Below are 57671 nucleotides of genomic sequence, written 5' to 3'. Positions count from 1 at the left end.
AATCGCAAGGATTTTAAAATTGACCAAGTCAATGATGACATGATAGAGAATTACTTATATACCCATGGATTGCCAGACCCGGATATTATTATTCGTACCGGTGGAGAACAGAGATTGAGCAACTTTTTAATTTGGCAATCTGCAGGTGCAGAACTATGGTTTACAGATAGATACTTTCCTGATTTCAATAGAGAACTTCTGCAGCAAGCGATTGAAGAGGTAAAGGAAAGAAAATATCGCTATCGGCAGGAAAAAATAGACTTTTAATCTAATCTATTCATTTAGTGTTTAAAACATCAATGAGTAGGGATAAAAGATTGATATAAGATAAAAGGAGAGGATTAAAATGAACTGGACTCTTCCATTTGGATTAACTGTCGGTGCCTTTTGGACTCTCTACCTCACGACGCAATTATTGTCCCTGTCATTAATTGGAGGTGCTGGCGCTTTTGCAGCTGGAATTCTTTGCTCAATTCATATAATGAAAAAAGGAGAATGAAGCATGAGTGATAAGAATAATTGGAAAGAAGTCGAACAATATTTTACTCATATGCTTCATGCAGAGGAGAATGATTTATCCTCCGCATTGAGGAAAAATGGTGAATCTGATCTGCCACCTATAGATGTTTCACCGACACACGGAAAGCTATTATTTTTACTCGCGAAAATAAAGGGTGCAAAAAAAATCCTAGAAATTGGTACGCTTGGTGGATACAGTACCGTTTGGATGGCAAAGGCTTTGCCTGAGAGGGGAAGGCTTTTTTCCCTTGAGCATAATCCGAAGCATATAAAAGTCGCACGTGAAAACCTAAAAAAAACCTGTCTGGACGAGAAAGTTGAAATCATTGAAGGGTTAGCCATAGATACATTATCTATGCTTCAGCAAACCGAGGAGAATGGTTTCGACTTTATTTTTATTGATGCGGATAAACCAAATAATCCACATTATTTAAGAATGGCAATAGAACTTGCAAAAGACGGTGCAGTCATTATTGGAGATAATGTCGTAAGAGATGGGCAAATCCTTGATGAAAATACTACTGACCCAAATATTTTAGGAATGAGGAGCTTTATAGAAATCATGGCTGCTGATTCAAGAATTGATTCAACAGCGATTCAAACTGTTGGCGAGAAAGGCTATGATGGATTTACGATCGGAGTGGTGAATAAATGAGAGAATCGAGACATTTATTCAATGATGGTTTCGCTTGATGGATATATAGAAGCTGATTCTGGAGACATTGGCTGGTCGATTCCTGATGCGGAGCTTAGGCAACATTTTAATGCGGGAAAAAATATGATTCTCGGAGGTGCAGAGATCGCAGCTGCATTTATGGATCTTAATCTGATTGACGAATATCGAATTTATGTTCATCCTTGGGAGAGGAAAGGAAATGTTTCAAAGCGATAAGCTCCATCAATTAGATTTAATTGAAGTAAAACAATTTCAATCGGGTGTTGTGCTTTTGAGATACCGTAATAAATAATTTAATAAAACTAAATATTTTTACAATTTTTATATTATAATAGAGCTATGGGGGTGAGTGTCATTCGGGCTGTATTATTTGATTTTGACGGAACGTTGGCGAATACATTACCGCTATGTATCCACGCATTTCAAGTTGTGTTTAAAACCTTCGATTATAAAGACCTTTCTTCACAAAAAGTGAAAGCCATGTTTGGCCCTTCAGAAACTGGAATCATCAGAAATCATTTAAATTATGAAGATAAAGACCAGGCGATTGAGCTATATTACTCTGTCTATGAAAAAGAACATCATCGATTCGTTGAAGTAAGTCGTGAAATTAATGACTTAATATTGTTTTTGAAAGAACATGATGTAAAGCTGGGGATCGTAACGGGAAAAGCAAGGCGAAGTTTGGATATTTCCTTAAACGCTTTACGTATGGACGGATATTTTGACACGATGATTACAGGTGATGATGTTGCAAAACCAAAACCGGACCCTGAAGGATTACTTATTGCTCTTGAGCAATTAAATGAGAGAACAGAAGAGTCAATCTTTTTAGGTGATAGTGATGCGGACATTATAGCAGGGCAAAAGGCAAATATTTATACAGCGGGTGTTCATTGGCTTCCTGATGGGCAAACAGAGGAGTTTACCGTTATTCCAGACTCAGCATTTGTAACTGTCAACGAGTTTTTAGATTTTCTTAAGCTTGGTGTTTTAAATCAATAATCTGCTGAATGTAACAGGCTTGGAAAGTCACAAGGAGAGTGTTTGCTATCGGTCACGGACGTGTGGCCGCGTTAGAATGCCAATGTATTATGTTAAGGTTCAATTTGTCTAAGCTGATTGTGTCCGCTTAATCAATGCGAAGTACAGGTTGAATAATTAGAATATTTAATCGAAAGAAGGGATCTTTTGATGGACGAAAGATATCCAATCGGCAAGTTTGATTTTAATGGGAAATTAACACCCAATGTGATTAGAGGCTGGATGATGGAAATTGAAAGCCTGCCTTATATGCTTAGAAGGGCAGTAGGGGATTTAACAGATGAGCAGCTGGATACGCCATATAGAGAAGGCGGCTGGACTGTCAGGCAAGTTGTCCACCATTTAGCAGATAGTCATATGAATGCTTATATACGGATGAAGCTTGCTTTAACAGAAGATCAGCCTGTCATAAAGGATTATAAGGAAGCGGAATGGGCGAAGCTGCCAAATTACCGCCTGCCTGTTGAGGCATCATTGACATTACTTGAAACTTTGCATTTACATTGGATTGTTGTTTTAAAAGACTTGAATCATGAGGAATTAAATAAAATGTTTTATCATCCGGAATCAGGGCTGTTAACTGTGGGAGAATGCATTGGTACATATGCATGGCACGGCCGCCACCATTTGGCGCAAATCACAAGTTTGAAGGGCCGGAAGAAATGGTAACTCAAATATATGACTATAAGGTTCCCCTGTAGGAGGCCGGAAAAGCCCTCAGGGGAATAGTTTCATGTACACATACGCCGTTCAATGCATTGAAAATGCTGGGGGTCATTTTGAGGGGGAGAATAATGAGAGATAAGAAACATGGGGAATTTACAATTTCAACAAATAAGGATTATTTAGATCGTCATATCATTTTTGATTTTTTACATACTGACGCTTATTGGTCTGAAAATATACCAAAAGAAATTGTAATGAAGTCAATTGATCAAACGCCATTAGTTTTTGGCGTTTATAAAGGGGATGTGCATACCTTATATGAACAAGTTGGATTTGCCCGTGTAATCACAGATTCCGCAACGTTTGCTTATCTATGCGATGTCTTTATTTTACCTGCTTATCGCGGACTCGGTTTATCGAAATGGCTCGTAGAAACAATTGTCTGGCATCCCGATTTACAAGATATTCGCAAATTTATGCTTGCTACGAAGGATGCTCATACATTGTATGAACGATTTGGCTTTGAAGCTGTAGATCAACCGGAGTTAATTTTACAGAAAGTAAGAAAAATACCTTACTAGAATGGAAGTAACAATGACAATTCAAAAAATAAAGCTACTTAATCATTTTACAATTCATCACCTAATTGAGGAGAGCAGTGAAGAAGGCTACCATTTTCTCCTCCGATTGCTGAATGAATATATAAGCGGGGTAAACCGTTTTGATAAAGAAGGGGAGGGGCTTTACGGCGTATATAAGGAGGATAGGCTGATAGCAATCGGCGGCATAAACATCGATCCGTATGCCTTTCAGCCTAGTATTGGAAGACTGAGGAGGTTTTATGTATCAAAGAATGCCAGGCGAACAGGAGTAGGCACGCAATTATTAAATAGAATAATTAAGGATGCCGGCGGCGGTTTTAAGGTGATTGTATTGCATACCGATACTGCTGGCGCAGCTGATTTTTATACTTCCTTTGGTTTTATAAAAAGTGATAGATATCCACAATCGACGCATTGCTATGTGATAGAATAATATTTGTTAAAATGATCGATTGACAACTGGTTTTTATTTAATGCCTGTAAAAGGGATGAGGATTTTTCCAGTATGATACTAATATGCACCATAGTGTAGTCATAACCTCATAGTAAGAGACACTCATAATAAATTAAATATTCCAAATTGATTGAATTACCATTTTTAAGGATATAGAATGTGAGTAAGCATAAAAAAGAGGTGACACATATGGAATTAATTAGACATACGAGCAGAAGGAGAGAGACTTACCAAATTAAGATGGAATTTTCCCTACTTTGGGAATGTGCACTAGGAATTGCTGCCATTACAAATACACCGTTGCACCACACAATGGAGAAATCTGAAGATAAATGGCAGGAAATAAAAGATTCATTGCCGCAAGAACTATTGGAAGAATTGGAATTTGTCCATGAGCACAATACATGGAAGGCATTGCTGCAACTTCTTCATCAAAAGAACTTCACTGAAATTGAGGAATTTACTACTTATATTAATAATTTGTCTATGCAGACGCTAAAATTTATCTGTCTGCCATTTTTAGGCACTTGTTATCAGCAATTAAGATGCGATGCATCTAGTATGGAGAAGGAAGCTATCTATGAAATGCAGGAATTGACAAAGGATAATTCTTTTTTTTCACAGTATATCGAATTTATTAGTTTAGGTGACATTGGCCTTTTAAAAAATCATTTGATTTCGGTAATGACAGGATGGTATGACGCAGTTATTAAGGAGCAGGAGGAAGAGTTATATCGAATGTTACATACGGATTTTCAAATGAAACAGCAAATGGAGGAAAAAATGCCAGCCGAAGAATTGGTAGAATGGGTAACAGGTGGTATTGTCTATCAACCTGAACCTAGTGTGAATTCAGTTCTTCTTATCCCACAATATACTTATCGCCCATGGAATATAGAAGCAGACATAGAGGAAACAAAGGTTTTTTATTATCCAATTTCAAATGAGAGTATTGATCCATCTGACCAATATACACCTAATCATTCTCTTGTACTGCGATACAAGGCGCTTGGGGATGAAACACGCATGAAGATGATTAAATTGCTTTTCGAAAGAGATTATAGCCTTCAGGAGATAACCAATCGGTTAGACTTGGGCAAGACAACAGCCCATCATCATTTAAAAATCCTTCGCTCGGCCAAATTAGTAGATATGAAAAATTCACATTATTCCTTGAAATTACAGTCATTAAAATGGCTAAATGATGAAATGAAAAGCTATTTACATAGGTAATAAGGAGGGAAATCCATCATTAACGGCGAATTCTTCTATTAATGAAAATTAGGAGGAGAATGAATGAACCCCGTCATAAAAGAGGACCTCATATCATGGATGAAAACACTTCTTTTGGCGCTTCTTATAGCATTTATATGCCGCCAATTTATTTTTTCTCCGATGACAGTTAAGGGAGAGTCAATGTCGCCGACATTTGAGGAAAATAATTGGATATTCGTAAGTAAAACGAGCACCATTGATCGTTTTGACATGGTTGTCTTCCATGCGCCTGAGGAGAACGAAAAATATGTAAAAAGAGTAATCGGTGTACCTGGCGATGAAATTGAGATGAAGGATGATATTCTTTATGTAAACGGACAAGCTTTTGAAGAGCCATATGTCAAAAGGGAATATCGATTAATGGTCAATACAATAACTGCGGATTTTACGTTAAATGAATTAACTGGCAAGCAAACCGTTCCTGAAGGCTATTATTTTGTATTAGGGGACAATCGTCAAAAAAGCTATGACAGCAGGGAATTCGGATTCATTGAGGAAGAATCCTTAATTGGAGAAGTGAAGTTTAAAATTTATCCGTTAAATGAATAATTTGTGGCACTGTTTATTATTGAAAGCGAGAAAAGCTGAGATGATTAATAAATTTAATACGAAGCGTTGATAGGGATGATTATCTCTCAACCTACAAGACTGTTATACTATACCAAAAAAGCATGGAGAATGAATATGATTCTTGTTAATGTGGATGATGAACTAGTGCTGAGAGCCATTGAGCTTCAAGATTCTGAAAAGATATTTGCAATCATTGATACTTCACGGGAATATTTAAGAGAATGGCTGCCATGGGTGGATGGAACAAAGAACTTAAAGAACTCTGAGCTATTTATTGAAGGATGCTTAAAAAGAATAATGGAAAATAAAGGGCTAACTGCTGTTATTTTGTATCGGAATGAAATCGTGGGAATCGCAGGCTTTAATGAAATCAATTGGTCAAACAAAACAGCGTATATTGGATATTGGCTGGACGGTGCTTTTCAGGGTATGGGAATTATGTCAAGAGTCGCAAAAGCATTGACCAACTACGGCTTAAATCAGCTTGGCTTGAACAAGATAGAGATTCGTGCTGCTGTACAAAATTATAAAAGCAGAAGTATACCTGAGAGATTGAGTTTTAAGCAAGAGGGGATTATTAGACAAGCTGAATGGCTCTATGACCATTATGCTGATTTAGTTGTTTACGGAATGCTAGCTGAAGAATGGAATAAATAAGAAACGGCTTCTCACAATTGAAGTCGTTTTTTTTTATGGAATAGTAGGTAAAAGGTATCTGTTTCACGAATAAATATGTTAGAAAAATAAAAATGGAGGTCATGGCAGTGGAAGTAGTTGCAGCAAAGCGGAAGCCATTAGCAAAATGGAAGAAAGTATCCTTATGGATATTAGCGGTAGTAGTTGCTATTTTCATCATCGTTTTAATTAGCGCCAATTTCTATTTAAATCGTTCACTACCGGAAATTGAAGGGGAAATCTCTCTTTCTGGATTGAGTGAGCCAGTAACAGTTGTTAGGGATGATATGGGCGTTCCCCATATTACTGCAGCCAATAATCATGATCTTTTTTTAGCACAGGGATATATTCAGGCCCAAGATCGCCTATTTCAAATGGATTTAAGCAGACGGCAGGCATCAGGGCAGTTAAGTGAAGTGATTGGAGAATCTGCTGTAAAGACGGATAAGTATTTTCGGACATTGGGACTTAGACGAGCGGCAGAAGCGTCAGCAGACCGCTATACTGATTTAGGTATGGATGCTCTGAAAGCGTTTGCTGAAGGGGTAAACCTTTATATTGCAGAGCTTCGCGAAAACGGGAAATGGCCGATTGAATTTACGATTCTTGGTTATGAACCAGAGGATTGGACACCTGCCGATTCATTAACCATTGGAAAGTATATGGCTTTTGATCTCGGGGGGCATTGGCAAAGTCAAGCATTCCGGCAATATCTTTTAGAAGAATTTCCAAAAGAAAAGGCATATGATCTTTTCCCGGAATATCCAGAAAATGCTCCTTACATCATCGGAAAAGAAAAACTTGATATAAGCAAATCTTTCGCCAGTGCTGTGATTCCCCATGAATTTAATGGCAGCAACAACTGGGTTGTGAGTGGAGAAAAGACGGAAAGCGGGAAAGCGATCCTAGCAGACGATCCGCATCTAGGGCTTGCTACACCTTCCATTTGGTACCAAACACATCTTGAAACAAATGAAATGAATGTGAGTGGTGTCATTTTTGCAGGCATCCCTGGTATCATTCTCGGGCATAACGAAAACGTTGCCTGGGGCGTGACAAATACTGGACCAGATGTACAAGATTTATATATTGAAAAAAGAAATCCAGAGAATCCAACACAATTTTTATATAATGATAAATGGGAAGAGGCAGAAGTGATTTCTGAGCCAATTAAAGTGAAGGACGGAAAAACATTGGATTATGAAGTGACAGTTACCCGTCATGGCCCTGTCATTTCAGAATTTGCGGCCGATGCAGGGAGCGACACAGTGCTTTCCTTGCAATGGACAGCACTACAGCCATCCGCAGAGCTCGAAGCTATATTAAATATGAATAAAGCGGAAAACTGGGAACAATTCGAAGAGGCATTACAGCAATTTGAAACTCCGGCACAAAACTTTGTTGTAGCTGATGGGGAAGGCAATATCGCTTTTAAAGCGAATGGGAAGATTCCAATTAGAAAGAAAGGAGACGGCATGCTTCCTGTACCAGGATGGACGGATGAATACGGATGGAAAGACTATATTCCTTATGATGAACTTCCAAAAACAGTGAACCCGAATGAAGGCTTTATATCCACTGCCAATAATAAAGTCATTAGTGATGACTATCCGTATCATATTAGCCATAACTGGGCTCAGCCTTATCGGCAGATGCGCATTCAGGAAGTGCTCCGTGCAAATGACAAGCTGACTGCAGCCGATATGATGGACTTGCAGATGGATGAAAAAAATCTGCAGGCAGAAGAATTTGTTCCGCAGTTTGTAGAAGTATTGAGCAATGTATCGGATGATAGAGTAGATGAGGTATTAACGGTTCTAGGAGATTGGGACTTTTATGATAAGAAAGCAGCAGCAGCACCTTATATATTCAACGTATGGATGACAAAGATTGGCAATGTGCTTCTTGCTGATAGTATACCAGAGAAGACGCTTGAACTGTTTAGCGGCAAAAGGGCAGCCATTGATCAATTGCTGCGCCGGGCGTTTGACGGGAATCCTGGCCCTTGGATTGAAGAGGCGGGTGGATTAGAAGAGGTCCTGTTAACTTCCTTAGAACAGACACTTGCTCAAATTGAAGAATCCGAAGTTAAGAATATGGATAAGTGGGAATGGGGTAGCTTCCATCAAGTGCGCTTCAATCATCCATTATCAAGTGTTTCGCCAATGAATTATTTGTTTAATTCCAAAGGAGGCATTCCAGTTGGAGGAAGTGCGGTTACTGTTAAAGCCTCCGCATTTGATGAAAAAGGCACCGTCAATCATGGCGGCTCTTGGAGATTTGTCATAGATATGGCGAATCCGAATGAAGCTTATCATTTAGTTGGTCCAGGTCAATCTGGTCATGTGAAAAGTAACTGGTACGATAATCAGTTTGAAGACTGGGCGGATGGCACCTATCATACAACTACATTGAAACAGCCATCCGGTGAAGAGCTAATTTTATTACCAGAAGGGAAAAAGTAAAGGGGAGGCTACTAATGTATTCTCTTCAGAGTGCCGATCAAAAAGGAATTTGAAACTTTAAATGAACGAGCACGATATTGATTTTCTTAATTATGTTCAAAATGAATTTCTAGATACTCTCTTGATATTATGTTTAAAGAGTTGATTTCTAAAAAAAGTCCCCTTTCTTGGGGGCACAGCCGAAACATTTTTCATCATTACTAAAAAAACTCATTAATCATAATACAAAATCCAAGCATAGGAGAAGGATATTTGATTTCCCAGCTTGGATTTTTTATTATATGCTTTATTTCTACTCTATAGATTTCCAATACCTTTGAACCAAAAAGATTGTTCCACCAAATATGAATAGTCCACATAATTTAAAAATGAACCTAGTTTGAAATGCTGCGCCATCGTTTTCAATTGCTAATAAAGCAGCTCCTATAACAATTCCTACCAAGCCTAGAAATAAAATTAAGAAAGTTTTCATTTTCGCTACACTCTCCTTTGATTTTCCTTTCTCCTATATAGAAAAAGTCAGCCACTCCGGCTGTCTTTTTCATTTCTATCAATCAAAAAGAAGGATTGCCATGAAAGGGAAAACAATCAGTGAATGAACAAGAAATCGCATGCAATGGGGGTTCAACCCATCCATTCGAATAACCAATAACAATAATGACAAAGGCTTTCATTTAAATAGATAAGAGCATTCCTTCATATGAGATGCTCTTTTGTGTATTTGTGTGCCATAAAAAAGGGAAAGTAACCTCCCACCCAAACTATTAAGTTACTCATACTAGTATAGCATAATCGCTAAATAATGAGAGTGGCGTAAAACCAACTGGGAGTGACGTAAAAAAATCAACGATAAAAATCAACTACTGCTTCCGCCATCTTTTTCACTTTTTCTATTAATGAGGATGGCTGAACAATTTTCATTTTGTTGCCGAATCCTAAAATGTATTCGCAAGCCTCTTTTTCACTGTCAAATTGTAGGTCCACTGGAATCCATTTGTTTTCCTTGGCTTTGTCAATATGAATTACTTGAACAAACCGTCCAGTAAACGTTAGTCTATCAATGATTTCAGGAGATACTTCAACTGATACGAGAAAGGTAGGAAGATTGCTGACGAATGATTGCTTTGATTGCTCCCAAAAGTCTGCAAGTTTAAATTTATCTGGTCTTACAAAAAAATCCTCTGTTACGTGCAAAGATAAAATTCTGGAAGCGCGAAAGCTTTTGATTGTGTTTGCTTCGGATGCAATCAGGTACCATGTTCTCCCTTTGGCTACTAGCCCCAAAGGGTTCACTTTTCTCGATTTTATAGTATGGTCACTTCGTTTATAAGTCATGTCAAGTATTCGTTCTTCCCAGATAGCTTTTTGCAATTGTGGAAAACCATCGATTTTTTCCACTGAATTTCTCCAAGTGCCTGTATCGATATAGATTCGGTTCCAAACATCTATTGCATCATTTTTTAGACTGCCAGGAATGGAGGCTTTTCCCCTTTCTGCAAAAACAGGAATACCGGCAGAACTTAGCGCTTCCATATCACGATGAACCGTTCGTTCGGATACTTCCAGTTGCTTCGCCAGTTCTCTTGTCGTTATTTTTTCATTATTTTGCAGTAATAATAATATTGTAATAAGGCGATCAGCACGCATTATTTTTCTCCTTAAAATATGACATTAGATGTCAACATTATCGTTTAAACTAAAGATACAGGATAAAGAGAGGAGAATGCAAATGACTTTAGAAGGAAAAGTGGCATTAGTTGCCGGAGGAACGAGAGGCGCAGGACGCGGAATTGCCATGGAATTAGGGGCAGCTGGAGCAACAGTTTATATTACTGGAAGGACAACTCGTGGAGAGCAATCTGAATATGGCCGTCCTGAAACAATAGAAGAGACAGCAGAACTTGTTAATGCACTAGGAGGTGTGGGAATTCCAGTAAAAGTTGATCATCTTATCGAGGAACAGGTAAAGGACTTAATGGAAAAAATAGAAAAAGAACAGGGAAAGCTTGATATATTGGTCAACGATATTTGGGGAAGTGAATATTTAACAGAGTGGAATCAACCAATATGGTCGCATTCATTAGAAAAAGGCTTCAGAATGCTGCGTTTGGCTATAGATACTCATATTATTACGAACCATTATGCCTTACCGCTGCTTATAAAAAATAAAGGCGGATTAGTCGTGGAGATGACAGATGGTACAGAGGAATATAATCAAAGCCGCTATCGATCTCCGCTGTTTTATGATATAGCGAAAAGCTCTATCATTCGAATGGCAAAGGGAGTTGCACAAGAAATCTCCCCTTATGGCTGTACTGCTGTTTCACTTTCTCCAGGTTGGATGCGTTCGGAAATCATGTTGGAAGTGTTTGGCGTATCAGAGGAGAATTGGCAGAATGGAGCGAGTGTCGATCCACATTTTATTATATCTGAGTCCACTCGCTATGTAGGGAGAGCCGTAGCAGCATTGGCAATGGATTCAAACAAGCAGGAGCTAAATGGATGTTCCTTTTCCAGCGGCGCGCTTGCAAAGAAATATAACTTCTTTGATATAGACGGCTCACAGCCTGATGCATTTCGCTATTTGGTTGAAGTACAAGAGGCCGGGAAGCCTGCGAATACAGAGGGTTATCGATAAAAAGGGGACAGGTTTCTGTCTCTTTTTTGATGAAAAGAAAATCTAGAAGAAGTGATAAATTCAATACTTCGTTTTCAAATCGCACAGCATTTACTAGTCAGCCGAAAAATAAAATGACAAATAAGCCCCGCGAAGGTGAACAGTCACTTTAAATGAAGAATAAAGTGATGAAAAAGTTACGCAAAGAGCCAATCGTCATTTTATTTGTAGAATGTACTCCAGCACTAAAATTACCATGCCCAAGCTATCCTTTTATAAAAAAAACCCCGCAAACACCGTCACAAGCGGGATGGTCACTAATGATAAAATTGTAGAATAAACGGTCGTCATTACCGCTTTGTCCTCGTCATTTGTGTAGCGGGAAAATAGCACAGAGGCAAGCATGAACGTGGGCATAGCGGTTAAAATAACAAGCATTTGCTTTAAGAAAGTATTCAATGGCATCAGCGATAAAATGAATATGGTTAAAGCAGGAAATATAATGAGCTTTAAAAGGATTGGAAACCAGAGCTCCCTGTAGTAGAGAGTTTGCCCTTTCTTAAAGAAAGGAGGGAGTAAAAACCCAATGTAAAGCATGGCAAGCGGTGCGGCCAGGCCAGAGAGCATACTTGCTAATTGCTGCATAAAGGCAGGTGCCTCCAAACCGCTAATCACATATAAAAGGCCGATGGTAATCGCCAAAAGCGGCATATTCAACAATGCTTTTAGTTGCTTGATATTAAACCGCTGATCGCTCTGCAATAAATAGATTCCTAGCGAAAAGAGAACGAAGTCAAGCCCTGCATCAAATACTGCAGCGAGCAATCCGCCAATTGGACCGAATAATGTCGCGCATAAAGGGATGGCAATAAATCCAGTATTGCCGATAGCAGCTAATAATGAAAGCTTTTTTGCCATCGATAATTGGAATCCAATCAATCTGCCGATTATAATGCCAATAACAGTTGCAACTGAATTAAATACTATGGAAGCTCCAAATATAATAAACACTTGCTGAAAAACTTCATCGGATATTTCCGTGTTAAAAACGCCATTCAGAATAATAAAGGGAACGGCAAGATTAATAATAATGGCCATGAGAAGATTTTTCGCTTCTTTTGTTATCGGGACTCTAATGGCCACGAAAGCTCCAAATAGAATAATGATGCCCATCGTTGCGATTGCAAGCGTGACTGTTGCTGCATCCATAAATACGGCTCCTTCCAAAGGTGACTATCAATATATTATACTGAATATTCTTAGAAAATTATATGGATTTTCGAAAGCCGAAAACTATCATAAGGAAAAATGAAGTCTGTATACTAGGTGTAGGAATATTAAAATAGGAAGGAGCGCATCTCGATGGAGGATAAACTGGCAATTGTAACGGGAGCTAATTCTGGTATGGGGCTTGCCACGGTGATTGCTCTTGCTAAAAAGGGCATAAATGTTATTATGCTCTGCCGAAATGAGGAAAGAGGCGTCAAAGCGCTGCAAATAGCCAAAGATGAAAGTCAGTCAGACGGGATAGAATTAATGATTGGAGACCTTGGTTCCATTGATAGCATTCATCGTTTTGCTGAGGCATTTAAGACGAAGCATAATAAGCTAGATATTTTAATCAATAATGCGGGAGTCGTTTCACTTAAGAGACAGGAAACCAAAGATGGCTTCGAATCCATGCTTGGAGTGAATCATCTTGGCCATTTTCTTCTTACAAACTTGCTTTTAGATGAATTGAAAGCTTCCCCTCAAGGACGGATAGTGGTTGTATCATCGGGTGCTCATAAATGGGGGAAAATTGATTTTGAAGATCCTTATTTTAAAAGCGGATATAATGTTGCAAAGGGGTATGGGTGATCTAAATTGGCCAACATATTATTTATGAGGAGCCTGCATGAGCACATAAAGAATACCCGTGTGACAGTAAACGCGCTGCACCCAGGGGCAGTGGCTACAAATATTGGTGTGGATAGGGAAACGGGCTTTGGCAAAAGAATCATCAAACTTCTTGTCCCGTTTTTTAGGACACCGGAAAAAGGAGCAGCGACCGCGGTCTTTTTAGCAATGGATGAAAAGGTGAGCAGCATTTCCGGCGCCTATTTTTATGATGAAAAAGAGGTATCTATCTCCGGGCTTGGACAAGATAATGAACTGGCTGACCGTTTCTGGAAATGGAGCATGGAGCAAGTAGGGCTGTAAAACAATTCACAAAAGCAGTGGAAATCCTATTTCCACTGCTTTAATTCATTTCAAATGTTTCTTTCGTTAAATCAATGAAACTCTGCAATGGTCGGGTCATCCATTTATCTTTATGCCAACTAATCATCGTATAAATGGGAGTATTCATGCCTGACCATACCAACTCTTTGATTTCTCCGCTATTTAGTTCTTTTTCTACTGTCATCGCAGGCAATAGGGAGATGCCAAGTCCGGCCATGACGCATTGCTTAATAGCTTCGATGCTGCCAAATTCGAAGTTGTTAAGAGGATAAACTCCTGCTGTACGAAAGCTTTCTTCAAGCATTGAACGATAGGAACATCCGATTTCTGTCAGTAACAATGTCTCCTGAATCAAATCTTCTATAGTTATTTTCTCCTTGAAAAGTAAAGGGTGATCAGGTGAAGCGACGAGCTTCATCTTTTCTTCCACCAGCCTTTCCATAAATAAGGCTTCCTCAGGCTTAGAAGAATCCATGATAAACGCTAAATCAAGTGTTCCATCCATCAGCTGTTTTCGCGCCATTTCATCTGAATGAGCAGGCTTAAATACAAGCTTAACGTTTGGATGCTGTTTTTTAAACTCCTTTAAAATCGGTGGAAGACGGTACGTGCATTGACTTTCTTGTGCACCGATTGTAAGCGTGACAGCGGACTTGCTTTCTTCAGCAATCGCCGTTCTAGCTTCTGTATCCAGCATGATCATTTTATCTGCATATAATTTAAACTTATGTCCTGCTTCCGTTAGGACAATTCTTTTCCCAAGCCGCTCAAATAGAGGGGTACCAAGCTCGGCTTCCAATTTTTTAATCTGTGCAGTCACACTTGACTGTGCAAAATTTAACATAACAGCAGTTTTTGTAAAGTTTAAATTGTCCGCAGCTGTGATGAAGGTAATTAACTGTTTTGTCTCCATTGTACACTCCTAAATCGGAATTTTTGTTTGGTTCAATCGGAATCATCCGTTTTATTGATTGATGCTTCTATAATAAAATAAACATAAGCTTCATAACAAGGAGGAAATTACATGTCTATAGCAGTCATTTATGGGGGATCTCGCTCGCAAGGAAACGCAGAAATATTAACAAAAACAGTCATACATGATTTGAATGTTAAAGAAATTTATTTAAAAGAATATCGAATGGAGCCTATTACTGATGGCCGTCATGATGTTGAAGGCTTTCAAGAGGTAGCTGATGATTATGATAAAGTCATTGATCAAATGCTATCACACGATATTATCATCTTTTCAACGCCAATTTATTGGTATAGTATGACTGGAACGATGAAAAACTTTATTGATAGGTGGTCTCAAACATTAAGGGATTCGAACCGTCCGTACTTTAAGGAGCAGCTTTCCAAGAAAAAAGCTTATGTGATTGCAGTTGGTGGTGATCAGCCTTCCATCAAAGGCCTGCCAATGATACAGCAGTTCCAATATATTTTTGATTTTGTGGGCATCTCCTTTGAAGGATATATCATCGGTCATGGAAATAAACCAGGGGATATTTTGAATGATGAAAAGGCACTTATAGAAGCAGAGCAATTGCGTAAAAAGCTGGGATAAGAGCGTATTCAAACCGCTCCTCTCAGTAATTGGCTTTTAATAATTTGCAAAAAAGAGGCTGTAAAAGCCTCTTACGATAGTTGAGTTATAAATGCAGTAGCGATGCCAAAATAAATCAGCAGTGACAAAATATCGTTTATCGTTGTAATAAGCGGGCCAGAGGCAATCGCAGGATCGATATTTAGCTTATATAAAATAAGCGGAATGACTGTGCCGGTTAATGTACCGATAATTAGAGTAATAAGTAAAGAACTGCCAACAACAAATCCTAAGGTGATATTCCCCTGCCAGAAATAGGCGATAATGGATATTAAAACACCGCAAATTAAACCGATGATTATCCCGACCCAAAGTTCGCGGAAGATGAGCTTCATTGCTTGCTTAAAATCGAGATCGTGAGTAATGACTCCTCGGACGACCACTGCCAATGATTGTGTTCCAGTGTTTCCTGTCATCCCGGCAATCATCGGCATAAAAAACGATAACGCGATGACTTGTTCAATCGTTGCGGAAAAGCCATCAATTATACTGCCGGAAATCAATCCAATAAAGAGCAGCAGAATGAGCCATGGCAAACGCCTAAAAGCAGCAATATAGGATTTCGTGTTAAAATCAATTGCTTTACCAGAAGCAGATAACTTCTCAATATCTTCATTTGCCTCTTGAACTAAAACATCCAAAATATCGTCAACGGTAATGATTCCGACGAGCGTATTATCCTCCTCTACAACGGGAATAGAGACGAAGTCATATCGTCTGATAATTTTAGCAACTTCCTCCTGGTCGGTATTCACATGTACTTTAACGACACGGCTATACATAATATCATCAATTTTATCCTGCATTTCTCCCAGTAATAAGTCTTTATAAGAAATAACGCCCACGAGTTTTTTTTCATCGTCAATCACATACAAATAGTTGAGATATTCCGCCAATTCGGCAAATGCTTTTAATTTATCAACCGCCTCTCTCACAGTATAATGCTTCGAAATCCACACAAAGCGGTTATTCATGATGCGGCCGGCAGTCTCCGGCGTGTAGTTCATTAAAATATGAACGATTTCTGATTCCTCAATTTTCATATCGGATATGAGATCTTCCACTATTTCCGGGTCAAGAGAGGATAAAAGAGAAGCAAGTTTATCATTCTCCATTAAATCAAGAATTTTTGTGGATTTCTCAACACCAAGCTTATGTAATGCTTCTAGCTGATCCTCCTGATTTAATTCTGGAATTAGATCAGTTAACTGTTCAATGGTTAAGTATAATAAGAATTTATTCTTATGCTTGTTTGGTAAATCGGTATAAAGGTAAGCCATATCATAAGGCTGCAGCTCGCTCATTATTTCTTGAAAGTTTTTGCGGCCGCCATCTTTTAATGACTGTATAATGATGAGCTTTACTTCTTCCTCTGTCATTGGTAACACTCCTTTCATAAAACAATGTATTCTATTATTCCCCGTCTGTTGGGAATTTAACTTTTCATAAAGGAAAAACAAGGAGAACGGAGAATTCATTAATTTATGAAGCTAAAGGAGGGGGCTTGTGAAACAATCACTGGTAAAAAAGTTTATATCCCTGTGAAAAATTTTGAAAAAGCAAAAGAATGGTATGGCCGAATTCTTGGCTTAACTAAAGGAGAAAAATAGTTCAATCACCTATTCGCAGCCGAAACGCCTGTTTATCAAACACCGGCCATTCAATTTGTCACAAATGACTTACAAGCCTCCTTCCAATATATGAAAGACAATGAAGTTAATCTTGTAACTGAAATCGAAGATAATTTTTAATTTGTTTTCCGAGACCTAGATGGGAATTTGTTGATGATTTGTAAGGAGATATAAGGGTATGGATAGTAAGGAAAGGGGTTTTTAGATAATGAGCCAATCATTTAAAGCGTTAGTTGTCGATAAAAAGGATGATCAGTTTTCAGTTGATATTAATAAGCTGGAGATAAAGGATTTACCTGAAGGGGAAGTTCTTATTAGAGTGAAATATTCTGGAGTGAATTATAAGGATAGTTTAGCTAGCATTCCTGATGGAAATATAATTACAAATTATCCGATGGTACCAGGCATCGACTTGGCAGGGGTAGTTGTTTCCTCCGAGAATCCAACCTTTAAAGAAGGAGACGAAGTCATCGCAACAAGCTACGAAATCGGTGTTTCTAAAAAGGGCGGATATAGCGAGTATGCCAAGGTCCCTGCAGAATGGGTCGTGCCGCTTCCCGATGGGCTCAGCTTACGAGAAGCAATGATTATAGGGACAGCGGGCTTAACTGCCGCATTATCTGTCATCCGGTTAGAAGACAATGGCGCATCACCTGAGAAAGGGAAAGTGTTGGTCACTGGAGCAACAGGCGGAGTAGGAAGCTTTGCGATTTCCATCTTAGCGTCCAGTGGATATGAAGTGGAAGCAAGTACTGGAAAGGAAGCAGCCAAGGACTACTTAATGAAGCTTGGTGCCGCAACTGTTGTTTCCCGCGAGGAAGTTTTTGACGGGAAAATTAGCGCGCTAGGAAAACAAAAATGGGCAGCGGCGATTGATCCGGTTGGCGGTGAACCGCTCGCAGCTTTACTTAGCCAAATTCAATATGGCGGTTCTGTTGCAGTCAGCGGATTAACTGCAGGTACAAAGCTGCCTTCATCTGTTTTTCCATTTATTTTAAGAGGCGTTAATTTACTAGGCATCGATTCTGTCTATTGTCCAATGGAAACAAGGAAAAAGGCTTGGCAGCTACTGGCTGGAAATTACAAACCTGAGAATATCGATGATTTTATTTTTCAAGAAGTGGGATTGGACGAGCTTCCTGAAGTGTTGCCAACCTTATTGAAGGGAGAAGCAAGAGGGCGCATTCTGGTCAAAATATAATATTGCAGGCGGCAAGATATCTACCTTGCCGCTTTTATCATTGTATAGAAAGCAAAGAGGGAGGTGTCATATGGAAATAGAAACTAGCCGTTTGAATCTTCGGCTGTATAAGAGCGACGATTATCAAGAGTGGTACAACGGTCATGATAACCGCTTGCCATCACAATATCTTTATGATGATGGCAGGCCAGAGACTATAGAAAAGTATACAGAAGCATGGTTCCATGATCGTGTTAAACATTGGCATAAATTAGCTAGTGATGATGAACTCTATCATTTAGGGATATTTCGGAAATCCGATGGTGCCCATATTGGGAAAATCGAGCTTTATCGAATCTTACGAATGGACGATCAGTGGGCAATAATGGGCTATTCTATCCATAATCAATATTGGAAAAATGGATATGCCACCGAAAGTGTAGGTGCAGCAATAGATGTTTTTTTTGCTGACCTCGATTTCCATCGCATCGAACTACATATCAATATCGATAACGAACCGTCCATCAAACTAGCAAAGAAAACGGGCTTCCAATACGAATGCACGCGGAAACAATTTTCATTCGAAAATGGAGAGTGGAAGGATTTTTTTGTTTATTTTCGTAATCGGGAAGAGGGGTAGTGTAGTTGAAGTTTGGCTAGCGTGGTAGAAGTAATGGGTATTAGCAGATGCAAACAGTTGTAGGCAGCAAGTATTTTGTAATTTCTACCTCAAGAAAATGTTTATGGAATACATTGTTTCCTGAAATTTCCCCTTTTTGGGGTTATTCCATACAAATAAAAGGAATAGTTAATTAAAAAGGAGGGAAAGCACTTTGTTGATCTATTTACTTAATTTAATTGCATATTTATTTATGATTACGATGAATTTTTTAGCGAATTATTTACCACTGAATGGAAAAACGACTGGGGAAATTTCTAATCAACTCCAAGTTATATTTACACCGGCTGGATATGTATTTGCCATATGGGGGCTCATCTATTTATTAACGGGCGTGTGGGTAATAAGCCAATTTGTTATAGGCAGGAAAACGTCAATCTACAAAAAGAGTTTCCCGTGGTTCCTAATTAGCTGCATACTAAATGGATTATGGATTTATCTTTGGCATTATGAACAATTTATCTTAAGTATACTTGTGATTGCATTCCTACTAATTTCTCTTTTAATTACTTATAGATTGATTAAGCAGCAATCATCGAGCTATTTATATCTCCTGCCATTTTCTGTGTATACAGGCTGGGTCAGTGTTGCGACCATTGCAAATATTTCATATACACTTGAGTATTATAATTGGCAGGCATTTGGGCTATCTGATCAGACATGGGGGATACTATTATTGCTCATTGCTACTGTAATTGCTATCATTTTTACAATAAGAGAAAAGGATTATATTTATCCACTAGTCTTTATTTGGGCATTCATAGGAATTGGCGTAAATAATTATGACCAATATCCAATGATTGTGACCGTTTCCATCAGCTTAAGTATTGTTATTTTCTTAAACACTATGATTCAATTAATCAGCTATGTTAGAAATGGAGCTAGACGAATTAACTGGCTTAAATGATATAAATCTTGTTTACAATCTGAAATAGGAAGCAGATCGTTCCTTCAAGCTGTAGAGAAACTCCTTTCCAAATAGAAAGAGGATGAGGATTTTCCGAGGCTTACGGCTCGCTTTTGAGCGGTTCGAGCTTAGAGCCGCTTCGGCTATAAGCTCCTTTAGTATCCCGACTTCTGCTCAGAGCAGCGAGATAGCGAGACCATGGAAACTTCCACAACGCTCCAATTATTAGAATATTGATTTATAAGCATTGAGTGAAATTTGTTACGAAAAGACCATTTTTTGCATGACTCCACCGATTTTGGGGCTGATTTACACAATCTAAGCGCATTTTACGCATAACTATTTCTATTTTTGATTCCAGTTTCACAGTCTAAGACCATTTTCCACTTGCCTACAGCCAATTTCGGTTCCAGTTACTCAATCTAAGACCATTTTTTACTTGCCTACACCCATCTTTAATTTCAGTTACACAAAAAAGGAAGTATATTCATTACTATAACAACAATCGAATGAAGCAAAAATTAAAAGGACTGAGTCAAGTATAATACCGAACTCAGTCTGCGGCTGCATAAATAATGTGTCTAACTTTTTCCAGGATCTCGACCGTCTCGCTATTCCTACGGGTCGAGCGGATGCCACCTCTCCAAATCCAGCAAAAATTTCCTTGTCTTCACTTTATGAGGTGCTCTGAAGCAGCAGGTAGCTGTTTACTCCTTTTCTTCAATTTGGCTCTATGTTTCTCAAAAAAAAATCAACAAGCCGGGCAAACGGCTTGTTGAGGTCATTCTATGCTTTCAGTTCTTCTTTTTCATAAACCGGTACCCATCCTTCAGGTGTAACAAATAAGCGAACGGCAACGACTTTGCGATCATCTGCTAAAGTGAAGTAGTGGCGCGTGTTTTCTGGAACAGAGATTAAGTCACCGGGATCAAGGTGTACCTCGAAGAAACGCTCCTCATTTCCTTGGATAATAAACACACCGTGGCCGCTTACGATAAAACGGACTTCGTCATCTGTGTGGTGGTGCTCTCTTTGGAAGTTTTTCAGCAATTCATCAAGGTTTGGATTGGAGTCTGATAGTGAGATAATATCTGCTGCTTTATAGCCGCGGCGTTCTGAGATTGCTTTGATTTCAGTGGCAAATGCATCAAGAATCGCTTGTTTTTCTTCATCTGAAAGGTCGTATTTTTCATGCAGGCTTTTTTCCAGCTTAGCAATCTCCCAGTTTTCATAAATGACTTCTTGTTTTTCTAAAAAAGATGCAACCTCTTTTTGATCTGATAGTACCTCTTGATTATCTTGGAATTTAATAATAGCCATTTTATAATCCTCCCTTAATTGTTAATAGAGTTACTTTATATTGAAATAAAAATTCACATGCTTCTAATAGTTTTTTAGCTTCAAAGCCGGTGCGTCCCCAGACGGTGATGCCGTGATTGCGTATGAGAACGGCCCCTTTATCGCTATTGATATGCTCCCCGAAGGCTGCAGCGAGCTTAGGGATGTCTGCAAAATTTTTAATAATTGGGATTGAAAGGATATCATCCTCACCCCACATATCAAAAGCTTTAATCAATTCCTGATGTTGAAACCGGATTTCACCAGCATCTCCATATAATTCTGAAATCACATTGTTCGCAATCGTATGCACATGCAGGCTGCATCCTGCCTCCGTTTGGCGATATACCTCGCAATGCAGCAATGTTTCTGCAGATGGCTTCAGAAAAGTCGTTTCAGCAGGCTTCCCCTCCTGATCAACTAGCAGAAAATCCTCTGATGTTCTCTTTCTTTTATCCTTGCCGCTTGCAGTGACAAGGAAGTGGTTGTCATTTAGCCGTATGGAAAGATTGCCGCTAGTCCCCATGAACCAATCGCGAACGGCTAGCTCATCTTTTATATAAGCAAGCTCATTCCATTTTTTATTGAATTCGCTCATGACTTTGCACCTGTGAGCTCATCAATATGCTGAATGCAGTCAAGGAAGTTTTCAAACGGCTTGTAAGGAATGCCTTCTTCTTCACACTTTTGAATCAAAAAGTCTCTTGCCAGCACGGCATCCGCCATCTTAGCTGCTTCTAAATCAGTGATAGAGTCACCGATAACGATATTGTAATGTTCGTCTGAAGAGAGACTGCGGATGATGGAAGGTTTGCAGCATCCGCACCCTTGTGAAGCACATTGATTATCGCAAGTATGCGGATAATTAATATGAATCGTTTTTCCGGTAAAATCGGCTTCATTGCAAAAGATTTTTTCAAATGGACCATAGGGCTCAAGCACGGGGTGTAAAAAGAAATCTATACCGCCGCTCACAATATATAGTGGAATATTGCGTTCACGAGTATAAGTAACAAATTGGGAAAATCCTTCACGAATTTCCGCATCTTTTAACACGAAGGAAATAATCTCCTCTTTTTTGTCAGAGGGGAGCAGAGCAAATAATTTGCGCACCCCTTCCTGAATGGAAATTTTCTGACCGAGAATTTCTTTCTTCAGCTGGCCTGCCTCATATGGACCGAACTTTTCCATAATCTGAACGATATTATCGTTATTCGTAATTGTGCCATCAAAATCACAAAAAATTATTGGTTTCATCATTTGCCTCCCCATAAAGAAATCGCTGTCCTTAATTCTGCATGCTCTTCTACTGCTTCAGAGAGCGTCTGACCAGCAATTACAGCCGAAAGCGCTTGTCTAAACGCTCTGCCTCCACCAGCAGCGCCTTCTGGATGGCCGTGAACCCCTCCGCCGGCATTAATGATGCTGTCTATTCCAAAGTCATCATACAACTGCGGGACGAGTCCAGGGTGGATACCAGCAGATGGAACTGGAAATGACTTTTTTAACCCATTCTCTTCTTTTAAAAATGCTGATACACCTATTGCTTGATTCCGTTCTAAAGCAACAGATCCGTACGGTGAAGGGAATAGTGAGAAGTCAGCTCCAGCTGTTCTTATCAATTTTCCAAGTAATAAAGCTGTTGAAACACCATAAAGTGAGGACGAGATGAATGCACCGCTAAAGGCTGGATGAGCCATTAACGGCAAAGCGATTTCATCGTCTTCAGCTAGAGCTTGAAGCACATCTAGTCCATATGTATGAACATTGAACAGCAGTGCATCCGCACCAAGTTCTTTCGCCTTTCTAGCTTTGTCACGCAGCGCAAAAGTTTTCCCTGACAGATTTACTGCATAAAGTGTACGATGCCCGGTTTGCTCAAATACGTTTTGTAATACTTTTTTCCCTTGAATGATTCTTTCAGAAAAGGGGGTAAGTGCGTTATCAAACAGAATTTCATCATCTTTAACGAGGTCAACTCCGCCGAGCGCCTGTTGGTTTAATTGCTCTTTTAAAAATTCTATATCGCGTCCGATGACTCCTTTAAAAATGCTCATTGTGAGCGGACGATTATATACATTTATTGTATTCCGAATGCCGTCTATGCCAAAGCGGGGACCTGGAAAGTTAGTTAAATAGCTGTTATCAAACTGTAAATCTAAAAGTTTTACTTCTCCGTCTAAAGATAGCTTTCCAAAAACGGTTGTTAAAATGGCAGGTAAATCGTTTGAGAAATTGACGGTTGGATAGGAAATGCTTATTTCTGCTCTCACTTCCCCGTAGCGATTGGGATGTTCATCATCATAAAATTCATTGATAGAGGTGACTTTTCCTTTATGTTTCTTTAATTGTTCTTGTTCAAGTAAGGGCAGATCCGTCCATGAGCCAATCGTTAAGCCGAGTGCTATGCCTTCCGCCTTTTTGTCGAATGTACCTGGTCTGCCATATACTTGATACGTAGCGATGATGTCGCACATAAGATGACCTCCTAAGAAGTAAATAAGCTGTTTGAGAGACCGGAGTCACTCATCCTAATTTATGCAGTGTTAAACAAAAAAACCCTCTTCAAATAAGAAGAGGGTGATTGCTCACGAACCAACTTCTTATCTGTCAGCAAATTGCTGCAAGAATTAGCACCGTGTTCATATTGAATCGGTTGCCGGGCTTCATAGGGCTCGTCCCTCCGCCTGCTCTTGATAAGAAAATCTAATCATATATCGTTTTAAATTTGCACTACTGTATTATTGCATTGCACAGTTAAGTCTGTCAACTGTGTATTTTCAGAATTCGAGAAAAACTTTTTCGGTAAAAAAGCATTGACACTTCTGTGACAATGGTGCTAGTATTTTTCTCAAGTAATCAATTGCATAGTAACGAATACTCTTATCAAGAGCTGGTGGAGGGAAATTTGGCCCGATGAAGCCCAGCAACCGACCGTAATATCGTTGTGAAACGAGGCGCGCATATTTGCGCCTTCATGTAGGGCACGGTGCTAATTCCATTCAGAAATTACTTTCTGAAAAGATAAGAGGCGCGTAGAATATACGAATGCCTCTTTCTAATGAAAGGGGCATTTTTTATTTCCGTTATCGCAGGGGAGGAGCGGTTATTTGGTCCATTTTTCCTGGTATCCCTGCCTCTTTTGCCAGGCGGATGCTAAACTACTAATAAATCTTGCAAACTATTATATAAAAGGAGTGAACCAGTATGGCGATTTTAGAAAAAAAAACATATAAAGGATTGACGGAGGAAACAGCTATTCAGCTTGTAAAGGAATTGGAGCTTTTTCCCGTGCATGCTGAATTGACTGCTCGTGAAATAGGTGATGGCAATTTAAACTATGTCTTTCGAATTGCGAGTGAGGAAAACAGCGTTATTATTAAACAGGCATTGCCTTATGCAAAGGTTGTTGGAGAGAGCTGGCCACTGACGCTAAAAAGAGCGAAGATTGAAGCGGATGCCCTTGTTAAGCATGGTGAATATGTTCCCGCTTTTGTCCCTAAAGTATTTCGTACTGATGAGGATTTAGCGATTACCATTATGGAAGATTTGTCTCATTTGAAAATCGCACGGACTGGACTAATAGAGGGGGAGTATTATCCGAACTTGGCAAAACATATTGGACAGTACTTAGCGAAGACTTTATTCCATACTTCAGATTTTGCGTTGCATCCATTTGAAAAAAAGAGGCTGGCATCAGCATTCTCTAATCCTGAGTTATGTAAAATTACTGAGGATTTAGTGTTCACAGACCCTTTCTTTAATATCGATACAAATGATTATGAGCCGGAATTGCAATCAGATGTTGAAGAAATTTGGAATCATACGGAGCTGAAAATAGCAGCAGCCAAAATAAAGCAATCATTCCTGACTGAAGCAGAAGCGCTTTTACATGGAGATTTACATACTGGAAGCATTTTTGCAAGCGAGGAAGAAACGAAGGTAATTGATCCTGAATTTGCTTTTTATGGACCAATCGGCTTTGATGTCGGCCAATTTTTTGCCCATCTTGTCTTTCAGGTGATTGTGAGAAAGGGAGAAGATAGGGAGATAATTGTCAATCAAATAGATGAGGTTTGGCAAGAATTTTATTCAGTATTTTCGGAATTATGGAAAAGTAAGGGGGTTGATCCCTTCACTAAAGTAGATGGATATCGAGAAGTATTTCTTGCAAAAGTGTTCGATGATGCGATTGGTGTCGTTGGCTGCGAGTTGATTAGAAGAACAATTGGATTATCACATGTAAAGGACTTAGACGGAATTGAAGATTCTGCAGTTCGTCTAAAAGCAAAACGAGCGGCTTTAAGCTTAGGCACTAATCTTATTTTAAAGAAAGCGTCTATTAAAACGATCAAACAATTTATTACAACGATTGAGGAGTTCACAGCATGAGCATTCCGACACCGATTATTTGGAAAAATGGACAATTGACAATATTAAATCAGCATAAGCTGCCGAATGAAATTGATTATGCTGCATTAGAAACAATTGAAGATGTTTATGAAAGCATCGTTACTTTAAAAGTACGCGGTGCTCCCGCAATTGGCATTACTGCAGCGTATGGTCTAGCCATCGCCTCAAGAAAATATAAGGAGCAGAATATCGCATCGTTTCATTTAAGATTGCATGAGGATTATCTTTATCTAGCTGGTTCTAGACCTACAGCGGTCAATCTATTCTGGGCTTTAGACAGAATGATGGGCAAAATCGAAAATGTAGAATCAGTCAATGAAGCGATTTATCTACTTGAAGCAGAAGCGATCAGCATTCATCAGGAAGATGAAGCTTCTTGCAAACGCATAGGCCGCAATGCGCTGGAAGCACTCGCTAATGTAAAAAAAATCATGACGATATGTAATGCAGGAACCATTGCGACTGCAAAGTATGGTACAGCATTAGCTCCTTTTCACCTTGGGGCTGAACAGGGAAGAGAATTTGAAGTATATGCTTGTGAAACTAGGCCGGTCTTTCAAGGATCACGTCTAACAGTATGGGAGCTCCAGCAGTCAGGAGTTGATGTCACATTGATTACGGACAGCATGGCAGCTCATACTATCCACGCTAAAGGGATCGAGGCGATTATTGTTGGGGCAGATCGGATTGCAGCTAACGGGGATACAGCTAATAAGATTGGGACATTAAATTTGGCTATTTTGGCAAAGCAATTTGGAATCGCTTTTTATGTAGCAGCTCCATCGACAACCTTTGACTTAACGATTGAGAGCGGAGCAGAAATTCCAATCGAAGAGCGCAAAGAGGAAGAAATTACAACATTTGCGGGCAGGAGAATTGCGCCGGAAGGTACGAAGGTGTTTAATCCGGCATTTGACATGTCTCCTTCAGAATTGATTACAGCAATTATTACTGAAAAGGGCATTATATACAAACAGGATTTTAACAATATTAGCAGTCTTATAGGAAAAGCAGGAGAGGAAGTAAAGTCATGAGAAGAAAAGGTTCAATTTTATTCATATCGGTTTTATCATTACTATTAATTTTAACTGGATGCCAGCCAAAGAGCGCAGGAACCGAGTCGAAGGAAACACCGTCGGCTGAGAAGGCTGAGCACCCATTAGCTAATAAGAAGATTGCCCTTATTATGCAAATTAACTTAGGGACATTTTCTGCACAATATATAGAAGGGGTCAAAGAACAAGTAGAAAAGTTCGGCGGTACAGTGCAAGTATTTACTTCTGAAGGAGACTTGGCAAAGATGGCTTCTAATTTGGATGCCGCCGTCAATCAGAAATTTGATGGTATCCTTATTGACCACGGGACGAAAGAAGCGCTGACAAAAGGGGTCGAAAAAGCGCTGGAAGCTGATATCCCAGTTGTCGTATTTGATGCTGATATTGATGTTGAAGGTGTACCTGTCCTTCAACAGGGTGATCAGGAAATGGCAGAGATGACTTTAAATAAATTAGCAGAAGATGCTGGTGGGAAGGCTAATATCGTAAAAATCTGGGTAGCAGGATTTGCGCCAATGGAAAGACGCCAAGTCGCATATGAGCAATTTTTAAAAGATAACCAGGAAATTAAAGAAGTTGCAGCATTTGGAGCCGCTACAGATAATACCGCATTGGATACGCAATCACAAATGGAAGCAATATTGAAGCAATACCCAAATGAAGGGGAAATTACAGCGGTTTGGGCTGCATGGGATGAGTTTGCTAAAGGAGCTGTTCGCGCACTGGAACAAGCAGGACGAACAGATATTAAAGTATACGGCATTGATATGAGTGATGAAGATTTGCAATTGATCCAAAAAGAAAACAGTGCATGGCAGGCAACTGCCGCTGTTGATCCGAAAGATATTGGCCGTATTCAAGTTCGCTATTTATATCAAAAAATAAACGGAGAGTCACCTGAAGACACAGTTGTACTTGAGCCGATCTTTGTTGAAAAAGAAAAGCTTCCTGAAGAGTCAATTTCAACGATTGAACTGCATGAATACATCGAAGGCTGGGGAGCGAGTGAACAAGGATACACAGATGAATTGAAGGAATTGGAGAGTAAGTAACCGAGCGGTATTTTGTGAAGCTAGAGAAAATGCATAAACTCGAAAAGGCAACATCCTAAGCCGTCCGGAAGATCGTCACGGAATCTTCTTGCCGGCTTATCTTTATTAGCCAAAAGGAACTTTTTCATAGAAAGAAGTGTGGCAAAAGATGAGCAATATTCTAGAAATGACAGGCATTCAGAAAAGCTTCGGAAGCGTGAAGGCGCTGGAAGCAGGTGACTTTACACTGAAGAGAGGTGAAACCCACGCGCTTCTGGGAGCGAATGGCGCAGGAAAAAGCACATTAATAAAAATATTGTCTGGTCTTTATGAGCAGGATGCAGGAACGGTATGGCTGGATAATCAAAAAGTGAGATTCCACCATCCAAAAGATGCGAAAGCACATGGCGTTTACTGTGTTTACCAGGAGGTTGATACGGCAATCGTTCCAGAACTGACAACGGCTGAGAACATTATGCTCGATACATTTGCCTCGGGGAAAAACATCATAGTCTCTAAGCGCGGACTGGAGGAGAATGCCAAAATTGTGCTCGCTCAGCTTGAAGCTGACCATATTAATGTTCGGAAACAGGCGCGGGAGCTCACATTGGCAGAAAAACAGCTTGTTCTTATTGCGAGAGCATTGATTCACTCGGCCAAGCTCATTATATTTGATGAGCCGACTGCTCCATTATCTGTTTATGAAGCAGAGCGATTATTTAAAGTGATGAACAATTTAAAAGAAAAGGGTGTAGGCTGCATTTTTATTACCCACAGACTTCCGGAAGTGTTTGAAGTATGTGATAGAGTGACGGTTATGAGAGAAGGCAAACATATTTTTACTTCAGCGGTAGCAGACGCGACACAGGCACTCATTGTGGAAAAAATGCTCGGGACATCGTTGGAAAATGTGATCGAAAGAAGGAACAGACATGCTGGAGAAACTTTGCTTCAATTACAGGATGTTGGAGAAGGCAATAAACTAAAGGGAATCAACTTTACTATTAAAGAAGGTGAAATTGTAGGAATTGCCGGACTTGTTGGTGCCGGAAAAACAGAGCTTGCAAAAGCTATTACCGGCGTGACACCTGTATCTTCCGGTTCCATTTTTGTAAAAGGAAATAGAAAAAAAATAAATCATCCGAAAGCAGCGATTGAAAATGGGATCGTTCTAGTTCCAGAAGAAAGGCGGAAAGAAGGTTTATTTATCCACGAAACACTTCGTAAAAATGCGTCTTTTCCTAATCTGAAAAAATTTTCTAAAGCTGCTTTTATGAAGGCGGCTTTGGAAAAAACATTCGCAAAAAGGATAATTGATGCACTTCAAATAAAAACGGATAGTACGGAGACCTCACTAAACCATTTAAGCGGCGGGAATCAGCAAAAAGTGGCAATCGGAAAATGGATGTCTGTTGAAGCATCAGTGTATTTATTTGATGAGCCGACAAAAGGTGTAGATATAGGCGCAAAAAAGGACATCTTTAAATTAATCGCCAATCTTGCAAATGAAGGCAAAGGCATCATTTATTTTTCAAGTGAAATTCATGAACTGTTGGCGATATCCGATCGAATTCTTGTGATGTATGATGGGCAATTGGTTAAGGAATTTACACAGGAAGAAGCTACTCAGGAGAAAATTTTATTGTACGCAAGCGGAGGAAAGGAAGAGCAAAGTGAAAGACAAAAGCATCCAGTTTCTATTTAAATATGGCGCCATCGCGTTGCTAGCCATTATTATCATTTATTTTTCAACAGTGAGTTCTTCCTTTTTAACTTATGGAAACTTCACTGATATATTGAGGTCGATTTCAATCGTTACAGTTCTTGCTCTTGGGGTCACTTTCACATTAGTCGTGAACGGATTTGATTTGTCAGTTGGCTCAACGATGTCTCTTTCAACTGTTGTGACTGCTTCGTTGATGGTCTGGTACGATATGCCGTTATGGCTAGTGTTGATTTTACCTATATTAGTAGGCGCAGCGGTTGGCTTACTTAATTCGTTTCTAATTGTCGTATTAGGCATTCCTGACTTACTGGCAACATTAAGCTCGATGTATATAATTGCAGGGCTGCATCGAACCTATACGGAAGGCTACTCTATTTATAATTATATGCCGTTAACCTCCGGCGGAACGGCTATAGGGGAATTATCTGAAGGCTTTCTATGGATTGGACAAGGACAAATGGCTGGTTTGCCTGTCCCTGTATGGATTATGCTTATATTAATACTTGTTTCATATTTTGTTTTAAATCATACAAGGTGGGGTAGAATCTTGTACATGACAGGAGGAAATGAAGAAGCGGCTACTTTATCTGGAGTAAAGGTAAAGAAGGTAAAGTGTGCTGCTTATGTCGTATCGGGCATCTTTGCAAGCATTGCTGGCATTTTATTTACTGCACGCGTCGGCTCCGGTCAAATTGATGCTGGTGCACCATTATTAATGGAAGCTGTAGCTGCTGTGTTTGTTGGGTATTCTGTCCTTGGGGCAGGTAAGCCAAACGCAGTGGGCACCTTCTTTGGTGCAGCAGTTATAGGCATTCTATTAAATGGTTTAACGATTCTAAATTTGCCTTATTATGCTTTTGATATTGTCAAAGGTTCAGTACTTGTTCTAGCTTTAGCTGTTACTTACGTATATGCCAAAAACAGAATGTCAGCAAGCAGCGGTTAATGGTACAATAACTATGAACTTGAAAACTGCAGCTAGGGTTCCGCATGATTGCATGGTTTGTGACCGAGGGCTGCATCTTCTGCGATAGCGGAAGGCACCTATTGACATAAAAGGTCCGAGGGGAAGGGTTTGGTGTATTTGAGATGCACTAATGCCTTTCTTAGCGGACCTTATTTTTATTTGGAGGGATAAGTATGGATACAGTCGATTGTATTGAAGCGGCGATTGCCGTTGTTATTTTTGATGAAGAAGGCAGAGTATTATTGCAAAAACGGGCAGATACAGAACAATGGGGAATTCCCTCCGGTCATATAGAAATAGGGGAAACCATCGAAAATGCGGTCATTCGGGAAGTGAAGGAAGAAACAAATCTAGATGTTCGTGTGACAAAGCTAATTGGTGTTTATTCCGATCCTGAATCACAAGTATTTTCATATCCGGAAGGGAAGACTGTTCATTTTATAACGACAAGCTTCTTAGCAGAAGTAATAGGAGGACAGCTGAAGATAAATGATGATGAATCGGCAGATCTAAAGTTTTTTCCTCAAAATCATTTGCCATCAAATATGATAAATTTGCATCCTTGCTGGCTTGATGACGCATTAAGTGTGAAAGAGAGGGCTTATATTCGATAAGCCCTCCCTTTTAATCTTTTATTACTTGAAAGCACTGAAAAAGTATAAATTTTTGCTATAATAACAATTATTAATCTTTTGAAAAAGTGGTGATTCTATTGGTATCAAATGAAATGGTTGACGCATTGAATACGATTGCCACAAAGTTTTTTTATATGTATCCAGTAAACTATGAAATTTGTTTTCATCAAGGTTCATCTAATTTGCATCCGCACCATTGTTTGATAGAAACAAAAGTAAGAAAGACAGGGATTCATGCCAAGGTAAATAATAAAGATAATCACTGCACATGTATGGATTGCAGCGTACAGTCCAGTTGCCCAATTACAACGGCATGCTTTGAGCCGATCATTTATAAACAGCAGGTAATCGGCTTTGTTTTAGTAACACCAAAGAAAAATGAAGAGAAATGGCTGCAACTCCATATGGAGAAAATTGAGGGACAGCTGCAATTATGCAGTGAACTGATGAGCCTGAAACTGGAAAACATACAAAGTAATTTATCAAATTCACATTTTAAAGATGAAATAAATAGTTTATTCACTTTTGTAGATGATTCTATCCTGCTCGTCGATCAAGACGGCATCATTCATAATATTAGCTATTCTCTTTCAGCATTATTACTTAGCAATAAATCTGAGATAGTCGGAACGAGTATTTCCTCCTATATAAGCAGTCATGATTGGCTGGAAATTGCTAAAATGCGCGTCCAAAACGAGATGAAGATAAATTTGAAATTGAGGAAAAGCCATAAAGGCAGCTTTTTAGCAAAAATTAAACCGATCCTTTCTGATGGGACGGTTATCTCTTATTTAATTCAATTAAGTCCATTAGAAACAATGAAAGAAAAGCTGCAAAATCATCGTGTATTATATTCCTTTAATGACATAAAAGGGACGAGCGCAGCTATTCAAAATGTAATTGAAGTTGCTAAGAGGGTTTCTCCAAGTAATTCTTCTATTCTCTTAAGAGGAGAGAGCGGCACGGGCAAGGAAATTTTTGCGCAATCCATTCATAGTGAAAGCAATCGAAGAGAAGGACCATTTATTGCGCTCAATTGTGCAGCAATCCCGGAGTCACTCTTAGAAAGTGAGTTATTTGGTCATGTTAAAGGGGCATTTACTGGTTCAAATGGGAATAGAGCTGGCCGCTTTGAAATGGCAAATGGCGGCACCATTTTTCTAGATGAGATTGGCGATTTGTCGCTTTCTCTTCAAGCGAAATTATTAAGAGTCGTTCAAGAGAGGAAGATTGAGAGAGTAGGGGATTCTAAGAGTACACCGGTAGATGTAAGAATCATTACTGCTACCCATCGCAATCTCGAGGAGCTCGTATCAAGAGGGGAGTTTAGGAGCGACCTTTACTTCCGTTTAAATGTCATTCCGATTACCATCCCGCCTTTAAGGAATAGGAGAGAAGATATCCCGATTTTAGTAGAATACTTTTTAAAGTCATTTTCTAAGCAGTCTGGAAAATCGCCAAAGCGTTTATCTAAGGAAGTTTATGATATTCTCCTGCAATATGAATGGTCAGGGAATATTCGCGAGCTGCAAAATGTCGTACATCATTTTGTGCAGCTGGAAATAGGAGATTTAGTCACCTTAAAAAGCTTGCCGCAATATTTAAGTATAGCCAATCAAACAGATATGGTATATGATGTGTCTGCTTCTGTACGCGGAGGATCTATTAATAGCAGAAAAGGGCATGAGAAAGATGAAATTATTAGACTACTAGATAAATTTGGTCGACACACATCAGGTAAAAAGAAAGTGGCCAATGAAATGAATATAAGTTTGCCGACATTATATAGAAGAATGAATAAGTTGAAAATTAAGTGATAATAGTATAAAAAATGAGAAAAGATGAGAAAACGTGAGAAAAAGTAGTAATTAGCTTTAATATAGGAACAATAGTCATATTGAATTATCAGGTTATTATCATTTATTTGAATACCTCCTCTTAAAGAGGGGTTTTTTCTTTATATGCTGCAATTTTTTTAAAAGCATTCGAAATGACGGCTCTAATGGCCTTCATTTCTTTTTTACAAGAAATTTATTATATTAAATCGGTTTTTGGCACACAATTTGCATTATTTATGAGAAAGGGGAATTAGGGATGACATGGCATATTAGAAAAACAGATATACCAGCAATCTCCTTAGGAGCAAAACTATTATCATGCGGCGGCGGAGGTGATACGAAGTCTGTAGAAGCCTTGCTTTTATCCATTATGAACGATGCTGATGAGATAGAAGTAAGAACTATAGCAGATATTAAAAATGAATGGATTGTATCAGTAGGAATTATGGGTTCAACGGTATTATTCAACGAAGATATTCCGAGTGGGGACGAAGGGCATCAGGCTTTACTAACATACGAGTCGGTTTCAAATAGAAAGGCAGAAGCGCTTATATCAATAGAAATAGGCGGAGTAAACGCATTGGCTCCCCTTGTGATTGCCCAACAAACAAAGCTTCCAGTAATAGATGGCGATGGGATGGGACGAGCATTTCCTGAGCTATATATGACTAGCTTCCATCTCAATCGGATTCCGCTAGCGCCGCTTAGTGTTGTGACGCATGATCATAAATTAGCAATAGCTGCTGATAATGATGCATTTGCCAGCACTTATCAAGCGAAAGAATTTACTGTCCGAAATGGCGGACATTCTCATACGATAGGCTATGGTGCTGACGCAGATCAAATGAAGACAGCAATGCTGCCAGGTACATTAAACCTTGTTTACAGATTAGGCAAAGTAATAAAAAACGAGCTTAGCATAAATAAAAAATTAAATCAGCTTTTTGAAATGTTTGATAATTCAATATACGGGCTGCCGAAGGTTATTCTTCAAGGTGTGCTTTCTGAGGTAAATCGCTGGTTTGAAAATGGAGCTATGATTGGCAAGCTTGTCGTTGAAGGTAGATCAGCGTTTTCAAATAGGAAGGTAGAAGTAGAGTTTAGAAACGAATTTATTTCAATTAAAGAAAATGGATATATTTGCACAGCTCCTGATCTTGTTTTGCTGCTGAATGCACAGAATTTATCACCGTTAAGTGTTGTGGAGGTTCAGGCAGGCCAGTCGGTGAAGGTGTTGGCTATTTCGGCGCCAAATGTGCTGCGGACTACTGATATGCTCGAGTATGTAGGGCCGAGGCATTATCAACTACCTTGTTCATATAAGCCATTCAACGAAGGAGGCAGATGATGAGACTAGGTATTGATGTAGGAGGAACGAATACAGACGCTGTCATTGTCAATGCAGATGGTAAATTGCTTTCATGGGCTAAGCAATTAACGAGTGAAGATATTGTTACAGCTATCTATCAAGCAGCTGATACAGCTTTGATGGAAGCGAATATTTCTCCGAAAAAAATAAGCGGCGTTTTTCTTGGTACTACACATGTCTTAAATGCCTTATATCATCCAGGACAACTAGCAAAAACGGCATTAATTAGAATTGTAAAACATCCATCTGCCATTGTCCCGGGATTATATTGGCCTGAACATTTGAAAGCATATATTAAAAAGGTTTATCAATTACGAACAAACTATAGCTATACAGGTAAATTGAAAAATGAGGCTTCGTTAATAGATGTTCAATTGAAAGAAATGTTGGCAGAAATAGAAAGTGAAGGGATTGAGTCGATTTGTATCGTAGGTGCATTCTCTCCCCTTTACGAATCTGAGGAGCTTGAAATCAAGCGAAGGATAAAGAATATCTATCCTGACTTGCCCATCACCATGTCTCATGAGATAGGCAGTACTGGCTTTTTGGAAAGGGAAAATGCTTCTTTATTGAATGCCGTTCTTTCATTGGTTATTCGGGAAGCGATGCTTTCCGTTACAGAAGTATTTAAGCGTTTAAAGCTGGAATGTCCATATTGGCTAACACAAAACGACGGCTCATTAATGGAAATTAATGAAGCAATGAATTTTCCAATCTTGACGATTGGTTCTGGTGTAACCAATAGCCTAAGAGGAGCGGCAAAGTTAAGCCAGTTAGATCGCTGTATCGTTGTGGATGTGGGAGGCAGTACAATTGATATCGGAAGAATGATGAATGGCCAACCTGAGGCCACTTCAGGCCCCTCTACTATTTTAGATATCCCTGTAAATGTAAGGATGCCTAAGACTGAGTCATTAGCATACGGCGGGGGGAGCTTAATCTCAAATAAACGAGATGTAATAAAAATAGAAGCTACTATTGCAAGTGATATTGAACGGGAAGGAATGGCTTGGGGCGGAAAAAGCTGGACTTTGACTGATTCCTTTCTAAAGGTGTTCTCGGAATCGTTTAAGGATGAAAAGATAGAGTTAGTATTATTAGATAAGCTCTCTGCAGACGATTGCTATAAGGTCATTCATACGGTTTCAAAAGAGTTAAAGGATCGCATAGCAAGGCTGCAATTAAGAAATGAAGAGCTGCCTGTTGTCGTTGTTGGCGGTGGAAGCCCGATGCTTGTAGGGAATATTTTTAGCAAATATGATAAGGTTGCTCATCCAGCAGGCTACCATATATGCAATGCGCTAGGTGCCTGTTTTGCGCCATTAAGTGCTGAAATTGATAAAGTTTTTTGGCTTCATCATAAGACGAAGGAAGAAATAATCACGCAGGCAAAGGAAATGATTATCGCAGAATTACTGTCAAAGGGAGCAAGTGAAAACAGTATTAGAATAAGCGCTGTAGAAGAATTTCCTTTTGATTATTTAAAAGGAGAAGTTATAAGACTGAGAATAAAAGGACTAGGCGAAATGTAAACTTAACATCATGACATACACCCAGTAAAAAAATCGATAGGAGTGTATTGTAGATGAAAATCAAAGTAATTGCCCCAATTATATCGGATATTTTTAATAAAGAGATGCTTGAGGAGTTTTCCGCTTATGCCAGTTCAGAAACGAAAGTAGCTGTAGCAAATTTATCATATGGTCCTGCTTCGGTTGAAAGCGAATATGATGAAGCTTTATGCATTCCCAATTTTTTAGAGAAGGCGAAGGAAGCTGAAGCAGAAGGATATGATGGCGTAATTAGCAATTGCTTTGGCGATCCTGGTGTAAAGCCGGCAAGAGAAATTCTTGATATTCCTGTGATCGGCCCATGTGAAGCATCGCTGCTGATTACTAGTTCTTTGGCGAAGTCTTTTTCAGTGGTGACGGTACTTCCTAATGTAGTGACGATGATTGAAAACATCAGTAAAACCACTGGCGTTTCTGAAAAGTTGGCAAGTGTAAGATACGTGAATATTCCTGTATTGGAAGTTCATGAGAAAGATAGATTAAAGGCTGCGTTATACGAGGAAATGGTTAAAGCGATAGAACAGGATCATGCACATGCACTCGTTCTAGGATGCACCGGTTTCATGGGTGTTGCAGCAGAGCTTCAAGCCAAGTTAAAGGACAATGGCTATGATGTACCGGTGATTGATCCGGCGTTTGCAGCGACTAAAATGGTTGAAACTCTCGTATCGATGGGTGTGAAGCAAAGTCGCTTAACTTATATGACACCGCCGTCTAAGCAAAGAGTAATGAACTAACAGGCAAATAAAATAAATATCCAGGGGTGGAGAAGATGGCGAATAAAGCAAATATTGGAGATGATTACTCTTTAACACGTGTTCCACAATCTGCAAGACAATCGTTGTGGAGCATTACAATTATACGTGTAGGTGCGTTGGCGACAATCTCGCAATTTATTTTGGGCGCTGCTCTAGGTTACGGAATGACTTTTTGGCAAGCCTTTTGGGCAACGTTCCTAGGTAGTGTCATTCTTCAAATAATCGGCTTTCTTCTCGGATATGCAGGTGCAAAGGAAGGGTTATCTACAAGTCTATTGGCAAGATGGACAGGATTTGGACGCCATGGTTCCAGTATTATTGGCGCAGTCATTGCGATTTCCTGCATCGGCTGGTTTGGTGTACAAAATTCAGTTTTTGCAGAAGGCATTGTTCAATCAACTAATGGTGCAATATCGCTGCCTGTGGCAGCCGCTCTTACAGGGCTCGGGGTAACTGTCCTTGTAATCTTCGGATTTAAACTATTAAGTATTACAGCTTCAATTACGGTACCGCTTTTTTTGATCGCTGTAAGTGTCGGAATATTTCAAACTCTTCAGGGCCATACGATATCCGATTTGATGAACACAGCACCCGCTGGAGACTCTTTATCAATCGGAGTAGCTGCAACAATGGTTGCAGGAGGATTTATTATTGGCGCAGTCATTACTCCAGACTTTAGCCGCTTTGCAAAAAGCGGAAAAGATGTTTTTTGGATGACGACGATTGGGCTTCTGGTTGGAGAACTTGGAATAAATATGATTGCTGTATTAATGGCTTTGGCTGCGAGAACGAGCGATGTAGCAAGTATTATGATGCAGACAGCTGGGTGGCTCGGCGTGTTAGTTGTTGTCCTCTCCACTGTGAAAATCAACAACTTGAATCTTTACTCCTCTTCACTTGGATTCACAAATATATTTGATTCCGTGTTTAAGATTAAGTTAAATCGCGGCATGGTGACTCTCGTAATAGGAGTTATTGGCACCATTCTTTCAGTGCTGGGGATTCTTGATAAATTTACTGAATTTCTCGTATTACTGGGCGTCTTAGTTCCACCTGTGGCAGGAATAATGGTTATTGATTATTTCGTCTTAAAAACACATAGGAAAGCCCTTGATGAAAGCAGAGCACAAGGAACACTTCCGCCAAACATTGAAAAATTAAGCATCGTGACCATTATTGCCTGGGCTATTGGCTTCGCTGCTGGCTACTTTATTACATTTGGTATTCCTGCCATCAATTCATTAATTATTAGTGCAGTGATTTATTATGTAGGTAAACGAATTGAGAATTATGCTAAAAACGATATTCATGCAAATGTTGCTTAATTAATTACTAGAATATTCGGAGGTATGAACATATGAGGAAAATCGGCAAACAAGAAATAGAAGATATGGCAGTTGGAGCAGCGCTTCTTGGAACAGGAGGCGGCGGAGATCCGTATATTGGAAAGTTAATGGCGCTGCAAGCGATTGAGGAATACGGAGAAGTTACACTCCTCGAAGTTGATGAAGTTCCGGACGATGCATTAGTTGTACCGTCCTCGATGATGGGAGCGCCTACTGTCATGCTTGAAAAAGCTCCTAGTGGAGAGGAAGCCATTAGTGCTTTTAAACAGCTGGAAGAGTATTTAGGAAAAAAAATATTCGGCACTTTCCCAATTGAAGCAGGAGGCGTAAATTCAATGCTTCCATTTGCTTTAGCAGCAAGGCTTGGCCTGCCTGTTATTGATGTGGATGGTATGGGAAGAGCGTTTCCGGAACTGCAAATGGTGACATTCTATTTGGATGGCATTTCAGCGACACCTGCGATTATTGCAGATGAAAAAGGAAACACGGCATTATTATCAACAATTGACAACGTGTGGACAGAAAGAATTGCCAGGGCGGCAACGATTCAAATGGGCGGCTCTGTCATGAATGCAATGTATTCAATGAATGGTAAAAACTTAAAAGACAGCGGCATCACCAATATATTAAAGCTGGAAGAGGAAATTGGAAAAAGCATTCGGTTGGCAAAAGAAAATAATGTCAATCCAATTGAAAAAGTCTTGAAAACAGTTGGCGGGTTTGAATTATTCAAAGGAAAAGTAAGCGATATTAATAGAAAAACTGAAACCGGCTTTGCAAGAGGCGTCGCAACATTTGAAGGCCTTTATGAAAATAAAGGTGAAACATTACAGCTGCGTTTTCAAAATGAGCATCTCATTGCACAAACAGAAAACCGTTTACTTTGCGTTACACCTGATTTAATCGCCGTTTTAGATGCAGAAACCGGTCTTCCGATTACAACTGAGGGAATCAGATACGGAGCCCGCTGTGTTGTGATCGGGATTCCTTGTCATCCGAAATGGAGAACGGAAAAAGGAATCGCAACGGTAGGACCTAAATATTTTGGCTACGAGGTAGATTATGTACCAGTTGAGGATCTAGCGAAAAAAGGAGTGACGTTATAATGGCGATCTATAGAATAGGAATTGATGTAGGCGGAACTCATACAGATGCCGTTTTATTAGACGAGCAAAATGAAGTGCTTTCTGAAACAAAAGCTTCCACAACCGAGGATGTAGCAACAGGAATTTACAATGCCATGCATAAAATTATTGAAGAAGCGAATGTTCCCCGTGAGGAAATTAAATTTGCCATGCTGGGCACAACTCATTGCACAAACGCGATAGTTGAAAGAAAGAGATTAAATAAAATCGCCGTTGTACGAATCGGTGCACCAGCGACATTAGCAGTAAAGCCTTTGATTGGCGTACCTGAAGAACTGAGAGAAAAACTAGGAAAATATGTTTATATCGTTCGTGGCGGCCATGAATTTGATGGCAGGGAAATAGTTGCTTTAGATGAGCATCATTTATATAAAATCGCGGAAGAGGTAAAAGGTGAGATTGATTCGGTAGCCATTACTTCGGTCTTCTCTCCAGTTTCGCAAGCACATGAACAGCGGGCGAGTGAAATTTTCCGCGAAGTATTGGGTGAGAATGTGGCCATCTCGCTTTCCGCTGAAATTGGTTCAGTCGGGCTGTTAGAACGAGAAAATGCAACCATCCTCAATGCGTCCGTAGTGAATGTAGCTAAAACTGCTGCAGATGGATTTATTAATGCATTAAAAAGCGAGGGAATTGATGCTAAAGTATTTTTTGGACAAAACGATGGGACATTAATGTCAGTTGATTATGCGGTGAGATATCCGATTTTTACAGTTGCATGTGGACCAACGAATTCTTTAAGAGGAGCATCCTATTTAAGTGATTTATCAGATGCGATTGTAGTCGATGTAGGAGGAACAACTTCTGATGTTGGCGTGCTTGTCCAGTCGTTCCCGCGTGAATCATCACTTGCTGTCGAAATTGGCGGAGCAAGAACAAATTTCCGTATGCCTGACTTAATCTCTATTGGTCTCGGCGGTGGAACAATTATCAGAATTTCAGACGAAGGTAGTTTTACAATTGGGCCTGATAGTGTCGGTTACCGCTTGCCTGAGAAAAGCTTAATATTCGGCGGCGATACCCTAACAACTACAGATGTCGTCGTTGCGCTTGGAAAGGCGGAGCTTGGTGACCCGTCTAATGTTGCTCACCTAGATAAAGCCTTGCTAGAAAAAGTATATTATGGAATGGTCGAGTTAGTTGAAGAAGCTATTGATAAAATGAAAACGAGTGCAGACCCTGTACCAGTTATTTTGGTAGGCGGAGGGAGCATTCTGCTTCCAGGGGAATTAAAAGGTGCGTCAGAAGTAATCCGTCCGCAGCATTCTGGCGTCGCCAATGCAATTGGTTCAGCCATATCCCAAGTAAGCGGCCAAATCGAAAAAATTTATGTATTAGATGAAATCGGCCGCGAAGCAGCGATTGAATTAGCTAAGGAGCAAGCCAAAAATGAAGCAGTCAATGCCGGAGCAAATCCTGACAGTCTTGTTATTGTTGATATCGAGGATGTGCCGCTCGCATATTTACCGGGAAATGCCACGCGCATACGCGTAAAAGCAGCTGGTGAATTGGCTGCTGATCATAAAGCAGTGACAATATAACAAAAAAAGCTCACCATGGTTGGAGGGCTTCAGACTGTATAGAACCTCATTTCAAAATAAAAATAATGGGGGTTGGGATTTGATTTTCCGAGGCTCTCCGCCCGCTTCCGCAGGCAAGCGCCAACCCGCTTCATTGCTACGCGGGGAAGTGATTCCACAAAGTAACCAAGACTTATAAAAAAATCTTCCAATAATTGGGGAGGAGTTGAAGTTTCCATGGTCTCGCTATCTCGCTTCTCTGAGCAGAAGAAGAGCGGTCATCTCTCAAATCCCAACCTATTATCAACTTCTCCACACTATGAAAAGCCCTCCAATTATGGAGGGCTTTTTGTTTATTCTTAGTTGAAACAACTTTTCGAAGCTATTTTAAAACGACCCACTTTATGTTTCATTTTACTTTTCTAAAGAGTCATTCACAAACTCATCCATTGTAGATTCAATCAACTCAGAAATCGCATCTGCACCGGTCGGACCAACATGCACTCCATCAGCACCGAAATATTCGGGGTGATTCTTTCCTTCAGTATGCCAATCAACCAATGTAATATTGTCATGCTCTTCGGCTTTTTCAGCTAAAGCTTCATTGACTTTTGCTTCCCATGTACGGGGTACGCGCGTATTTACAAGATAAATATCCGCATTTGAGAACGACTCTATTAATGTATCTAAATTTTTCTCAGTAAAATATCCATTCGTACCAAGCATTAAAATAACAGCCTGGTTAACCTCATTAAATTGTGCATAGTTTGAAGCAAGGCTGATTGCTTCATGAACCTGTCGACCAACTTTTGCGTCAATTGTAATGTTTTGGAATCGCTCTTGAAGGCTGGGAGCGATATCCAACATAACAGAATCGCCTATCGCCAGTACACCTGTATAATAATCAGCAGCTTTAATTGGTTCTTGAGGCATCGCTTCATGCTCAGGTTCTTCTTCTGGAGCTTTTTGATGATCTTTAATCTCATCCACTGTTTCTTCTTCGATTTCCGGCAGCTTCTCAGGCTTTTCTTCCTCAGCATTTTGTTTCTCTTGATTGATCACTACTTCAGTAGGGCGATCAGGTGGGGATTCCTCTCCTTTAACAACACCTGTCATACCCGCAATGAATATGAGACAGACAAGCGGAAGAAATGTAGCAGCAATTTTCCGTGCAAGCGGCAGGCTATTCCATTTTAATGGATTAAGAGAATTTAGTTTTACAAAGAATGCCTTAAAGCCATCTTTTCTAATTGGCTGCTCAAGATATCGGTATGATAGTTCTGCAATAATAAAGGTTGCGGCCACTTGCAAAATAACTCTCCATAAAACCGGATTCCCTAAATCATGAACAGGTGTTGTCAGCATGATAATTGGATAATGCCATAGGTATATGCCGTATGATCTGGAGCCAATCCATCTTAATGGCTTCCATGAAAGCATTTTGCCTAAAAGACTTGCAGGGTGGCAAACACAGGCAATCACAACTGCAGAAATAAGAGCAATGATAAACATGCCGCCCCGGTATAGGAAGGAGTTATATTCATTTACCGTTACCATGCAGAGAATAAGCAATGATAGTGCTGTAAAGCTTGTTACATTCAGGTTAAAGCTTAGTTTATTTGAAAGCTTCTTTGTTGAAAGTCTTTTCATTGGCCAGACAATTGCAAGCCAGCAGCCAATTAGAAGCTCAAAGGAGCGAGTATCAGTACCGTAATAAACACGGCTTGGGTCGGCTCCTGGTTGAAAGAGAATCGCCATTAACAGTGCTGAAGCTAATGCACCGGCAAAAATTATTTTTGAAATGGTGCTGCGTCTTTTAAAAATATAGAAGCCAGCAGCCAGCAATAGCGGCCATAATAAGTAAAATTGTTCTTCAATTGCAAGCGACCATAGATTTTTTAATGGAGACGGTGCACCGAAGCTATCAAAATATGAAACATCGTGGAAAATAAACCACCAATTGCTCGCATAAAAGATAGAGGCAATCGCATCTCCGCGAACGGTAGTTAATAATTCCTGGTTGAAAAGTACGACCCACACGAAGGTAATAAAAATCATTGCATAAGATGCCGGCAGTAACCTGCGGGCGCGGCCAATCCAGAATTTTTTCAAATCCAGTTTCATTAATTGATTTTGATCAGGCAGTAGTGTAGAAGTAATTAAATATCCTGAAAGGACAAAAAAGAGATTAACGCCTAGAAAACCTCCAGTTGCCCACGAAAAATTAAAATGGTAAGCAATTACAGCAAGAACGGCAAGAGCACGAAGTCCGTCCAGGCCAGGGATATAACGTGTGTGGGTCGGTTTTTTCATATGTATTTCCTCCAATAGCTTAAGCAAAATTCTCGTGTTGCAGCGGAATGGGCATCCCATTCTTTTATAAAAAATAGACGTATAAATGAAGCCATTTAGTTTCAAAATTTATGTAAAAAATAAAGAAGAATTTGCCTATAAAAAAAGCACTGCAATTATTAATTCTATACTTGTTGCATGTAGATTTGGATAGGAGAAAAGAATGATAAAGGGGGAGGATATAGACCTAAAAAAAACTCCATTTCGATTAATGGAGCCAGGTGGTTATAATTCTTGGTTTTTTTCATAGGAACGTGCAAGAGCCATCCAATGAATATAGGAAACGATTAATTGAACCAAGCTCAATTATGTATCGCGTGTTGAGAGTAAATACTCCAAAAATTAAAATGATTATGCTGCTAATAATTCTCCCAAGTGTAGCATAACTGGTAATGGACGAGAGAAATGAGTGAAAACACAATTTGATTGATGGCACCCTCTGCTAAAAATTTTATGATTTGATTCTGCTTATATTCATCTTAAAAAAATCCTGCAATCCAGTTATCATTCCTATACTTATAAAAAAAGACTATCCAAAAGCCATCGGTTTTGGATAGTCATACAAATTTTTATTTTATATATCTGTTCCCGACAAGTAAATCTTTCATTACTTCTGTCGGAATCTCAAACTCAACTGCTCCCATATAGCCTGGCGCAACTTCGTATTCATTGAAGGAAATCACAAGCTGATGATCTTTATTGAGATAAAACTGTTGGTCAGCAGCAATTGACGTGAACGGCTCCAACTCATCTTTGCCAATCCAGTAAATTTTATTTGAGTCAGCATTCATTTGCTGCTGCATCTGCTCTTTTATATTTTCACTAATTACGGTGATATATTGATCATTTTTAAATAAACTTGGCAATGTGAGAAGCGCTTCATTTTCCTTATCAATTGTTACATATTGATTTTCGTTATAGCCTGAAGCTTGAGCTTTAAATATGCTTAGCCTGATGGACAGCAATTCTTTTGTATCCATGATTACTGTATAGTCACTTTCGATAGCGAGATGTCCTGATGAATCTGTATATTCTTCAAACAGCTTTTGACTTTCGTCAATATAGGATTGATTTAAGTTAGACTCCAATGCCTTATTTTCTAAGCCATTAATTGCAGGTGTTTTAACGTCAATACTGCTGTTTTCACGTTCTTCCTGAATCTCATTAAAGGTGATGACTTCTACAATTTGTTTCACTACAGGTATTTTAGCCATTGCTTCAGCAGCTGTCGGGCTGAAGTTTACTGCCGCTGTAAAAATAGCAGCGGCAGCGGCGGCGCTTGCCGGCCACATAAACAATGGCTTTTTCTTGCTTTTTTTATTCAGAGATTTGGCTACAATATCATCTAGTTCACGGGGAATAGGCACATCTTTATATTCTTTTCTCAGTTCCTTTAAATGCTCGTTCATCCGACTCATTCTCCTCTGTTAACGTAATTCGTAAAAGCTTGAGACCTCGGTATATCCGGGTTTTTACTGTACTAATATTTTCATCTGTTATCGCGGCGATTTCTTCCATTTTTAAATCTTCAAAGTAGCGAAGTGTGATGACTGTTTTATATTCGACAGGTAGCTTATTCATTGCTTCATGCAGGTCAAAATTTTCATACTGATCATTTTGGCCGCTGCTTAAAAAATTTAGTGTTTCGTCATCAGTTACAGTTAGCCTTTTATGCTTACGTAAAAAATCGAGTGAAGTGCGGACAACTATTTTATAAAACCAGCTTTTTATCGCTTGTGGATTTTGAATACGATCTAATGAAATGAGTCCTTTTTTAATGGAATCTCCCACAATATCCAGCGCATCTTCCTGATTTTTCACATAGCTATAGGCTAAGCGATAAAAGTCTTCTTTATGATCTTTTATAATGGTGACAAAACGTGCATGCACATCAGTTTTTTTCATTACCTCCAGGAGCTCCTTTATAAAAAAATCCTTTGTAACCAGTGTTACAAACTATAGACGTCCATACATGAATAAAAAGTTTGCATCGACAGTAATTTTTTTCATTTACTTTATTCCTTATTGTTTGTATAATTACCAAAAAATAGATGAGGTGATTCGGTGGAACAGCATCTTTTTTTATTTGGCGGAGGTCCCCCGTTTGGCGATGAGCATGGGAAAGCTTTTGCAGAGATTTCATCCAAAAGGAAAGGCTCTGTAGCTATTCTTTGCCTGGATCGCCCTGGCTGGTGCAGCTACATGCCGAAATATCAAAAGGTTCTGGAATCATATGGTGTAACAAGTTTCAAGTATTATCCTTTATCAGATTCAACTTCAATATTAGCGACAGACTGCAGCGGCATCATTATTTGCGGCGGAGAAACGGGAAAGTATCATGAATCGGTTGTAGATACTTCATTAGGTATGGAAATTAAGTCACTTTATCAAGAGGGTGTTCCTGTTGCTGGCTTTTCTGCCGGCGCATTAATCTGCCCTGAGCATTGTGTCATTTCACCAAAAGATAACAGCAGAAATGAGCAAATTTTTTTGAAAGGTTTAGGGTTAATAGATCATTGTGTAATAAGCGTGCACTTCACCGAATGGAACGATGAGGAAAATTTGAAGCGGGCAATGGATAAAACAGGTTGCTGGACTGGATATGGGCTGGATGATGGTGCCAGTATTTATTATAAACAGGACCGGCTATATTCAATAGATGGTGAGCAAGTGCATTTTTATAAATCAGTAGTCTAATAGAAGAGGTATTTCCATGAAAATAAGAAAAGCGGCAATGAAGGATGCTATGAATTTAGCAAAGCTAATTCCGAAAGCTAACGGCAGCAAAAGTTGAGAAAATGCTAGAAACCCTGAACATAAACATAATTATGGCCGAAAATGTGGAAATGAAATTGGTCGGATATATGATAATTATCCGTGGGGCTGCTTTGAGGACGACTCACTCAGCTTAAGATTAAAAACGTTAAATCATTATTCTAGGCGACAAGCCAACGGAGCTGCATGAAAAAGTGGTATCAAAAAGCAAAATGAAACCAAATAAGTAAGCAGAATAAATGACAGGATTGTTTCATTACTGGAGGCCATTAAAAAATTCAGGGAAAACTGGCTAGCAACAAACAAAAAAGGCTGCAATTGCAGCCTTTACTCTATTGCTTCTAATTCCTCTTCTGTAACCCACTTATGATTTTCCACTTTTTCGCTGCCGTCAGTTGGTGTGTAGTCAATCATATAGACGGTAGTTTCTTCGCCTGAAACGATTTCAACTGCAGCGCCATCCATACCTGACATATGGTCTGCATCCGTTTCAATTTCTGTTCCTGGCTGCAGCGGTTCTTCTCCGGCATCTGGGAACTCTTCGTGGATAATCCACTTATGATTTTCCACACGTTCTCCGCCGTCTTCAGGTGTGTAGGAAACGATATATGCAACGGTATCATAGGCACCGACAATTGTTGCTTCTGCTCCTTTCATACCTGCCATATGTCCATCTTTAATTAGCGCTTTGCTGTCTACTGGATAAGTGGGATTCTCCGCATCCATTAAGCCGTCTGGAATTTCGCCAGAACTGGAATGATCCATATTGGAATGGTCCATCTCTGTTTGTTGATTTTTGTCATTTTCTTCTTGTGGTCCAGCATCATCTTGGTTGCCGCCACATGCAGATAAGGTCAATACTGCAGCGATAGATAACGCACTTAATACTCGTTTATTCACAGTTCATCCAACTCCTTTGTGAAGATTTGTCTTCATTATAAAAATAAAGTTTGCAGAAAATATGAAGAAAAATTCCATCATCATATTTTATCCCGCTAGAATGGGCGGTAAACTAAAACTTCATGACTTCCGATGGAATCATAAAGGAAAAGCGGGATCAACTACTATCCATCATTGGGGAATGAAGATCGTTGCACCTTATTCGCAATGAAAGACTGTCAATCTTCTAAAGGATTTTATTCATTACTTTTTCCATTTATAGCCGATGCCCCAAACAGTAAGAAGGTAGCTGTCAGCTGGAAAGCCCGCTTGCCGCAGCTTTTCTCTTAAATTGCGCACATGCGAGTCAATTGTTCGATCTTCAATCGACACCCCATAGCCCCAAACAGATGCAATGAGGTGCTCGCGTGAAAAGACTTTGTTTGGGTACGTTAAAAATAGTTCCATCATTGAAAATTCCTTCGGAGTTGTAGGGATAAGTTCCTGATTATATAACAGTTCAAAGGAGTCTTTTTTTAAAGTTAATCCTTGAAAAGATAGCTCAGGATCGAATGATTTTCCCCGTCGCAAAACCGCTTGGATTCTTGCAATCAGCTCATCTTCATCAAAAGGCTTCAAAATATAATCATCGGCACCAATTTTCAGCCCCTTTACAATATCTGGCTTATCGCTTTTTGCTGTCAGCATAATAATCGGTATATCACAGAAAGATTTGATTTCACGGCATGTTTCCCAGCCGTCCATCTCAGGCATCATTACATCTAATAAAATTAAATCCGCATGATTTGTCTCTAAATAGGCAAGAGCGTCTAAACCTGACATCTTCTTTATGCAGGAATATCCAATAGGTGTCAAATAAAGTGAAAGAAGGTCAAGCATTCTTTGTTCGTCGTCAACGAGTAAGATTGTCTTCATCTAATAAAGCTCCTTTGAATTTTATTGCAAATTCAGTTCCGCTATTTTTTCTGCTTTGAACGGTAATGGTTCCGCCATGTGCATGAATGAGTTCTTCGACAATGGATAAACCGAGGCCCGATCCTCCAGACGCCCTTGTCCGTGATTTTTCCACCCGATAAAAACGGTGAAACAGAAAAGGCAAATCGGCGGAAGGTATGCCTTTTCCATTATCGATTATATTTATCAGCACATCATTATTATCTGTTTTCACCGTTATTTTTGTTATGCCTTCATTCTCTGAATATTTTAAAGCATTATCAAGGAGGTTATAGATTATTTGCTCTAGGCGCAAAGGGTCTGCAAGCAAATAGACTCTTTGCGGACAAAATAAGACTAGCTTTAACCCTTTTTCCTCAAAGGCAGGTGTAAGCTTTTGGTCAATTTTACGGATAAAGTCATATAATTCAACCGGTTCTTTATTGATAATAAAAGCATTATTATCTAATTGTGCTAGATCGAACAAGTCTTTAATCAAAGCAGATATGCGTTCTGTTTCTTCTTTTATAATCGTTAAATAATGCCGTCTTTCTTCAGGTGAAAGTTCCCTGTTTTGAACGATATTGGCATAGCCTTTAATATAAGTAAGTGGAGTGCGTAATTCATGGGAAATGCTTGCGAGAAAGTCAGTGCGTTCCTGTTTCAAATAATTCAAATCATCGGCAAGCAGCTGAATGGATTTTGAAAGCTCTCCTAATTCGTCATTGCCTGTTTCAGGCAGAGAAACAGAAAAATCACCTTTACTTATTTTAGCTGTCGCCGCTTTCATTTTATTTAACGGCTTTACCAATGCATTCGATACAAAAAAGATAATCACAATTGTTAAGGCAATAACAATCAGCCCAGTAACAAGAAAATGCCTATTCAGCCGCTCTATCAAAGAATGGATGGAAGCGGTATTTTGAAACATATAAACATAGCCGCCAGCATCGCCTCGTATGACACTGACAGTAGCGATATAACTTTCCTCTTTCCAGTTGTCCTCTACGATTTCATCTTCCAACACTGCATCGGCATTTGATTGAATGTATTTATCTATTTTAGAGGGTGCAACAGATGAATCAAGAATTTGCTTATTTTCATCTGTCACAACAACATCTGTGTTCGCCTCTGATTCCATTAAAGCCACGTGTGAAATGGTCATTCTATCAAAATTTCTTTCGAGAATATCCCGATGAGAATTGCCTCTCGTTTGAAGGGCAATCAGTTCTTCTTCGACACGGGAATCAACGAGTGCAGAATGAAGAAAGAAGAACATAAAAATCTCCAGTCCAAAAATAATGAAAAGAAAGATCAAACCTAGCTTAATAGATAGTTTCTGCATCTTTATCACCTAAGTACTATTATATTTGAAAAATGTGGAGAATGTATGCAAAGCGATTGGAATAATACAAGATGTCCCTTTCATAGTGTGTTAATAAGGATGGATTTATAAAGCTTCGAAAAAAGGGACTGATGCTTTTGTATAGAAGAAAAAACCGGTTTGCACCATTAATAATCTTTCTCGGCTTAACGCTTCTGGTTTTTATTATTGTCAGCGTTTTTCGGAATACTAATGTTTATATTGTATATAAAGCTGGTCTGGGCACTTTTTTCTTAATCAGTCTATTAATGATTGCGATTGTTGTGCTATTTATGAAAGGGAAATGATTTCCTTTGTTGATGCAATGGTTGCGAATTCATTGTGCAATGAAAGCAGAGATGTTTCGTGCACAGTCTGAGCATCATAAAGTGTTCCATTATAATCTGTCAGCTCAAACGAAGCTGTTGCATCTTTTACTATAAAGGTGCTAAAACCCAGATTTGCGCTCATTCTTGCAGTGGTAGAAAGCAATGAGGTGTAGTGAAGCCGACAATCATTAAGTTCACAATGTTTAGTTGCCTCAAGCTGTCTTCAAGGTCAGTGCCGATAAAAGCACTGTTCTTTTTTTTTCTAATCACTTTCTCACCTGCTATGGGAATCGCCTCTTCTTTAAAATTAACCGCTGCATTGCTTGGATGAAAGAGCGAGAGAGGGCTGTCTGAAATATGTTGAATATGAATGACCGGAAGTTTAAGGCATCTCCAATGAAATAATAATTTCTGAATTTGTTTTTCTGCTAATGGATTGTTGCGCAACCCCCATTTTTTGTTATCAAAAGCTTTTTGCACATCAATTAGTAATAATGCTGTTTGTTTTTTCATGATAGATTTCTCCTTTTTTTAGATTAATAATATAGAAGTTATGTTAAAATAAACATATAGTTTATTAGCTTTTTTTCGGACTTTATTTTAAAATTTATTGAAATAATATATTTATACCTTAAAAAGGATGGTTTATATAGATGGACGAAATAGATAGAGAAATTCTCACCATTTTGCAAAATGACGGGAGAATTTCGTTTGCAGAACTCGGCAGACAAATAAAACTATCAACACCGGCAGTGAAGGAAAGAGTAAAGAAGCTCGAAGATAAAAATGTGATAGAGGCGTACCGTGCAGTTATCAATCCTCAGAAGGTGAATAAACAAATTACTGCGTTTGTATTAGTTGATACACATCAATGTGAAGCTTTCCGCTCATTTTGCAATGAACATCCTGCGGTAATTGAATGTCATAGGCTAGCTGGACAATATAGTTATTTAGTAAAGGTGGTTACTCATTCTGTTGTTGATTTAGAAGGATTTATTGATGCGACAATGCAGTATGGAAAACCATCGACATTGATTAATTTATCATCACCAGTTGCGTTTAAACAGATATGATTAAAGGAGAATACTATGTTTGAAATGATAGAGAAATTTGATGGTATATATAATTTTCGTGACATCGGCGGTCTCGTTACTGAAAATGGGCAGCGGATGAAAAGCGGTGTTCTTTTTCGGTCAGATGAACTTTCGCGGCTTTCTGCACGTGATATTGAAATCTTCGGAGAACTGAACATCCATTTAATCTGTGATTTAAGAACAGCATCTGAACAAAAATCAAAACCGTCAAAGATGCAAGCGGAAAACGGTGTACAGCTTGTAAACGTTTCGATAAACGATAAAAGCTGGGAAATTACTCATTTGGATTTATTCAAGTTTTTATTCAGACAATCCAATGATATAGACTTCGAAGCAATTATGCTGGATATGTATCGATATATGGCATTCGGCTGCCAAAAAGAAATTAAAACGATTTTTAATTTAATCACAGAGCAGGATAATTTACCAGCCCTCGTACATTGTACAGGCGGTAAGGATCGGACAGGCTTCATTTCTTCTCTAATCCAATCGGCAGTCGGAGTGCCATATGAAACCGTTTCTGCCCAATATTTACATTCAAACGAACTCATCGGACCACGAATGACAAAAATAGAAACCGCACTTAGATGGATGAGTCTATTTAGGCTAAAGCCAGAACAGATTAAACCAGTCCTTGAAGTTAGACAAGCATACTTGAATAAAGCTTATGATGCGATTTTTGAAAAATATCGTTCGATGGATGACTATTTACGAGAAGAATGCAGAATTGAGGATGAAACGCTGCAAAAATTAAGAGATATCATGTTGGAGGACTAATCTCTCTTGCAGACTGCAAGGGAGTTTTTTTTAGGAGGAGCAAATGAAGCGATTAGGTGCAGGAAAAACGGCGGAAGTTTATGAATATGGCGAGAAAAATTATTTCATCATCATATGGCTTTGGAGAACATTCTCCAAGAGTATGAGCTCAGCCAGTTAATAAACAGCTTAGGAATCCCTTCTAATCAGTAGATGGCCTTTTAAATGTCAGCAATAAATGGGGCATGATCTTTGAAAAAATTGAGGGTAGATCACTCACAGCTCAATTGCTTTCAGAGCATTTGAAAATAGCTCAGCTGGCTAAGGCCATTGCAGAGGTTCAGCCTTGCAAACGCTATTTCTGAAACTATGCTTTCACATAAAGAGAAACAAACGATGCTTAATCTTCTCGTACATTTGCCAGATTGTTCTTCTATTTGTCATGGTGACTATCATACCGATAATGTAATTGCTCATAACGGATTAGCAGTTGTTCTTGATTGGATGACAGCCAAGTGTGGCAATCCAGTTCCGGATGTTGCCCGTACTTACATGCTTATGACCTACGCGTCTTTGTCTATCGCTAAAAAGGATATTTTACAGTAAATAAGGACAATCTTTCCAGACGAATATTTACATTAATACATAGAATTCGCAAATATATGAGATTCCGGTGGTGGCTGCCCGCTTAAATGAGTCCATCCCGGAAACGGAATAAGCATTTTTTTAAAGAGAAATAAGGAAACGGATTTCATGCAGCACCGAAGCACCTAATGAAGATTATAAATAGTGCCATACGACCGTTTCATTTGTAAAAAAATCTGCGAAAAAGGAACTGCGTTTTTTTTACTTTCATACATATAATCTACACATATTTCCAATACGTTCTCTATAATTCTTTATTATTCTTTTCTTGTAGACAAAAAATAAAGGAGAGGATAGTATGAAAAAATCAATGTTACTTGGTGCAGCGTTGGCAATGGCAATCGTGTTTACTCCATTTCAACAAGCGTTTGCAAAAGGGGGGCCAGACGATAAGAAGGAAATCGCAAATGTGGCCCATCGCGGCGCTTCCGGATATGCTCCTGAAAATACGATCGCGGCTTTTGACAAAGCGTATGAAATGGGAGCCGATTATATCGAGATTGATTTGCAGCGGAGTAAGGACGGACAGTTGGTAGTAATCCACGATTCAACTGTTGACAGAACAACGGATGGAACAGGAGCAGTAAAGGATTTAAAATATAAGGAACTACGAAAGCTCGATGCTGGAAGCTGGAAGGGTGAGCAATTCACTGGCGAGAAGATTCCAACCTTTGAACAAGTGCTCGACCGGTACAAAGGAAAAATCGGAATTTTAATAGAGCTCAAATTACCTGAGCTATATCCAGGGATTGAAAAACAAGTAATGAAGGAATTGAAAAAGCGAAAAATGGATAAACCGCGCAAAGAAGAAGTCATTGTTCAATCTTTTAATTTTGATTCGATGAAAAAAATGAACAAATTGCTGCCAAAAATGCCGATTGGTGTATTAACGTCTTCTCCTAAAGATACAACAGATGAGGCAATGAAAGCTTTTTCAAAGTATGCGGATTACTTTAATCCAAGCTATGGTCTTGTAAATGAGGAGCTTGTGCAACGAGTAAGAAACCATAAGTTAAAGATTCAATCATGGACAGTGCGCACTCCCGAAGCAGCTCAGTTTTTGATTGATATGAAGGTTGATGGAATTATTACTGATTATCCTGATTATGTAAAATGAATAATTAGAGAAGCATTGTCATATGAGCCAGTTTCAGGAGCATTGACGGCTTCTTTTTTTATTTTAGTATGAATGAAGTCATCGATGGTTACATTATTTTAGAGACTAAAGTTCATTTCTATTGAAGGTGGGTAGCAATGATGTTAATTAAAGTGAATAACATTTATAATTGTTTGCCCCATTCAACTTTTTTTTATGCTGGCTATTTATATTCGGTTTGGCAAAAAGGTTGCTGTAGACCCACTCAAAGTTCAGTTGCTATCATAATGAGTAGTAATTGGAGGTAGTGGCTATGGATGAAGAGAAATACAAAAATCTAAAATTAGGTGAGCGCGGTGCAAAGCTAAGCATTATCGTTTACATACTTTTATCTTGCTTTAAACTAATCGTTGCCTATATGACAGGGTCAGCAGCGTTAAAAGCAGACGGATTAAATAACGTCACAGATATTATTGCTTCGATTGCAGTGTTAATTGGCCTTAGAATTTCACAGCGTCCACCAGATATTGATCATAAATACGGCCATTGGAAAAGTGAGGCAATTGCTTCCTTAGTAGCGGCATTTATTATGTTTGCAGTTGGTGCAGAAGTTTTAATCGGCGCATTTTCTTCTCTCGTAGGTGAAAATACTGAACCGCCAAATGTCGTTGCGGGATATGTTGCAATCTTTGCTGCGATTATTATGTTTGCTGTTTATTATTACAACAAAAAATTAGCTGCCAAAATAAAAAGCAAGTCACTTATGGCAGTAGCTATGGATAATCGGTCTGATGCACTTGTGAGTATAGGGGCGGCGGTCGGGATTTTCGGGTCGCAATTTGGCTTGCCATGGCTGGACCCGGTTACTGCTATAATTGTCGGTTTAATTATTGTCAGGACGGCATGGGAAATTTTTAGAGATACGACTCATCAGCTTACTGATGGATTTGATCAGGAAAAAATTGATCAATATGAAGAAACTGTGCAAAAGATTGATGGCGTAAAAAAAATAAAAGAAATAAAGGGTAGGTTATACGGAAACAATGTGGTAGTAGATATAGTCATATGTGTGGAGGGGACTTTAGATATAAATCAAGCACATGATTTGGCAACCTTGGTAGAAGATACATTAATGGAGAAGCATTCAGTTTATGATGTCCATGTTCATATGGAACCGCAAACGGATGAGGCGTGTGACTTTTAATGTCACAAATCAAATGATGAAATGGGCGCCTTTTGGTGTATTCGCCTTGGGCTATCTTCACTTAGCCCGCTCGGTAAATTGGTCATTTCAGTATATGGCTCGATGGTTTCCTTTGTTATTGTTGTACTACGGAAGATAGCGAAGTTGGTTGGGTACAGCATATTTAAATTACTTAAAGGTGAATTGCTTTTTGCCTTTTCTACTGCAAGTTCAGAAGCTGTTCTGCCTCGTCTAATGGCAAAAGTAGAGGGGATTGGAGTACAGAAGCATAATTCTTCATTCATTATTCCAACCGGGTATTCTTTTACTTGGATGGCTCAACTTGTACCATACACTTGCTGCTATTTTTAGCGCGCAAATGTATAGTATCGATAGGAAGATTGGTGAGTAGGTTTCACTCTTAGCTTCATGTGAAATGACTTGCCTTTATTGCGGGGATTGCCACATGACCATCAAGCTAAGAACGAAAATTAATAGAGATAAATGCTCCTGGTTTCAATATTAGTCAAAAATGGAAAAGTAAGCATGATAAACAAGCCTATTAAAATCCTTTTTTTTTGCTAAGCAGCTTGTCTGTCCTTCACCGTCGTTTCATACACAACCCCAAGAATATCAAAGGCAGTCATCTTCTTATACCGCTGGCATTTACGACCATTCTTTTTGAGTAGATGATAAAGGCGATGCAAAATTTTAAAAAAGTTCTTCTGTACCAACTGCCATTGCATGAAATATTAAAGGAAAGTAATCTTTAATCATATAAATCGCCTTGTATTAATGGTAGAAGAACAGATGAGAATGCCGATAAGTTGGCCTTATAAATGGCACTCAAGGCGTTCTTTTTTGATTGTTTTGCATTCATCAATTTCAAAGAATGACCTCCATGTTTTAAATAAAATCTCAATCTTTCAACGCAGGGAATAGGGGAGAATGGACATAATTAGTGGGGAATTTTTCATTCGATGTAATCGTGATATAGACATTCGTACTCATCAAGTGCTTACTTTTCTCCTTCATGACATTGCCTTTCTTCTTTTCTCGTATGGCTTGGTTTTTCAGGCGTGTTTGCGTTTGATCATCAGTTAAACGATGAATAATAACACGTGCTGGAAGCTTCTGATTTTGTCCAATTTATGCTTCTATAATTTCCATCGTTTCACCAGGGGTTAGAAGAGACAACATTTGTTGTATATCAAGTTGAATGTATTCTGTTTGCTTTTTTAATGTACCATTGTTGAAGAATTCTGGCTCAGGGTTCTTGATATAAATACGTGTATTTAGCTTTAACCTCGAGATATAGTAAGCATCTTTATCATGAATGGCTTGTAAGTCTCCTAAATCAAAATAACCAATGTTAGGTAAATATAGATCATTTTTCTTTACTGTTTCAATGCAGGTAGTACCATATGTTTTATCATTGTTCTTTCCTGGTCCTAGCTGTACGTTTAAAAATTGGCCACTTAGTAAATCGTATTACATTGGATTTTAACCCCCGCAGTATTACTGCTCCCCCACAACCTTGATAATCAGTTGAGAAGGAATCAGGTAGCGTCTGTCTATGCGCATACGCATATAAAGGATCAAATAAGTCCCGCGGTTGACATATAGCTGGCCATGTTTCACAACACGACCGTCTCCGTACTTGAAAAATTATTTACACAGTTACAACAAATTTCGACAAAATATATATTATATTTTCCAGATTTTTAATTTTTATGGAGAAATTTCAAAAAAGAGAAGGTATTTGTAAAATATTGTTGAATTAGATTCAAAAGCAGGTGCTTTTTATGGTTAAAACATTAGGGAAAGGGGGGAGTTGTTCATGAATAGTAAAATTCCTGCTGTAATAGTGGGTTCTAAATGTGTTGATTGGTATAGCTGTATCATTCAAAGTGATTTTAAAAAAGCTACTGAACTAAAGCACGAACTTAAAGGCATGATTCAAGATATGGAGCAAGATGATAAGGTTATTTCTTATTACAACTTACTATTATTCCGTTATAATCTTTTAATGCAAAATCCTCAATCTGATGAACATATCCGAGGTTTAGAACATTCAAAAATCGATCCTTACTTAAAGTACATGTATTACTTTTTAATTGGCCAACGTAAATTTTATGAATATAGATACACGTCAGCTATTAAATTTTATGGATTGGCTGAAAATCTCTTAGATCAAGTTTCGGATCAGTATGAGCGAGCAGAGTTCTATTTACGCCTAGCAGATGGATATTATCGTATCAATCAGTTTACTTTTGCTGTTTCATACATGGAACAAGCCATACAGTTGTTTAAACAAAATGATAGTTACCGTAATAAAGTTCTGAATGGTTATTTGTTGCTTGCGGCCATTGAATCTGAATTAGGTAATTATGAAAATGCGGAAGCTAGGTATAATGAAATCCTCGTCGAAGCATCGGCATTTCCAAAAGTTCATTCACTCACTTTACGTAGTCTAGGCTTAAATCGAGTTAGACAAAACAAACAAAGTGAAGCCAAAGTTTTTTTTGAAAGGGCTTTGAAAACAGGCGATCATGAAAAAACGGTAGCAGGTTATAAATCTAAGGCGGATTTAGCTTTTATTCATTTAAGGTTAGGAAATTCGACAGCTGCTATGCCTTTATTAATGGAAGTCGAAGAATGGTTACATTCAAATGGAAATATCGAATATAAAGCAAAATGTCTGATATACCGTCATTTATACGTAGATTACAATGAAAAAGGCATCAAACAAGGCTTAGATCAGTTAACCAATTATGACTTATTTTTTGACGCAAGCGAAATTGCTGAAGAATTATCCCGTTATTATGAAGAGAAAGAACAATTAGGACAAGCTTTATACTACGCTAATTTGGCTTTACAGATGAATACAAAACAAAACCAATTAGGGAGTGTTGACATTGAAAAGTCTAGGTAAACTACTTGTTGTGTCTGCTGTATTGCTTCTATTCTTAGCTGCAAATCCTATGCAAAATGAGTCTATTGTCACACCAACTGGTAAGACAGATATAGAAACTTAACAGCCAGAGTGGTAATAACCCCTCTCTTGAGTTGTGCCATTACAGAAGAAATCACCTTTCGAAATCGATTGATTTGACTTTCATCTACTCCACCTGTAAAGTCATCTGATTCCTCATGCTCATTAATAAAAAACAAATTTACAATTAAAAAAAAGGCAGAGCACCATTTTGGAAGGATGGAACAGTAAGTGTCCAGTAATAACGTGGAATAGACAAGGGGGATTAGATGACTACAACACAGCAAAGAACTTTTATGACGTTTTATCACAAAGGTTGTTGGATGCAAAAGAAGCATGGGAAGAAGATTTTTAAGATAGATAAATAGAGAGAAATCATTAATAAGATTAAAGAAAATCAAAAACTCTTGATGGTTGTACTATAAGGATATTTTGTTTGTGAAAAAATGTACTATAAGGGGTAACGTTACATGCCCATCGAATTAATATTTTTTAATACCCCCAAATCAAAAATATTGTTTTGGGGGTTATCTTGTTTCTTAGTTTGATGGCAATGGGAGATTGACCGTTTTCTTGATATGGGGTGGAAAGCAGTAAACGTGGGAAACTCGATGGCAACGATTGTCATTGCGAAATGGGGAGGTAAATTCGACCCGAGGGAAAGCAGTATAAGAAGTGAATTAGACATCATAATCAAAAAACCAACTGTCCAATTGGACAGCTGGTTTTTCTTATTGTATCTTTTGAAAACC

At 38.9% G+C, this 57671-nt stretch carries 53 protein-coding genes, 5 pseudogenes and 2 riboswitches (1 of these 60 running past the window's edge); of the genes and pseudogenes, 41 read left to right on the top strand and 17 right to left on the bottom strand.

All coding sequences use genetic code 11. From position 1 onward, the window contains the following. The 12 genes from uppS to CWS20_RS15640 form a co-directional block, all read left to right on the top strand. A protein-coding gene (gene uppS, locus CWS20_RS15690; RefSeq protein ID WP_066194826.1) for an undecaprenyl pyrophosphate synthase crosses the window boundary here: on the top strand, nucleotides 1-267 show its final stretch. It extends 444 nt beyond the left edge of the window; 267 of the gene's 711 nt are visible here — the last part of the coding sequence; its start codon lies off the left edge, out of view; the stop codon is at nucleotides 265-267. Nucleotides 268-346: 79 nt separating this feature from the next. After that, a complete protein-coding gene (locus tag CWS20_RS28055; protein ID WP_158237010.1) occupies nucleotides 347-499 on the top strand; it encodes a hypothetical protein in 153 nt (50 codons plus the stop codon). 3 nt (nucleotides 500-502) lie between these two features. Beyond that, nucleotides 503-1174 (top strand): O-methyltransferase, encoded by a 672-nt coding sequence (locus tag CWS20_RS15685; RefSeq protein ID WP_066194827.1) that lies wholly within the window; start codon nucleotides 503-505, stop codon nucleotides 1172-1174. Between the two features lie 21 nt (nucleotides 1175-1195). Then, nucleotides 1196-1411, top strand: a complete 216-nt coding sequence (locus CWS20_RS15680) for a dihydrofolate reductase family protein (protein WP_066194828.1) — start codon at nucleotides 1196-1198, stop codon at nucleotides 1409-1411. A 138-nt stretch (nucleotides 1412-1549) separates the two neighbouring features. Beyond that, nucleotides 1550-2200, top strand: coding sequence for an HAD family hydrolase (locus CWS20_RS15675; protein ID WP_241504206.1), 651 nt, complete (start codon nucleotides 1550-1552; stop codon nucleotides 2198-2200). A gap of 189 nt (nucleotides 2201-2389) precedes the next feature. Continuing rightward, on the top strand, nucleotides 2390-2908 hold the full coding sequence (locus CWS20_RS15670) for a YfiT family bacillithiol transferase (RefSeq protein WP_066194830.1): 519 nt from the start codon (nucleotides 2390-2392) through the stop codon (nucleotides 2906-2908). 125 nt (nucleotides 2909-3033) lie between these two features. Beyond that, nucleotides 3034-3486, top strand: coding sequence for a GNAT family N-acetyltransferase (locus CWS20_RS15665; RefSeq protein ID WP_066194831.1), 453 nt, complete (start codon nucleotides 3034-3036; stop codon nucleotides 3484-3486). A gap of 13 nt (nucleotides 3487-3499) precedes the next feature. Further along, the gene (locus tag CWS20_RS15660; RefSeq protein WP_241504204.1) at nucleotides 3500-3940 is read left to right on the top strand and encodes a GNAT family N-acetyltransferase; all 441 of its coding nucleotides are present in this window, start codon (nucleotides 3500-3502) and stop codon (nucleotides 3938-3940) included. A 210-nt stretch (nucleotides 3941-4150) separates the two neighbouring features. Then, nucleotides 4151-5194 carry an ArsR/SmtB family transcription factor gene (locus CWS20_RS15655; RefSeq protein ID WP_066194833.1) on the top strand — a complete coding sequence of 348 codons (1044 nt, stop codon included), beginning with the start codon at nucleotides 4151-4153 and terminating at the stop codon, nucleotides 5192-5194. A gap of 63 nt (nucleotides 5195-5257) precedes the next feature. Further along, nucleotides 5258-5785, top strand: coding sequence for a signal peptidase I (lepB, locus tag CWS20_RS15650; RefSeq protein WP_066194834.1), 528 nt, complete (start codon nucleotides 5258-5260; stop codon nucleotides 5783-5785). Nucleotides 5786-5920: 135 nt separating this feature from the next. Next, on the top strand, nucleotides 5921-6463 hold the full coding sequence (locus CWS20_RS15645) for a GNAT family N-acetyltransferase (RefSeq protein WP_066194835.1): 543 nt from the start codon (nucleotides 5921-5923) through the stop codon (nucleotides 6461-6463). A 107-nt stretch (nucleotides 6464-6570) separates the two neighbouring features. After that, complete coding sequence (locus tag CWS20_RS15640) at nucleotides 6571-8946, top strand: penicillin acylase family protein (protein ID WP_066194836.1); 2376 nt, start codon at nucleotides 6571-6573, stop codon at nucleotides 8944-8946. A 292-nt stretch (nucleotides 8947-9238) separates the two neighbouring features. Here CWS20_RS15640 and CWS20_RS15635 read toward each other — a convergent pair whose 3' ends face one another. Together CWS20_RS15635 and CWS20_RS15630 are read right to left on the bottom strand one after the other, a co-directional pair. Then, a complete protein-coding gene (locus CWS20_RS15635; protein WP_066194837.1) occupies nucleotides 9239-9418 on the bottom strand; it encodes a hypothetical protein in 180 nt (59 codons plus the stop codon). Nucleotides 9419-9789: 371 nt separating this feature from the next. Continuing rightward, the gene (locus CWS20_RS15630) at nucleotides 9790-10593 is read right to left on the bottom strand and encodes a helix-turn-helix transcriptional regulator (protein WP_066194838.1); all 804 of its coding nucleotides are present in this window, start codon (nucleotides 10591-10593) and stop codon (nucleotides 9790-9792) included. Between the two features lie 82 nt (nucleotides 10594-10675). Between CWS20_RS15630 and CWS20_RS15625 the strand changes: the two genes are divergently transcribed. Beyond that, a complete protein-coding gene (locus tag CWS20_RS15625; RefSeq protein WP_066194839.1) occupies nucleotides 10676-11584 on the top strand; it encodes an SDR family oxidoreductase in 909 nt (302 codons plus the stop codon). A gap of 252 nt (nucleotides 11585-11836) precedes the next feature. On the opposite strand, the gene CWS20_RS15620 is transcribed toward CWS20_RS15625, so the two are convergent. Then, nucleotides 11837-12772, bottom strand: coding sequence for an AEC family transporter (locus CWS20_RS15620; RefSeq protein WP_066194840.1), 936 nt, complete (start codon nucleotides 12770-12772; stop codon nucleotides 11837-11839). Nucleotides 12773-12925: 153 nt separating this feature from the next. Between CWS20_RS15620 and CWS20_RS15615 the strand changes: the two are divergent. Beyond that, nucleotides 12926-13765, top strand: a pseudogene (locus tag CWS20_RS15615) (SDR family oxidoreductase). Nucleotides 13766-13805: 40 nt separating this feature from the next. Here CWS20_RS15615 and CWS20_RS15610 read toward each other — a convergent pair. Next, entirely contained in the window at nucleotides 13806-14699 is an 894-nt protein-coding gene (locus CWS20_RS15610; RefSeq protein WP_066194841.1) for a LysR family transcriptional regulator, read from the bottom strand. A 111-nt stretch (nucleotides 14700-14810) separates the two neighbouring features. On the opposite strand from CWS20_RS15610, the gene CWS20_RS15605 reads away from it, so the two are divergent. Then, a complete protein-coding gene (locus CWS20_RS15605) occupies nucleotides 14811-15350 on the top strand; it encodes a flavodoxin family protein (RefSeq protein ID WP_066194842.1) in 540 nt (179 codons plus the stop codon). Between the two features lie 71 nt (nucleotides 15351-15421). Here the strand turns inward: CWS20_RS15605 and mgtE are convergent, their stop codons facing one another. Then, nucleotides 15422-16768 (bottom strand): magnesium transporter, encoded by a 1347-nt coding sequence (gene mgtE, locus CWS20_RS15600; RefSeq protein WP_241198905.1) that lies wholly within the window; start codon nucleotides 16766-16768, stop codon nucleotides 15422-15424. Nucleotides 16769-16873: 105 nt separating this feature from the next. Between mgtE and CWS20_RS29015 the strand changes: the two genes are divergently transcribed. The 4 genes from CWS20_RS29015 (at nucleotide 16874) to CWS20_RS15580 (ending at nucleotide 19786) form a co-directional block, all read left to right on the top strand. Further along, the gene (locus CWS20_RS29015) at nucleotides 16874-16999 is read left to right on the top strand and encodes a VOC family protein (RefSeq protein WP_276328313.1); all 126 of its coding nucleotides are present in this window, start codon (nucleotides 16874-16876) and stop codon (nucleotides 16997-16999) included. A gap of 229 nt (nucleotides 17000-17228) precedes the next feature. Further along, nucleotides 17229-18221 carry an acrylyl-CoA reductase family protein gene (locus CWS20_RS15590; RefSeq protein ID WP_066194844.1) on the top strand — a complete coding sequence of 331 codons (993 nt, stop codon included), beginning with the start codon at nucleotides 17229-17231 and terminating at the stop codon, nucleotides 18219-18221. Between the two features lie 70 nt (nucleotides 18222-18291). After that, complete coding sequence (locus tag CWS20_RS15585; RefSeq protein WP_066194845.1) at nucleotides 18292-18840, top strand: GNAT family N-acetyltransferase; 549 nt, start codon at nucleotides 18292-18294, stop codon at nucleotides 18838-18840. A gap of 193 nt (nucleotides 18841-19033) precedes the next feature. Continuing rightward, entirely contained in the window at nucleotides 19034-19786 is a 753-nt protein-coding gene (locus CWS20_RS15580) for a TspO/MBR family protein (protein ID WP_101226345.1), read from the top strand. 786 nt (nucleotides 19787-20572) lie between these two features. On the opposite strand, the gene CWS20_RS15575 is transcribed toward CWS20_RS15580, so the two are convergent. The 4 genes from CWS20_RS15575 to mtnW are packed head-to-tail and all read right to left on the bottom strand — an operon-like array spanning nucleotide 20573 to nucleotide 23601. Next, on the bottom strand, nucleotides 20573-21106 hold the full coding sequence (locus CWS20_RS15575; RefSeq protein ID WP_066194846.1) for a 1,2-dihydroxy-3-keto-5-methylthiopentene dioxygenase: 534 nt from the start codon (nucleotides 21104-21106) through the stop codon (nucleotides 20573-20575). Nucleotide 21107: 1 nt separating this feature from the next. Beyond that, entirely contained in the window at nucleotides 21108-21722 is a 615-nt protein-coding gene (locus CWS20_RS15570) for a methylthioribulose 1-phosphate dehydratase (RefSeq protein ID WP_066194847.1), read from the bottom strand. After that, nucleotides 21719-22384 carry a 2-hydroxy-3-keto-5-methylthiopentenyl-1-phosphate phosphatase gene (locus tag CWS20_RS15565; protein ID WP_066194848.1) on the bottom strand — a complete coding sequence of 222 codons (666 nt, stop codon included), beginning with the start codon at nucleotides 22382-22384 and terminating at the stop codon, nucleotides 21719-21721. Before CWS20_RS15565 ends, CWS20_RS15570 begins: the two co-directional genes overlap by 4 nt. Beyond that, on the bottom strand, nucleotides 22381-23601 hold the full coding sequence (gene mtnW / locus CWS20_RS15560; protein WP_066194849.1) for a 2,3-diketo-5-methylthiopentyl-1-phosphate enolase: 1221 nt from the start codon (nucleotides 23599-23601) through the stop codon (nucleotides 22381-22383). Before mtnW ends, CWS20_RS15565 begins: the two co-directional genes overlap by 4 nt. A 123-nt stretch (nucleotides 23602-23724) precedes the next feature. Further along, a riboswitch (SAM riboswitch) is annotated at nucleotides 23725-23827 on the bottom strand. A gap of 177 nt (nucleotides 23828-24004) precedes the next feature. Then, nucleotides 24005-24155: riboswitch (SAM riboswitch) on the top strand. A gap of 176 nt (nucleotides 24156-24331) precedes the next feature. Here mtnW and mtnK point away from each other — a divergent pair. From mtnK to CWS20_RS15495, 13 genes are all read left to right on the top strand, one after another. Beyond that, on the top strand, nucleotides 24332-25516 hold the full coding sequence (gene mtnK, locus CWS20_RS15555) for an S-methyl-5-thioribose kinase (protein ID WP_066194850.1): 1185 nt from the start codon (nucleotides 24332-24334) through the stop codon (nucleotides 25514-25516). Further along, nucleotides 25513-26571: an S-methyl-5-thioribose-1-phosphate isomerase gene (gene mtnA, locus CWS20_RS15550; protein WP_066194851.1), complete on the top strand. Its 1059-nt coding sequence runs from the start codon at nucleotides 25513-25515 to the stop codon at nucleotides 26569-26571. Before mtnK ends, mtnA begins: the two co-directional genes overlap by 4 nt. Then, nucleotides 26568-27644: a sugar ABC transporter substrate-binding protein gene (locus CWS20_RS15545; RefSeq protein ID WP_066194852.1), complete on the top strand. Its 1077-nt coding sequence runs from the start codon at nucleotides 26568-26570 to the stop codon at nucleotides 27642-27644. The genes mtnA and CWS20_RS15545 overlap by 4 nt, the downstream gene beginning before the upstream one ends. A 148-nt stretch (nucleotides 27645-27792) precedes the next feature. Next, a complete protein-coding gene (locus CWS20_RS15540; protein ID WP_066194853.1) occupies nucleotides 27793-29328 on the top strand; it encodes a sugar ABC transporter ATP-binding protein in 1536 nt (511 codons plus the stop codon). Continuing rightward, nucleotides 29297-30295 (top strand): ABC transporter permease, encoded by a 999-nt coding sequence (locus tag CWS20_RS15535; protein ID WP_066194854.1) that lies wholly within the window; start codon nucleotides 29297-29299, stop codon nucleotides 30293-30295. The genes CWS20_RS15540 and CWS20_RS15535 overlap by 32 nt, the downstream gene beginning before the upstream one ends. 194 nt (nucleotides 30296-30489) lie before the next feature. Continuing rightward, nucleotides 30490-30930, top strand: coding sequence for an NUDIX domain-containing protein (locus CWS20_RS15530; protein WP_066194855.1), 441 nt, complete (start codon nucleotides 30490-30492; stop codon nucleotides 30928-30930). A gap of 98 nt (nucleotides 30931-31028) precedes the next feature. After that, complete coding sequence (locus CWS20_RS15525) at nucleotides 31029-32768, top strand: sigma-54 interaction domain-containing protein (protein ID WP_083957307.1); 1740 nt, start codon at nucleotides 31029-31031, stop codon at nucleotides 32766-32768. Nucleotides 32769-33045: 277 nt separating this feature from the next. Beyond that, nucleotides 33046-34137: an S-methyl thiohydantoin desulfurase family protein gene (locus CWS20_RS15520; RefSeq protein ID WP_066194856.1), complete on the top strand. Its 1092-nt coding sequence runs from the start codon at nucleotides 33046-33048 to the stop codon at nucleotides 34135-34137. Then, entirely contained in the window at nucleotides 34134-35690 is a 1557-nt protein-coding gene (locus CWS20_RS15515) for a hydantoinase/oxoprolinase N-terminal domain-containing protein (protein ID WP_083957308.1), read from the top strand. The genes CWS20_RS15520 and CWS20_RS15515 overlap by 4 nt, the downstream gene beginning before the upstream one ends. 53 nt (nucleotides 35691-35743) lie before the next feature. Then, entirely contained in the window at nucleotides 35744-36466 is a 723-nt protein-coding gene (locus tag CWS20_RS15510) for an aspartate/glutamate racemase family protein (protein WP_066194858.1), read from the top strand. 35 nt (nucleotides 36467-36501) lie between these two features. Continuing rightward, nucleotides 36502-37812 carry a purine-cytosine permease family protein gene (locus tag CWS20_RS15505; protein WP_066194859.1) on the top strand — a complete coding sequence of 437 codons (1311 nt, stop codon included), beginning with the start codon at nucleotides 36502-36504 and terminating at the stop codon, nucleotides 37810-37812. Between the two features lie 32 nt (nucleotides 37813-37844). Further along, on the top strand, nucleotides 37845-38939 hold the full coding sequence (locus tag CWS20_RS15500) for an S-methyl thiohydantoin desulfurase family protein (protein ID WP_066194860.1): 1095 nt from the start codon (nucleotides 37845-37847) through the stop codon (nucleotides 38937-38939). Beyond that, nucleotides 38939-40519, top strand: a complete 1581-nt coding sequence (locus CWS20_RS15495) for an ROK family protein (RefSeq protein WP_066194861.1) — start codon at nucleotides 38939-38941, stop codon at nucleotides 40517-40519. Before CWS20_RS15500 ends, CWS20_RS15495 begins: the two co-directional genes overlap by 1 nt. 393 nt (nucleotides 40520-40912) lie before the next feature. On the opposite strand, the gene CWS20_RS15490 is transcribed toward CWS20_RS15495, so the two are convergent. The 3 genes from CWS20_RS15490 to sigV form a co-directional block, all read right to left on the bottom strand. Next, on the bottom strand, nucleotides 40913-42811 hold the full coding sequence (locus CWS20_RS15490) for an acyltransferase family protein (protein WP_066194862.1): 1899 nt from the start codon (nucleotides 42809-42811) through the stop codon (nucleotides 40913-40915). 608 nt (nucleotides 42812-43419) lie between these two features. Further along, entirely contained in the window at nucleotides 43420-44259 is an 840-nt protein-coding gene (rsiV, locus tag CWS20_RS15485; RefSeq protein ID WP_066194863.1) for an anti-sigma-V factor RsiV, read from the bottom strand. Then, nucleotides 44222-44755, bottom strand: coding sequence for an RNA polymerase sigma factor SigV (sigV, locus tag CWS20_RS15480; protein WP_066194864.1), 534 nt, complete (start codon nucleotides 44753-44755; stop codon nucleotides 44222-44224). The genes rsiV and sigV overlap by 38 nt, the downstream gene beginning before the upstream one ends. Nucleotides 44756-44914: 159 nt before the next feature. Here sigV and CWS20_RS15475 point away from each other — a divergent pair, with 159 nt between their 5' ends. Next, nucleotides 44915-45547 (top strand): Type 1 glutamine amidotransferase-like domain-containing protein, encoded by a 633-nt coding sequence (locus tag CWS20_RS15475; RefSeq protein WP_066194865.1) that lies wholly within the window; start codon nucleotides 44915-44917, stop codon nucleotides 45545-45547. A 405-nt stretch (nucleotides 45548-45952) separates the two neighbouring features. On the opposite strand, the gene CWS20_RS15470 is transcribed toward CWS20_RS15475, so the two are convergent. The 4 genes and pseudogenes from CWS20_RS15470 to CWS20_RS15450 form a co-directional block, all read right to left on the bottom strand. Continuing rightward, nucleotides 45953-46525: a YdhK family protein gene (locus tag CWS20_RS15470; RefSeq protein ID WP_066194866.1), complete on the bottom strand. Its 573-nt coding sequence runs from the start codon at nucleotides 46523-46525 to the stop codon at nucleotides 45953-45955. A gap of 243 nt (nucleotides 46526-46768) precedes the next feature. After that, on the bottom strand, nucleotides 46769-47440 hold the full coding sequence (locus CWS20_RS15465) for a response regulator transcription factor (RefSeq protein WP_066194867.1): 672 nt from the start codon (nucleotides 47438-47440) through the stop codon (nucleotides 46769-46771). Beyond that, nucleotides 47418-48803: a sensor histidine kinase gene (locus CWS20_RS15460; RefSeq protein ID WP_066194868.1), complete on the bottom strand. Its 1386-nt coding sequence runs from the start codon at nucleotides 48801-48803 to the stop codon at nucleotides 47418-47420. Before CWS20_RS15460 ends, CWS20_RS15465 begins: the two co-directional genes overlap by 23 nt. Before the next feature lie 309 nt (nucleotides 48804-49112). Beyond that, nucleotides 49113-49666: pseudogene (locus CWS20_RS15450) on the bottom strand (cysteine hydrolase family protein). A 137-nt stretch (nucleotides 49667-49803) separates the two neighbouring features. On the opposite strand from CWS20_RS15450, the gene CWS20_RS15445 reads away from it, so the two are divergent. The 6 genes and pseudogenes from CWS20_RS15445 to CWS20_RS15420 form a co-directional block, all read left to right on the top strand. After that, a complete protein-coding gene (locus CWS20_RS15445) occupies nucleotides 49804-50223 on the top strand; it encodes an Lrp/AsnC family transcriptional regulator (RefSeq protein WP_066194872.1) in 420 nt (139 codons plus the stop codon). A 15-nt stretch (nucleotides 50224-50238) separates the two neighbouring features. Then, on the top strand, nucleotides 50239-51021 hold the full coding sequence (locus tag CWS20_RS15440; protein WP_066194874.1) for a tyrosine-protein phosphatase: 783 nt from the start codon (nucleotides 50239-50241) through the stop codon (nucleotides 51019-51021). A gap of 309 nt (nucleotides 51022-51330) precedes the next feature. After that, nucleotides 51331-51606 carry a phosphotransferase family protein gene (locus CWS20_RS15435; RefSeq protein WP_083957309.1) on the top strand — a complete coding sequence of 92 codons (276 nt, stop codon included), beginning with the start codon at nucleotides 51331-51333 and terminating at the stop codon, nucleotides 51604-51606. A gap of 337 nt (nucleotides 51607-51943) precedes the next feature. Continuing rightward, a complete protein-coding gene (locus CWS20_RS15430; RefSeq protein ID WP_066194878.1) occupies nucleotides 51944-52762 on the top strand; it encodes a glycerophosphodiester phosphodiesterase in 819 nt (272 codons plus the stop codon). Nucleotides 52763-53054: 292 nt separating this feature from the next. Then, nucleotides 53055-53945, top strand: a complete 891-nt coding sequence (locus tag CWS20_RS15425; protein ID WP_066194881.1) for a cation diffusion facilitator family transporter — start codon at nucleotides 53055-53057, stop codon at nucleotides 53943-53945. Further along, nucleotides 53941-54333: pseudogene (locus CWS20_RS15420) on the top strand (cation:dicarboxylate symporter family transporter); the annotation flags it as partial. The gene CWS20_RS15425 and the pseudogene CWS20_RS15420, both read left to right, overlap by 5 nt. Nucleotides 54334-54505: 172 nt before the next feature. Here the strand turns inward: CWS20_RS15420 and CWS20_RS15415 are convergent. Continuing rightward, a pseudogene (locus CWS20_RS15415) lies at nucleotides 54506-55491 on the bottom strand (IS4 family transposase); the annotation flags it as partial. 273 nt (nucleotides 55492-55764) lie between these two features. Here CWS20_RS15415 and CWS20_RS15410 point away from each other — a divergent pair. Continuing rightward, nucleotides 55765-56859, top strand: coding sequence for a Rap family tetratricopeptide repeat protein (locus CWS20_RS15410; RefSeq protein ID WP_066194883.1), 1095 nt, complete (start codon nucleotides 55765-55767; stop codon nucleotides 56857-56859). Between the two features lie 283 nt (nucleotides 56860-57142). After that, nucleotides 57143-57274, top strand: a pseudogene (locus CWS20_RS15405) (SMI1/KNR4 family protein); the annotation flags it as partial. Between the last annotated feature and the right edge of the window lie 397 nt (nucleotides 57275-57671).

Source organism: Cytobacillus horneckiae (genome assembly GCF_002835735.1).
In the GTDB taxonomy this organism is placed as follows: Bacteria; Bacillota; Bacilli; order Bacillales; family Cytobacillaceae; genus Cytobacillus; species Cytobacillus horneckiae.
This window is presented reverse-complemented; position numbering and strand designations above follow the sequence as displayed.

Excerpts from the sequence above, each read along its gene's own strand:
- CWS20_RS15620 (WP_066194840.1), bottom strand. The coding sequence starts at position 12,772 with ATGGATGCAGCAACAGTCACGCTTGCAATCGCAACGATGGGCATCATT.
- CWS20_RS15635 (WP_066194837.1), bottom strand. The coding sequence starts at position 9,418 with ATGAAAACTTTCTTAATTTTATTTCTAGGCTTGGTAGGAATTGTTATA.
- CWS20_RS15665 (WP_066194831.1), top strand. The coding sequence starts at position 3,034 with ATGAGAGATAAGAAACATGGGGAATTTACAATTTCAACAAATAAGGAT.
- mtnW (WP_066194849.1), bottom strand. The coding sequence starts at position 23,601 with ATGTGCGACATCATCGCTACGTATCAAGTATATGGCAGACCAGGTACA.
- CWS20_RS15520 (WP_066194856.1), top strand. The coding sequence starts at position 33,046 with ATGACATGGCATATTAGAAAAACAGATATACCAGCAATCTCCTTAGGA.
- CWS20_RS15565 (WP_066194848.1), bottom strand. The coding sequence starts at position 22,384 with ATGATGAAACCAATAATTTTTTGTGATTTTGATGGCACAATTACGAAT.
- CWS20_RS15670 (WP_066194830.1), top strand. The coding sequence starts at position 2,390 with ATGGACGAAAGATATCCAATCGGCAAGTTTGATTTTAATGGGAAATTA.
- CWS20_RS29015 (WP_276328313.1), top strand. The coding sequence starts at position 16,874 with ATGAAGCTAAAGGAGGGGGCTTGTGAAACAATCACTGGTAAAAAAGTT.
- mgtE (WP_241198905.1), bottom strand. The coding sequence starts at position 16,768 with ATGACAGAGGAAGAAGTAAAGCTCATCATTATACAGTCATTAAAAGAT.
- CWS20_RS15515 (WP_083957308.1), top strand. The coding sequence starts at position 34,134 with ATGATGAGACTAGGTATTGATGTAGGAGGAACGAATACAGACGCTGTC.
- rsiV (WP_066194863.1), bottom strand. The coding sequence starts at position 44,259 with ATGAACGAGCATTTAAAGGAACTGAGAAAAGAATATAAAGATGTGCCT.
- CWS20_RS15630 (WP_066194838.1), bottom strand. The coding sequence starts at position 10,593 with ATGCGTGCTGATCGCCTTATTACAATATTATTATTACTGCAAAATAAT.
- CWS20_RS15610 (WP_066194841.1), bottom strand. The coding sequence starts at position 14,699 with ATGGAGACAAAACAGTTAATTACCTTCATCACAGCTGCGGACAATTTA.
- CWS20_RS15570 (WP_066194847.1), bottom strand. The coding sequence starts at position 21,722 with ATGAGCGAATTCAATAAAAAATGGAATGAGCTTGCTTATATAAAAGAT.
- mtnK (WP_066194850.1), top strand. The coding sequence starts at position 24,332 with ATGGCGATTTTAGAAAAAAAAACATATAAAGGATTGACGGAGGAAACA.
- CWS20_RS15655 (WP_066194833.1), top strand. The coding sequence starts at position 4,151 with ATGGAATTAATTAGACATACGAGCAGAAGGAGAGAGACTTACCAAATT.
- CWS20_RS15445 (WP_066194872.1), top strand. The coding sequence starts at position 49,804 with ATGGACGAAATAGATAGAGAAATTCTCACCATTTTGCAAAATGACGGG.
- CWS20_RS15430 (WP_066194878.1), top strand. The coding sequence starts at position 51,944 with ATGAAAAAATCAATGTTACTTGGTGCAGCGTTGGCAATGGCAATCGTG.
- CWS20_RS15500 (WP_066194860.1), top strand. The coding sequence starts at position 37,845 with ATGAGGAAAATCGGCAAACAAGAAATAGAAGATATGGCAGTTGGAGCA.
- CWS20_RS15645 (WP_066194835.1), top strand. The coding sequence starts at position 5,921 with ATGATTCTTGTTAATGTGGATGATGAACTAGTGCTGAGAGCCATTGAG.
- CWS20_RS15460 (WP_066194868.1), bottom strand. The coding sequence starts at position 48,803 with ATGCAGAAACTATCTATTAAGCTAGGTTTGATCTTTCTTTTCATTATT.
- CWS20_RS15605 (WP_066194842.1), top strand. The coding sequence starts at position 14,811 with ATGTCTATAGCAGTCATTTATGGGGGATCTCGCTCGCAAGGAAACGCA.
- CWS20_RS15540 (WP_066194853.1), top strand. The coding sequence starts at position 27,793 with ATGAGCAATATTCTAGAAATGACAGGCATTCAGAAAAGCTTCGGAAGC.
- CWS20_RS15510 (WP_066194858.1), top strand. The coding sequence starts at position 35,744 with ATGAAAATCAAAGTAATTGCCCCAATTATATCGGATATTTTTAATAAA.
- CWS20_RS15685 (WP_066194827.1), top strand. The coding sequence starts at position 503 with ATGAGTGATAAGAATAATTGGAAAGAAGTCGAACAATATTTTACTCAT.
- CWS20_RS15680 (WP_066194828.1), top strand. The coding sequence starts at position 1,196 with ATGATGGTTTCGCTTGATGGATATATAGAAGCTGATTCTGGAGACATT.
- CWS20_RS15660 (WP_241504204.1), top strand. The coding sequence starts at position 3,500 with ATGACAATTCAAAAAATAAAGCTACTTAATCATTTTACAATTCATCAC.
- CWS20_RS15440 (WP_066194874.1), top strand. The coding sequence starts at position 50,239 with ATGTTTGAAATGATAGAGAAATTTGATGGTATATATAATTTTCGTGAC.
- CWS20_RS15530 (WP_066194855.1), top strand. The coding sequence starts at position 30,490 with ATGGATACAGTCGATTGTATTGAAGCGGCGATTGCCGTTGTTATTTTT.
- sigV (WP_066194864.1), bottom strand. The coding sequence starts at position 44,755 with ATGAAAAAAACTGATGTGCATGCACGTTTTGTCACCATTATAAAAGAT.
- CWS20_RS15410 (WP_066194883.1), top strand. The coding sequence starts at position 55,765 with ATGAATAGTAAAATTCCTGCTGTAATAGTGGGTTCTAAATGTGTTGAT.
- CWS20_RS15545 (WP_066194852.1), top strand. The coding sequence starts at position 26,568 with ATGAGAAGAAAAGGTTCAATTTTATTCATATCGGTTTTATCATTACTA.
- CWS20_RS15425 (WP_066194881.1), top strand. The coding sequence starts at position 53,055 with ATGGATGAAGAGAAATACAAAAATCTAAAATTAGGTGAGCGCGGTGCA.
- CWS20_RS15505 (WP_066194859.1), top strand. The coding sequence starts at position 36,502 with ATGGCGAATAAAGCAAATATTGGAGATGATTACTCTTTAACACGTGTT.
- CWS20_RS15585 (WP_066194845.1), top strand. The coding sequence starts at position 18,292 with ATGGAAATAGAAACTAGCCGTTTGAATCTTCGGCTGTATAAGAGCGAC.
- CWS20_RS15590 (WP_066194844.1), top strand. The coding sequence starts at position 17,229 with ATGAGCCAATCATTTAAAGCGTTAGTTGTCGATAAAAAGGATGATCAG.
- mtnA (WP_066194851.1), top strand. The coding sequence starts at position 25,513 with ATGAGCATTCCGACACCGATTATTTGGAAAAATGGACAATTGACAATA.
- CWS20_RS15490 (WP_066194862.1), bottom strand. The coding sequence starts at position 42,811 with ATGAAAAAACCGACCCACACACGTTATATCCCTGGCCTGGACGGACTT.
- CWS20_RS15575 (WP_066194846.1), bottom strand. The coding sequence starts at position 21,106 with ATGGCTATTATTAAATTCCAAGATAATCAAGAGGTACTATCAGATCAA.
- CWS20_RS15465 (WP_066194867.1), bottom strand. The coding sequence starts at position 47,440 with ATGAAGACAATCTTACTCGTTGACGACGAACAAAGAATGCTTGACCTT.
- CWS20_RS15625 (WP_066194839.1), top strand. The coding sequence starts at position 10,676 with ATGACTTTAGAAGGAAAAGTGGCATTAGTTGCCGGAGGAACGAGAGGC.
- CWS20_RS28055 (WP_158237010.1), top strand. The coding sequence starts at position 347 with ATGAACTGGACTCTTCCATTTGGATTAACTGTCGGTGCCTTTTGGACT.
- lepB (WP_066194834.1), top strand. The coding sequence starts at position 5,258 with ATGAACCCCGTCATAAAAGAGGACCTCATATCATGGATGAAAACACTT.
- CWS20_RS15495 (WP_066194861.1), top strand. The coding sequence starts at position 38,939 with ATGGCGATCTATAGAATAGGAATTGATGTAGGCGGAACTCATACAGAT.